The sequence below is a fragment of the Kushneria avicenniae genome (assembly GCF_900112585.1).
Lineage (GTDB): Bacteria > Pseudomonadota > Gammaproteobacteria > Pseudomonadales > Halomonadaceae > Kushneria > Kushneria avicenniae.
In genome coordinates this window covers 113,725-171,395 of record NZ_FOLY01000006.1, presented here as the reverse complement: position 1 = coordinate 171,395, position 57,671 = coordinate 113,725, and the positions used below count along the sequence as shown (strand labels likewise).

Annotated in this window: 51 protein-coding genes and 5 tRNA genes (2 of these 56 only partly in view); 27 read left to right on the top strand and 29 right to left on the bottom strand. The window is 61.4% G+C overall.

Annotated elements, in window-relative coordinates:
- The 3 genes from betA to betI all read right to left on the bottom strand — a co-directional run.
- A protein-coding gene (gene betA / locus BM079_RS14335; protein WP_090135409.1) for a choline dehydrogenase crosses the window boundary here: on the bottom strand, positions 1–1,170 show its 5' portion. 528 nt of this gene lie to the left of the window's left edge; the window shows 1,170 of its 1,698 coding nt (coding positions 1–1,170); its start codon is at positions 1,168–1,170; the stop codon falls past the left edge of the window.
- An 86-nt stretch (positions 1,171–1,256) separates the two neighbouring features.
- Entirely contained in the window at positions 1,257–2,726 is a 1,470-nt protein-coding gene (gene betB / locus BM079_RS14330) for a betaine-aldehyde dehydrogenase (protein WP_090135407.1), read from the bottom strand.
- Positions 2,727–2,776: 50 nt separating this feature from the next.
- Positions 2,777–3,373 carry a transcriptional regulator BetI gene (betI, locus tag BM079_RS14325; RefSeq protein ID WP_175489718.1) on the bottom strand — a complete coding sequence of 199 codons (597 nt, stop codon included), beginning with the start codon at positions 3,371–3,373 and terminating at the stop codon, positions 2,777–2,779.
- Between the two features lie 233 nt (positions 3,374–3,606).
- Between betI and BM079_RS14320 the strand changes: the two genes are divergently transcribed.
- The 4 genes from BM079_RS14320 (at position 3,607) to BM079_RS14305 (ending at position 4,649) form a co-directional block, all read left to right on the top strand.
- Positions 3,607–3,683: transfer RNA gene (locus BM079_RS14320), tRNA-Met, on the top strand.
- 104 nt (positions 3,684–3,787) lie between these two features.
- Positions 3,788–3,863: transfer RNA gene (locus BM079_RS14315), tRNA-Asn, on the top strand.
- 21 nt (positions 3,864–3,884) lie between these two features.
- A tRNA-Asn gene (locus tag BM079_RS14310) sits at positions 3,885–3,960 on the top strand.
- 482 nt (positions 3,961–4,442) lie between these two features.
- Entirely contained in the window at positions 4,443–4,649 is a 207-nt protein-coding gene (locus BM079_RS14305; RefSeq protein WP_090135403.1) for a hypothetical protein, read from the top strand.
- Positions 4,650–4,757: 108 nt separating this feature from the next.
- On the opposite strand, the gene BM079_RS14300 is transcribed toward BM079_RS14305, so the two are convergent.
- On the bottom strand, positions 4,758–6,965 hold the full coding sequence (locus BM079_RS14300; protein ID WP_090135401.1) for a carboxy terminal-processing peptidase: 2,208 nt from the start codon (positions 6,963–6,965) through the stop codon (positions 4,758–4,760).
- Between the two features lie 140 nt (positions 6,966–7,105).
- Here BM079_RS14300 and BM079_RS14295 point away from each other — a divergent pair, with 140 nt between their 5' ends.
- Positions 7,106–8,413 carry a M18 family aminopeptidase gene (locus tag BM079_RS14295; RefSeq protein WP_090135399.1) on the top strand — a complete coding sequence of 436 codons (1,308 nt, stop codon included), beginning with the start codon at positions 7,106–7,108 and terminating at the stop codon, positions 8,411–8,413.
- Positions 8,414–8,480: 67 nt separating this feature from the next.
- Here BM079_RS14295 and BM079_RS14290 read toward each other — a convergent pair.
- The 10 genes from BM079_RS14290 to BM079_RS14245 form a co-directional block, all read right to left on the bottom strand.
- Positions 8,481–8,557: transfer RNA gene (locus BM079_RS14290), tRNA-Met, on the bottom strand.
- A gap of 61 nt (positions 8,558–8,618) precedes the next feature.
- Positions 8,619–9,710 (bottom strand): redox-regulated ATPase YchF, encoded by a 1,092-nt coding sequence (gene ychF / locus BM079_RS14285; protein WP_090135397.1) that lies wholly within the window; start codon positions 9,708–9,710, stop codon positions 8,619–8,621.
- Between the two features lie 99 nt (positions 9,711–9,809).
- Complete coding sequence (locus BM079_RS14280; protein WP_090135395.1) at positions 9,810–10,688, bottom strand: DMT family transporter; 879 nt, start codon at positions 10,686–10,688, stop codon at positions 9,810–9,812.
- A 35-nt stretch (positions 10,689–10,723) separates the two neighbouring features.
- Positions 10,724–11,311 (bottom strand): aminoacyl-tRNA hydrolase, encoded by a 588-nt coding sequence (gene pth, locus BM079_RS14275; protein ID WP_090135535.1) that lies wholly within the window; start codon positions 11,309–11,311, stop codon positions 10,724–10,726.
- Positions 11,312–11,436: 125 nt separating this feature from the next.
- Positions 11,437–12,111 carry a 50S ribosomal protein L25/general stress protein Ctc gene (locus BM079_RS14270; protein WP_090135393.1) on the bottom strand — a complete coding sequence of 225 codons (675 nt, stop codon included), beginning with the start codon at positions 12,109–12,111 and terminating at the stop codon, positions 11,437–11,439.
- 106 nt (positions 12,112–12,217) lie between these two features.
- Positions 12,218–13,159 (bottom strand): ribose-phosphate pyrophosphokinase, encoded by a 942-nt coding sequence (locus tag BM079_RS14265; RefSeq protein WP_175489717.1) that lies wholly within the window; start codon positions 13,157–13,159, stop codon positions 12,218–12,220.
- Positions 13,160–13,232: 73 nt separating this feature from the next.
- Positions 13,233–13,307 (bottom strand) — tRNA-Gln (locus BM079_RS14260).
- A 33-nt stretch (positions 13,308–13,340) separates the two neighbouring features.
- Positions 13,341–14,246 (bottom strand): 4-(cytidine 5'-diphospho)-2-C-methyl-D-erythritol kinase, encoded by a 906-nt coding sequence (gene ispE / locus BM079_RS14255; RefSeq protein ID WP_090135389.1) that lies wholly within the window; start codon positions 14,244–14,246, stop codon positions 13,341–13,343.
- Positions 14,243–14,875, bottom strand: coding sequence for a lipoprotein insertase outer membrane protein LolB (lolB, locus tag BM079_RS14250; protein ID WP_090135386.1), 633 nt, complete (start codon positions 14,873–14,875; stop codon positions 14,243–14,245). The genes ispE and lolB overlap by 4 nt, the downstream gene beginning before the upstream one ends.
- Complete coding sequence (locus BM079_RS14245; protein ID WP_175489716.1) at positions 14,872–16,668, bottom strand: tetratricopeptide repeat protein; 1,797 nt, start codon at positions 16,666–16,668, stop codon at positions 14,872–14,874. The genes lolB and BM079_RS14245 overlap by 4 nt, the downstream gene beginning before the upstream one ends.
- Before the next feature lie 264 nt (positions 16,669–16,932).
- On the opposite strand from BM079_RS14245, the gene hemA reads away from it, so the two are divergent.
- The 13 genes from hemA to BM079_RS14180 all read left to right on the top strand — a co-directional run bounded on the left by hemA (position 16,933) and on the right by BM079_RS14180 (position 31,385).
- On the top strand, positions 16,933–18,204 hold the full coding sequence (gene hemA, locus BM079_RS14240; RefSeq protein ID WP_090135381.1) for a glutamyl-tRNA reductase: 1,272 nt from the start codon (positions 16,933–16,935) through the stop codon (positions 18,202–18,204).
- The gene (gene prfA / locus BM079_RS14235) at positions 18,201–19,292 is read left to right on the top strand and encodes a peptide chain release factor 1 (protein ID WP_090135379.1); all 1,092 of its coding nucleotides are present in this window, start codon (positions 18,201–18,203) and stop codon (positions 19,290–19,292) included. The genes hemA and prfA overlap by 4 nt, the downstream gene beginning before the upstream one ends.
- A 24-nt stretch (positions 19,293–19,316) precedes the next feature.
- The gene (gene prmC / locus BM079_RS14230) at positions 19,317–20,201 is read left to right on the top strand and encodes a peptide chain release factor N(5)-glutamine methyltransferase (protein WP_090135377.1); all 885 of its coding nucleotides are present in this window, start codon (positions 19,317–19,319) and stop codon (positions 20,199–20,201) included.
- Positions 20,198–20,947 (top strand): HesA/MoeB/ThiF family protein, encoded by a 750-nt coding sequence (locus BM079_RS14225; protein ID WP_090135375.1) that lies wholly within the window; start codon positions 20,198–20,200, stop codon positions 20,945–20,947. Before prmC ends, BM079_RS14225 begins: the two co-directional genes overlap by 4 nt.
- 215 nt (positions 20,948–21,162) lie before the next feature.
- The gene (locus tag BM079_RS14220; RefSeq protein ID WP_090135374.1) at positions 21,163–22,434 is read left to right on the top strand and encodes an NAD(P)/FAD-dependent oxidoreductase; all 1,272 of its coding nucleotides are present in this window, start codon (positions 21,163–21,165) and stop codon (positions 22,432–22,434) included.
- A gap of 66 nt (positions 22,435–22,500) precedes the next feature.
- Positions 22,501–23,676 (top strand): ABC transporter ATP-binding protein, encoded by a 1,176-nt coding sequence (locus BM079_RS14215; RefSeq protein ID WP_090135371.1) that lies wholly within the window; start codon positions 22,501–22,503, stop codon positions 23,674–23,676.
- A complete protein-coding gene (locus tag BM079_RS14210; protein ID WP_090135369.1) occupies positions 23,673–24,587 on the top strand; it encodes an ABC transporter permease in 915 nt (304 codons plus the stop codon). Before BM079_RS14215 ends, BM079_RS14210 begins: the two co-directional genes overlap by 4 nt.
- Before the next feature lie 9 nt (positions 24,588–24,596).
- Entirely contained in the window at positions 24,597–25,391 is a 795-nt protein-coding gene (locus BM079_RS14205) for an ABC transporter permease (RefSeq protein ID WP_090135367.1), read from the top strand.
- Positions 25,392–25,454: 63 nt separating this feature from the next.
- The gene (locus tag BM079_RS14200; RefSeq protein WP_090135365.1) at positions 25,455–26,525 is read left to right on the top strand and encodes an ABC transporter substrate-binding protein; all 1,071 of its coding nucleotides are present in this window, start codon (positions 25,455–25,457) and stop codon (positions 26,523–26,525) included.
- A gap of 71 nt (positions 26,526–26,596) precedes the next feature.
- On the top strand, positions 26,597–27,964 hold the full coding sequence (locus tag BM079_RS14195; RefSeq protein ID WP_090135363.1) for a glutamine synthetase family protein: 1,368 nt from the start codon (positions 26,597–26,599) through the stop codon (positions 27,962–27,964).
- A gap of 114 nt (positions 27,965–28,078) precedes the next feature.
- Entirely contained in the window at positions 28,079–29,155 is a 1,077-nt protein-coding gene (locus tag BM079_RS14190; RefSeq protein WP_090135361.1) for an ABC transporter substrate-binding protein, read from the top strand.
- 45 nt (positions 29,156–29,200) lie between these two features.
- On the top strand, positions 29,201–30,508 hold the full coding sequence (locus tag BM079_RS14185) for an NAD(P)/FAD-dependent oxidoreductase (RefSeq protein ID WP_090135359.1): 1,308 nt from the start codon (positions 29,201–29,203) through the stop codon (positions 30,506–30,508).
- Positions 30,509–30,542: 34 nt separating this feature from the next.
- On the top strand, positions 30,543–31,385 hold the full coding sequence (locus BM079_RS14180) for an EamA family transporter (RefSeq protein ID WP_090135357.1): 843 nt from the start codon (positions 30,543–30,545) through the stop codon (positions 31,383–31,385).
- On the opposite strand, the gene BM079_RS14175 is transcribed toward BM079_RS14180, so the two are convergent.
- From BM079_RS14175 to BM079_RS14150, 6 genes are all read right to left on the bottom strand, one after another.
- A complete protein-coding gene (locus tag BM079_RS14175) occupies positions 31,382–31,747 on the bottom strand; it encodes a hypothetical protein (RefSeq protein WP_175489715.1) in 366 nt (121 codons plus the stop codon). The two genes, BM079_RS14180 and BM079_RS14175, sit on opposite strands and share 4 nt — an antisense overlap.
- A gap of 69 nt (positions 31,748–31,816) precedes the next feature.
- Complete coding sequence (locus BM079_RS14170) at positions 31,817–33,202, bottom strand: glutamine synthetase family protein (protein ID WP_090135355.1); 1,386 nt, start codon at positions 33,200–33,202, stop codon at positions 31,817–31,819.
- Positions 33,203–33,295: 93 nt separating this feature from the next.
- Positions 33,296–34,432, bottom strand: a complete 1,137-nt coding sequence (locus tag BM079_RS14165; RefSeq protein ID WP_175489714.1) for a lycopene cyclase family protein — start codon at positions 34,430–34,432, stop codon at positions 33,296–33,298.
- Complete coding sequence (locus BM079_RS14160; RefSeq protein WP_090135350.1) at positions 34,429–35,361, bottom strand: phytoene/squalene synthase family protein; 933 nt, start codon at positions 35,359–35,361, stop codon at positions 34,429–34,431. The genes BM079_RS14165 and BM079_RS14160 overlap by 4 nt, the downstream gene beginning before the upstream one ends.
- Positions 35,358–36,827: a phytoene desaturase family protein gene (gene crtI, locus BM079_RS14155; RefSeq protein ID WP_090135348.1), complete on the bottom strand. Its 1,470-nt coding sequence runs from the start codon at positions 36,825–36,827 to the stop codon at positions 35,358–35,360. The genes BM079_RS14160 and crtI overlap by 4 nt, the downstream gene beginning before the upstream one ends.
- A complete protein-coding gene (locus BM079_RS14150; protein WP_175489713.1) occupies positions 36,824–37,744 on the bottom strand; it encodes a polyprenyl synthetase family protein in 921 nt (306 codons plus the stop codon). Before BM079_RS14150 ends, crtI begins: the two co-directional genes overlap by 4 nt.
- Before the next feature lie 291 nt (positions 37,745–38,035).
- Between BM079_RS14150 and BM079_RS14145 the strand changes: the two genes are divergently transcribed.
- Complete coding sequence (locus BM079_RS14145) at positions 38,036–38,734, top strand: SDR family oxidoreductase (protein ID WP_090135528.1); 699 nt, start codon at positions 38,036–38,038, stop codon at positions 38,732–38,734.
- Positions 38,735–38,863: 129 nt separating this feature from the next.
- Here BM079_RS14145 and gatB read toward each other — a convergent pair whose 3' ends face one another.
- The 3 genes from gatB to gatC form a co-directional block, all read right to left on the bottom strand.
- A complete protein-coding gene (gene gatB / locus BM079_RS14140; protein ID WP_090135346.1) occupies positions 38,864–40,318 on the bottom strand; it encodes an Asp-tRNA(Asn)/Glu-tRNA(Gln) amidotransferase subunit GatB in 1,455 nt (484 codons plus the stop codon).
- A 6-nt stretch (positions 40,319–40,324) separates the two neighbouring features.
- Complete coding sequence (gatA, locus tag BM079_RS14135) at positions 40,325–41,776, bottom strand: Asp-tRNA(Asn)/Glu-tRNA(Gln) amidotransferase subunit GatA (RefSeq protein ID WP_090135344.1); 1,452 nt, start codon at positions 41,774–41,776, stop codon at positions 40,325–40,327.
- Positions 41,777–41,860: 84 nt separating this feature from the next.
- A complete protein-coding gene (gatC, locus tag BM079_RS14130) occupies positions 41,861–42,148 on the bottom strand; it encodes an Asp-tRNA(Asn)/Glu-tRNA(Gln) amidotransferase subunit GatC (RefSeq protein WP_090135342.1) in 288 nt (95 codons plus the stop codon).
- Between the two features lie 223 nt (positions 42,149–42,371).
- Between gatC and BM079_RS14125 the strand changes: the two genes are divergently transcribed.
- The 7 genes from BM079_RS14125 (at position 42,372) to tldD (ending at position 52,366) form a co-directional block, all read left to right on the top strand.
- Positions 42,372–43,409, top strand: a complete 1,038-nt coding sequence (locus tag BM079_RS14125; RefSeq protein WP_090135340.1) for a rod shape-determining protein — start codon at positions 42,372–42,374, stop codon at positions 43,407–43,409.
- 100 nt (positions 43,410–43,509) lie between these two features.
- Positions 43,510–44,382: a rod shape-determining protein MreC gene (gene mreC, locus BM079_RS14120; protein WP_090135338.1), complete on the top strand. Its 873-nt coding sequence runs from the start codon at positions 43,510–43,512 to the stop codon at positions 44,380–44,382.
- On the top strand, positions 44,379–44,855 hold the full coding sequence (mreD, locus tag BM079_RS14115; protein ID WP_090135336.1) for a rod shape-determining protein MreD: 477 nt from the start codon (positions 44,379–44,381) through the stop codon (positions 44,853–44,855). The genes mreC and mreD overlap by 4 nt, the downstream gene beginning before the upstream one ends.
- Positions 44,856–44,932: 77 nt before the next feature.
- Entirely contained in the window at positions 44,933–45,553 is a 621-nt protein-coding gene (locus tag BM079_RS14110; RefSeq protein ID WP_380059365.1) for a Maf family protein, read from the top strand.
- On the top strand, positions 45,550–47,010 hold the full coding sequence (rng, locus tag BM079_RS14105) for a ribonuclease G (protein WP_090135332.1): 1,461 nt from the start codon (positions 45,550–45,552) through the stop codon (positions 47,008–47,010). Before BM079_RS14110 ends, rng begins: the two co-directional genes overlap by 4 nt.
- 2 nt (positions 47,011–47,012) lie before the next feature.
- Entirely contained in the window at positions 47,013–50,891 is a 3,879-nt protein-coding gene (locus BM079_RS14100) for a YhdP family phospholipid transporter (RefSeq protein WP_090135330.1), read from the top strand.
- Positions 50,891–52,366, top strand: a complete 1,476-nt coding sequence (gene tldD, locus BM079_RS14095) for a metalloprotease TldD (protein ID WP_090135328.1) — start codon at positions 50,891–50,893, stop codon at positions 52,364–52,366. Before BM079_RS14100 ends, tldD begins: the two co-directional genes overlap by 1 nt.
- On the opposite strand, the gene yjgA is transcribed toward tldD, so the two are convergent.
- A complete protein-coding gene (gene yjgA / locus BM079_RS14090) occupies positions 52,363–52,929 on the bottom strand; it encodes a ribosome biogenesis factor YjgA (RefSeq protein ID WP_090135326.1) in 567 nt (188 codons plus the stop codon). The two genes, tldD and yjgA, sit on opposite strands and share 4 nt — an antisense overlap.
- A gap of 88 nt (positions 52,930–53,017) precedes the next feature.
- On the opposite strand from yjgA, the gene pmbA reads away from it, so the two are divergent.
- Positions 53,018–54,355, top strand: coding sequence for a metalloprotease PmbA (gene pmbA, locus BM079_RS14085; RefSeq protein ID WP_090135324.1), 1,338 nt, complete (start codon positions 53,018–53,020; stop codon positions 54,353–54,355).
- A 67-nt stretch (positions 54,356–54,422) separates the two neighbouring features.
- Here pmbA and mgtE read toward each other — a convergent pair whose 3' ends face one another.
- The 5 genes from mgtE to hpf all read right to left on the bottom strand — a co-directional run.
- Positions 54,423–55,775, bottom strand: coding sequence for a magnesium transporter (mgtE, locus tag BM079_RS14080; protein WP_090135322.1), 1,353 nt, complete (start codon positions 55,773–55,775; stop codon positions 54,423–54,425).
- 81 nt (positions 55,776–55,856) lie between these two features.
- Positions 55,857–56,126, bottom strand: a complete 270-nt coding sequence (locus BM079_RS14075) for an HPr family phosphocarrier protein (RefSeq protein WP_090135320.1) — start codon at positions 56,124–56,126, stop codon at positions 55,857–55,859.
- Positions 56,113–57,009, bottom strand: a complete 897-nt coding sequence (gene rapZ, locus BM079_RS14070; protein WP_090135526.1) for an RNase adapter RapZ — start codon at positions 57,007–57,009, stop codon at positions 56,113–56,115. The genes BM079_RS14075 and rapZ overlap by 14 nt, the downstream gene beginning before the upstream one ends.
- A gap of 11 nt (positions 57,010–57,020) precedes the next feature.
- Positions 57,021–57,494, bottom strand: coding sequence for a PTS sugar transporter subunit IIA (locus BM079_RS14065; RefSeq protein ID WP_090135318.1), 474 nt, complete (start codon positions 57,492–57,494; stop codon positions 57,021–57,023).
- 3 nt (positions 57,495–57,497) lie between these two features.
- A protein-coding gene (gene hpf, locus BM079_RS14060) for a ribosome hibernation-promoting factor, HPF/YfiA family (RefSeq protein ID WP_090135316.1) crosses the window boundary here: on the bottom strand, positions 57,498–57,671 show its 3' portion. 138 nt of this gene lie beyond the right edge of the window; 174 of the gene's 312 nt are visible here — the last part of the coding sequence; its start codon lies beyond the right edge, outside the window; its stop codon occupies positions 57,498–57,500.

Below are 57,671 nucleotides of genomic sequence, written 5' to 3'. Positions count from 1 at the left end.
CGAGCCGACATGGGCCTGAAACCCGTGGGCCTGCACGGCGCTCTTGCCGTTGTAGCTGATGGCGCACGGCAGGAAGTGATACTGCAGGTTGGGCCAGGATTCGCCCTCGTCGGTGCGAATGAAGCCACCGGCCTCGAACTGATTGCTGGCGCCAATCCCCTTGCCCTGAAACAGCCACTGCGCACCGATGGCAGGCTGGTTGTACCATTTCAGTGCCGAGTAGAGTGTGATGGGCTGTTTGCATTCGTACTGGATGTACATCTCCAGATGGTCCTGCAGATTTTTGCCCACGCCCGGCAGCTCGTGGACCACATCGACGCTCATCTCGTTGAGCCACTCTGGATCACCGATTCCGGAGCGCTGCAGGATGGCCGGAGAGGCGATGGCGCCGGCACACAGCAGCACTTCACGACGCGCGCGTACTTCCTGCTGGGTGCCCTTGCGGGCATAGGCCACGCCCGTGGCCCGCTTGTCCCGGCACAGGATGCGGTCGGTGACGGCGTGAGTTTCGATCGTGAGGTTGTGGCGATGGCGAGAAATATCGAGATAGCCCCGCGCGGTCGAGGATCGGCGACCGTTGGGCGTGGTGGTGCGATCCATCGGGCCAAAGCCTTCCTGCTTGTAGCCGTTGAGATCGTCGGTTTCCCCGAACCCTGCCTGCTTGCCGGCCTCGATAAAGGCACGATTGACCGGATTGGTGGTCGGTTTGGGGGTGGCCACCTGTACCGGGCCGTGATCGCCATGGTAATCATTGCCGCCGATGTCGCGGGTTTCAGCCTTTTTGTAGTAGGGCAGACAGTGAGCGTAGCTCCAGTCCTCGAGACCCGGCTGCTCGGCCCAGCCTTCCAGATCCATGGCATTGCCGCGGATATAGCACATGCCGTTGATCAGTGAGGAGCCCCCCAGCCCCTTGCCGCGCCCGCACTCCATTCGACGCTGGTTCATGAAAGGTTCCGGGTCGGTCTCGAAGGCCCAGTTGTAGCGCTTGCCCTGTAGCGGATAGGCCAGCGCTGCCGGCATCTGGGTGCGAAAGTCCAGTCGATGGTCCGGGCCGCCGGCTTCCAGCAGCAGGACAGTGACGTCATCGTCTTCACTCAGACGTGCCGCCAGAACGTTACCGGCTGAACCGGCACCGATGATGATGTAGTCATATTCACGCATGTCAGCCATCAAGCAGGCCCTCCTGACAGGTCATGGGCCGGGAATCGAGCGACGCTTTATCTCGATACCCGCCGCGGCACAATGAAAAGCGGTGATCAAAAGGCCGATTCGAAGGGGCCCATCTCGATCTGAATGGACTTGACCCTCGTATAGTGTGCAAGCGTCAGCAGCCCGTTTTCCCGACCCACGCCGGACTGCTTGTAGCCGCCGACCGGCATTTGTGCCGGACTGTCGCCCCAGGTGTTGATCCAGCAGATACCGGCTTCGAGCTGGTGTGCCACGCGATGTGCGCGGTTCAAGCCCTCGGTGAAAAGCCCGGCGGCCAGACCGTAATCGGTGTCGTTGGCACGGCGAATGACGTCCTCTTCGTCATCAAAGTCCAGAATCGACATGACGGGCCCGAAAATCTCTTCTGTCACGATGCGCATATCATCGCGGCAGTCAGTAAAGATGGTGGGCGCCACAAAGGCGCCTTTGCCGAAGTCGCCCTCCGTCATGCGCGCTCCGCCCACCAGCAGTCGAGCACCGTCCTGCTGGCCGATCCTGAGATAGTCGCAGACCTTGTCCAGATGCTCGAAGCTGACCAGTGGGCCGAAATTGGTGCTCGGATCCAGCGGATCACCGGCCTTCATGCGCTCGACACGCTCAAGCAGCTTCGCTTCAAAGGCGTCCTTGACCGAGCGCTCCACAAACACCCGCGTTCCGTTGGTGCACACCTGACCGCTGGAGTAGAAGTTGGCCATCATCGCACCATCGGCGGCGCGGTCGAGATCCGCATCGGCAAACACGAGCAGGGGAGACTTGCCGCCCAGCTCCATGGTGACTTCCTTCAGCGACGAGGCGGCCGAGGAGGCCATCACCTTTTTGCCGGTCCCCACTTCGCCGGTAAAGGAGATCTTGTCGATGCCGGAGTGCTCGGTCAGCATGGCGCCGACGCGTCCGTCGCCCTGAACGACGTTGAAAACGCCATCGGGCAGGCCTGCTTCGGTGAAAATCTCGGCCAGCATCAGTGTGGTCAGCGGAGTGACCTCGCTGGGCTTTAAAATCATGGCATTGCCGGTCGCCAGCGCCGGGGCGGACTTCCAGCAGGCAATCTGAATCGGGTAGTTCCAGGCGCCAATGCCGGCGCAGACGCCAAGCGGCTCACGCCGGGTATAGGCAAAGGAGTCCGAACGTACGGGAATCTGCTCGCCTTCCACTGCAGCGGCAAGGCCGGCGTAGTACTCCAGAACATCCGCGCCGGTCACGATATCCACTGCGGTGGTTTCGCTCAGCGGCTTGCCGGTGTCCATCGATTCGATGCGAGCAATCTCGTCGTTTCGCTCGCGCAGCAGTGCCACGGCGCGATTGAGGATGCGCGAGCGCTCAACGCCGGTCATGGCGGCCCATATCTTCTGGCCACGCCGCGCCGAATCAACCGCTCGATCAACGTCGCTTTGAGAGGCCTGTTGAACTTCGGCCAGCACGTCACCGTTGTAGGGGTTGATGGACTCGAAGGTTTCACCGGAGCTTGCGTCAACGCGCTTGCCGTCGATATAGAGCTGCTGGATGTTGAAAACGGCCATGTTGTTTTCTCCCGGGTAAAAATGGTGTCTGACGATGACAGGGCAGGGCGTCAGCGCCTGCTGTTGCCATAAAGCTGTTCATCAACGTAGCGGCAGGCCAGCGCCACGGCATCCGAGATGTCGAATTTCTCGGGCGCCAGCGCGCCACGCAGCCAGAGACCGTCGATGATGGCGGCCAGCCCACGGGCTGCCGAGCGCGCCTGTGTGGGCGTCATGTGCTTTCTGAACTGATAGCAGATATTGGAATAAAGCCGTCGGTCGTTGACCCGCTGCAACCGCTGCAGGCTGGGCTTGTGCATGCTGGTGGTCCAGAAGGCCAGCCAGGTCTTCATGACCGCGCGGCTAATCTGGCTGCGATCAAAGTTGCCCTCCACAATGGCGTAAAGGTGGGTTCTGGCATCGCTGTTGCCGAGCGCTTGTCGCCGCCGGGCCACCGAGGCGCCGAGATCGCCGAGGATATAGCGCATGGTGGCTTCGAGCAGCCCATCCTTGCCGCCGAAATAATGGCTGATAATGCCGGCAGAGACGCCAGCGCGGCCTGCAATCTGCATGATGGTGCTGTCGGCCAGACCCGCTTCATCGATCGTTGCCATGGTGGCATCGATCAACTGTTGCCGACGAATGGGCTCCATACCTACCTTGGGCACGGTTTTCCTTCTCCTGTGATGGAAGGGCTGAAAGTGGTTCCAGCGTAGTCATTTTTTGTTGAACGATCAATCAATGAAGGGTGGTCAGCCTGTTGAGATGCCTTCTGCCATCATTGGATGCCATTTGCTGTCATTGAAAGGGAGAGAGCGTGCTGTTCATTGTCTTCTTTAGAGCGATTCCGTGTCAGGGATTGGCATTATTTGAGCGCTTCTGTACAATTCGCCCGGTCGCTGGCTACGTAGCTCAGCTGGTTAGAGCACATCACTCATAATGATGGGGTCCCCTGTTCGAATCAGGGCGTAGCCACCAGCGACAGTAGTCTCCGTGTCAGCATGAAGGATGAAACAAGCGCTCTGAAAGGCTTGACCTTTTTTCTAAACTACGTATACTACGCCGCGTGTTCGGAAAGACATTCCCCGATAGCTCAGTTGGTAGAGCAAATGACTGTTAATCATTGGGTCGCAGGTTCGAGTCCTGCTCGGGGAGCCACTAAAATCCGTACATCGTTGTTCCCTGATAGCTCAGTTGGTAGAGCAAATGACTGTTAATCATTGGGTCGCAGGTTCGAGTCCTGCTCAGGGAGCCACATCTTCTCTCCTTGTTACAACACGTCTTCCTTGACTGCATTGTCCTCTCCCGATATTTAATTATTGCAGATACAGATAATTGAGTTCGCTCGCTTCTATATTAAAATCAGCTTAAAATATTAGTCACTGTTTCGAAGAAAATGCCAGCCATTGTCTGATTCTGAAAGACCTGCCTGCTACTGTTTGACTCCATAAATTCCGTTTGCTATAAGAATCCGTGGCTGGTCACGATAAACAGTCATTGCTGTTTGACGTTTTCAAACTCTTTCCCGGACTGTTAGTCCCCTCTGTTGATCGGTAATTTTCTTTTCCTTTGCCAATATTACACAGTATCGGCGGTGGGTGTTCTATTTCAGCATGCCGGCCCGGCCAGTAACATCAAAAACATGTGCAGCCTGCATGGCGTCGTGACACCGCCCGCTCATGCTTTATGGCATCTTGTCTGTTCGCAATATCAAATAATATTCAGGAATGTAGAATAATGCCTCGCGAGAGAAGTCTGTCCATCAAGGATAAATGGTCACTTGATAATCAGCTCGGCGAAATGCTGAGAAGCCTTGAAAAGGAAGAAACTGTCGCCCCCGCTTTTTTTGATGAGCTTGAGGCGCTGATGAAGAGTTACGACATGAGTCATCATGATACTCTCAAGATACTGGAACTCATACAGCAGTCATCAACTGACAATTAAAATTTATCAAGTATTAAATTTAAAAGTATTAAACTTTTTATGCAGTCATGATTCCAGACAATAAAAAGGGCTGCCTGTTTCAACAGGCAGCCCTTTTTTCAGGCTTTTTTATGGCCGGGGAGCACTCTGACTGGTGCCCTGAATGTTGCCGGGCAGCAGGGCATAGTCGAGCAGGATTTCAACGCTCTCGTCCGTTGCGGCCTGTTGAATGGGTGATTCGGATTCCGTATCGCTATCGCCGGTCTGCAGCGCTTCGTCGCGAGCATCGGTCCAGGTGTCAATCTCCGGCATTCCCAGCGCCCGGCGACGCTGATTTTCAAGCGCCAGCTGTTCGGCTTCCTGAGCTTCCATCTCGCGCTTTCTCTGTTCCCGGTTGAGACTGACCGTGTTGTTCTGCGCCTGGAACTGCTCGGCCAGCTGCGCCTCACGTACCAGATAGCGGAAATTGGGGTTATTCCGGGCACGCTGATCGTGCTTTTGATCGAGCTGGTTCACGTACTGCCAGGGTTCGCCATACTGGCGATAGCTTACCGGTCTTACCGTATCCCACGGCATGGCGAAATCGAGGGCGCTTTCACCGATCTCATCCTTGTCGATCAGGCTCGGGAAGGCGATGTCCGGTTCGACTCCGCGCAGCTGGGTGCTCTCTCCCGAGATACGATAGAACTTGGCGCGCGTCAGTTTCAGCTCACCGTGACTCAGATCACTGAGGGTCTGGACGGTGCCCTTGCCGAAAGTCTGGTTGCCCAGTATCAGGCCGCGTCCATAGTCCTGGATAGCGCCGGCAAAGATCTCTGACGCCGAGGCCGACAGTCTGTCTACCAGTACGGCCAGCGGACCATCGTAGGCAACGCCGCGATCCGTGTCGCCATACAGGCTGATGCGCCCGCGCGCGTCGCGTACCTGAACGGTCGGGCCGCGATCAATGAACAGGCCTACCATCGAGTTGGCTTCCTGCAGTGCGCCGCCGCCGTTACCGCGCATGTCCAGCACGATGCCTTCCACGTTCTGCGCCTTCAGCTTGTCGATGAGCTGGGCGACATCGCGGGTCGAACTGCGATAGTTCTTGTCACCCGCCTGATAAGCATCAAAGTCGACGTAAAAGGCCGGTACCTTGATGACCCCGACGCGATGCTTTTCGCCGTTGCGATTTGTCTCGATAACACGGCTGCTGGCGGCCTGATCTTCCAGGCTGACGGTATCGCGCGTGATTTCGATGGTGCGCGTCTGGGTCACATCAATGGCCTTGGCCGGGATGATTTCAAGACGTACCTTTGAACCCTTCGGACCTCGAATATGCTCGACAACTTCGTCCAGACGCATGCCGATAACGCTGATCATGTCGCCGCTGTCGCCATCACCGACCGCCACGATGCGATCGGCAGGCTTGAGCTGTCCGCTGCGCTCGGCAGGGCCGCCGGAGACCAGACTGGATACGCGAACATACTCGCTGTCCTGCTGCAGCAACGCGCCGATGCCCTCGAGCGAGAGCTTCATCTGGATATCAAAGGACTCGCCGCGGCTGGGAGAAAGATATTCCGAGTGCGGGTCAATGGAGCCTGTGGCGGCGTTGAGAATCACGCTCAACACATCTTCGGTATTGGTCTGTTTGACCCGCGAAAGCTGACTCTTGTAGCGATCGGCCAGCTGTTTGGCGATCTTCTCGCTGCTCATGGGCTTGCCGTTGTCATCGGCTGGCGTTTCGGGATCGGGGGCGCGTGCCGGAACAGTAGCGATTTCGGACAGAACGCTGGTGTCGACCACCGGTGTGTCGTCTGATGTTTCCGGTGCCAGAGATAGCGTCAGGGCGGCGTTCTTGAGGCGTCGGCGCCAGAGATCATCAAGCTCGCTCTGGCTCTCGGCCCAGTTGGCATCCTCAAGATTGGTCGGCAGACGTTCGTTGCCGGTGAAATCAAAATCGGGCTGTTTTTCGAGCCGGTTGATCAGCCATTCCAGCCGATTTTCCAGTCGTGTCTGATAGAGATTATAAAACGCATAGACGCGATCCAGATCACCCTCTACCAGCATCTCATCCAGGTTCGTACGCAGATCGCCAAACTGTGCGATATCGTCGCGTGTCAGGTAGGCATGCTGGGAATCCAGCAGCTTCAGCATGCGGTTGAATACCTTTTCCGACCAGTCATTATTGAGCGTGACAGGCTCATAGTGGCCGTATTCAAGCGACTGAATGACTTCCCGAGACGCCTGTCGCCCCTCGTCGGTTGGCTTGATTGCCTCATTGCCCATCGCGGGCAGGGCAGTCAAAAGGCACAGAGCGAACACCGCAATATTGCGGGCTGGGGCAAACAGGCTCATCAAGGAAGCACTCCCGGGTTCATGTACACTTTGTGTTCTGTTTTTACGAGATTAAAAGGGTCTGTTGCAGGTCAGCAGGCAGGGCCATCATTGTAGCAGCCTGACACGCTTATCACCGATAGGTAGTATGGGAGAATTACGTGTTTCATTCCTCGACAATTACTGATTTATTCAATTTTCTCAAGTGTTCCCCTACGCCATGGCATGCCGTTGAGGAAATGACATTGCGCCTTGAAGCCGCCGGCTTTACAGCGCTGGACGAAACGCAGCCCTGGCAGCTGGTGCCCGGCAGACGATATTACTGCACGCGCGCCGGTGGTGCTCTGGTGGCCTTTCAACTGCCTGAAGGGCCGCTTGAGTCGCTGCGCATGATGGGGGCGCATACCGATAGCCCTGCCCTGCGATTAAAGCCGCAGCCCGTGCAGATGTCGGCTCAGTGGATGCAGCTGGGCGTTGAAGTCTACGGCGGCGCGCTGCTGGCCCCCTGGTTTGATCGTGACCTGGCTGTGGCAGGGCGGGTCTACCTGCGTGACGCGCGCGGTGCCCTGAAAGAGCAGCTCTTTCAGGTAGACCGGCCCGTGGCGATTATTCCAGGTCTCGCCATTCACCTTGATCGCGAGGCCAACCAGGGCAAGGTGCTCAATGCCCAGACGCAGATGGCGCCTGTGATCTGGCAGGCTGGTCCCGATCAGGCGCCGCCCTCCGTCGAGACACTGCTCAAGCGCTGGCTCCTTGATCAGCACGGTCTTGAGGATATCGGCATCATTGATTACGAGTTGAGCTTTTACGATGCGCAGCCGGCGTCGCAGACAGGGCTTGAAGGGGAAATGATCAGCGGGATGCGCCTTGACAACCTGCTGTCGTGCTACTGTGCAATGCGATCGCTGATCGACAGTGACGGGTCGCAGGGCGCGCTGTTCATTGCCAATGATCACGAGGAGGTCGGCAGTGGTAGTGCTGGTGGCGCTCAGGGCACGCTGCTGGGCGATGTCGTGTCCCGCTTGGCACAGGCGCAGGGAAATGGTGATGCCGAGGCCCGTATCCGGCTGCTGCAATCCTCGCGACTGATCTCCTGTGACAATGCCCACGCGGTGCATCCGAGCTATCCGGACAAGCACGACGCGCATCATCAGCCGGCGCTCAACCAGGGGCCTGTCATCAAGGTCAATGCCAGCCAGCGCTACGCCACCAGCGCTGCGACCGGCGCGCTTTTTCGCGAGATCTGTCGCGAGGCGGGTGTTCCTGTGCAGACGTTCGTCAGCCGTGCCGACATGCCGTGTGGCACCACGATCGGCCCGCTGAGCGCGACGCGCACCGGGGTGCCCACCCTCGATATCGGACTGGCGCAGTGGGCCATGCACTCCATTCGTGAAACGGCCGGGGCGCGTGATCCGGATTACCTGATCCGGGCGCTGACGGCGTTCTGCAATCGCAAGCAGCTGATCTGAAACAGGGCGGATGCGGGGGAGGGCAGACATAAAAAAACGGCATCCGAAGATGCCGTTTTTTAGTATCTGGTGGCTACGCCCTGATTCGAACAGGGGACCCCATCATTATGAGTGATGTGCTCTAACCAGCTGAGCTACGTAGCCCTGCAACGCGAGCGCATACTACGCAAAGCATGTGCTCGCGTCAAGCCTTGTGGAGGCGTTATCAGACGTTAAAACGAAAATGCACCACGTCGCCGTCCTTGAGCACGTATTCCTTGCCTTCCAGACGCCACTTGCCGGCTTCCTTGGCACCCTGTTCACCGCCAAGCGCCACGAAGTCTTCATAGGCGACCACTTCGGCACGGATAAAGCCCTTCTGGAAATCGGTATGAATGACGCCGGCCCCCTGGGGTGCGGTGGCACCAACCGGCACCGTCCAGGCACGGACTTCCTTGACGCCGGCGGTGAAGTAGGTCTGAAGGCCCAGCAGGCCGTAGCCGGCGCGAATCACGCGATCCAGCCCCGGCTCTTCCATGCCCAGCTCATCAAGGAACATGGCGCGCTCTTCTTCTTCCAGCTCGGCAATCTCGGCTTCGATCTTGTTGCAGACCGGAACGACCACGGCGCCTTCTTCGGCCGCAATGGCATTGACGATATCCAGATGCGGATTGTTTTCGAACCCTTCCTCATGAACATTGGCAATGTACATGGTCGGCTTGAGCGTCAGAAATCCAAAGCCTTTCAGAAGCTTCTTTTCGTCATCACTCAAACCGAAGCTGCGCAGCGGCTGACCTTCCGCCACGTGGGGCTGAATGCGCTCCAGCAGCGATTTGCTGGCCAGCGCTTCCTTGTCGCCCCCCTTGGCAACGCGTGCCAGGCGCTGAATGCCGCGCTCTACGCTGTCCAGATCCGCCAGAGCCAGCTCGATATTGATGGTTTCGATATCGGCGCGCGGGTCGACCTGGTTGGAAACGTGAATCACGTTGTCATCGTTGAAGCAGCGTACGACATGGGCAATCGCATCGGTTTCGCGGATGTTGGCCAGAAACTGGTTGCCCAAGCCCTCACCCTTGGAAGCGCCGGCCACCAGACCTGCAATATCGACAAACTCCATGGTGGTCGGGATGACCTTTTCCGGCTTGACGATTTCGGCCAGTCGATCGAGGCGAGGGTCCGGCATCGGCACGATACCGGTATTGGGTTCGATGGTGCAGAAGGGGAAGTTTTCTGCATCAATGCCTGATTTGGTAAGTGCGTTGAAAAGCGTCGATTTGCCTACGTTGGGCAGGCCGACAATACCGCAATTGAATCCCATGGGTGTACATCCTGCAGTGTAGGGCGAAGTGTTCGATACGACCCGGTGCACGGGCCTATGGATATGGCGCGAAGTTTACCTGCTGGCATGGTTGCCTCGCTACCGTGCGGACGACTTGCGGCGCCCGGCCAGACCTACGCCGCAGGCGGCAAGCAGCATGCCGCCGGCCTGCAATAGCGTCAGTGTTTCATCAAACAGCAGCCAGCTCAGCAGCGCGACTACTGGCGGCACCAGATAAAAAAGCGAAGCCACGCTCGATACCGAGCCGCGGCGTATCATGACCAGCAGCAGGGAGATGGCGCCGACTGACAGGCCAAAAACCGACCATAGAAGGCCCATCCAGGCCTGCCAGACAAGATCGAAGCGCATGCTTTCGGTGGCCATCGCGACCGGCAGCGTTACCACCAGCGCGCCGATGAACTGAATGGCAGCGTTGGTACGAAGGTCAAGACCGGGGCCGGCCCGCTTCTGCCATATGGTGCCAAGCGTAATGCTCAGCATGGCGATCAGGACCGCTGCAAGCGGCATCGGATCGACCTTGCCGAAATCGGTATTCATCCCGGGCAGCAGCACCAGCACAGTGCCGACAAGGCCGATCAGTACGCCCAGCCACTGTCGGACGTCGGGGCGCTCGTTGAGCATCGATATGGCCAGAAGGGTGGTGGCCAGCGGCTGCAGACCGACCACCAGCGCGGCCACACCTGCCGGCAGACCGCGATCAACGGCCCAGAACACGCCGCCCAGATAAAAACTTTGCAGCAGAATGCCGACCAGCAGTGCCCGCGTCCATTCTGCCCGCCCGCGTGGCCAGCTGGCACCCACGGCCCGGGCGATCATTGCAAAGACCAGAGCGCTGAGCAAAAAGCGATAGCACAAAAAGGTCAGCGGATCGGACCACGGCGCCACCAGCCGGGCAGCGATAAATCCGGTGGACCAGATGCCGACAAAGGCCAGCGGAACAAGGCGCTCGAGGGTCATGACAGATCAGCTCCGGCAGCGATGGGCGCGTAGTATCAGGCGGCGCTGAAACTGTGAAGCTGGTTCATGGCGCGGGCCTGATCACCGGAAAGCGCCAGCGGCAGGGTCTCGAGAGCGGCGTCGATGGCCTCGTCAATGGCACGACGTTCGCTCTTGCCCGGCGCGCCCAGCACGTAATTGACCACCTGGCTGGCGCTGCCGGGGTGGCCGATGCCCAGCCTCAGGCGATGAAAGTTCCTGTTCTGGCCCAGTGCATTGATGGTGTCACGTAGACCGTTATGGCCACCATGGCCGCCGCCCTGCTTGTAGCGCGCCTGACCGGGCGGCAGATCCAGCTCGTCATGGATAACCAGCAGCGACTCGGGGGGCAGCTTGTAAAAGGCAGCCAGTGCGCCGATCGACTGGCCGCTGTGATTCATGTAAGTGGAGGGGGCCAGCAGATGAATATCCCGGCCTTCCATCGTAATACGGGCGTAATGACCCAGCAGCTTGCGCTCGCTGCGAAGTGTGGTGTGATGGCGCTCTGCCAGCGCATCGATCAGCCAGAAACCGGCGTTATGACGGGTCTGCGCGTATTGGGTGCCCGGATTGCCCAGCCCTATGATCGCCTTGATATCGCTCATGAGGTGTTCTCGCTCGTTGATCACAACGCCCTGCGCACGGCAGGCCATAAAACGAAACGGCCGGTCAAACCGGGCGCTTGGCCCGGCCCGACCGGCCGTCAGGTATCAGATGGCGGCTGCCATCCTTAGACCTGTTCGCCCTCGCCGCCGTTTTCGGCGTCGGTGCGATCGACATCGCTGGACGGCTCGCCTTCACCTTCGGCGTCGTCCGTGCCGCGATCCGGATGCGTGATGGTCACGATACCCATGTCGTGGTCTTCACCGTGGGTCAGGGCCACAACGGTGACACCCTTCGGCATCGGGATGTCGGACAGGTGCAGGGTGTCGCCCAGTTCCATGTTGGCCACGTTGACTTCCAGATACTCGGGAAGATCGGCCGGCAGGCAGCTGACTTCGACGTCGTTGGCCAGTACGTGCAGGACACCGTCCTGTTCACGAACGCCCTTGCACTCTTCATCGCCGGCGAAGTGCAGCGGTACGGTGATGGTCAGCTCGTGAGTGGCATCAACGCGCATGAAGTCGGCGTGCGTGATCAGCTCCTTGTAGGGGTGGCGCTGCAGATCACGAATGACGACCTGCTCCCTGGCACCATCAATGTCGATGTTGATGATGGAAGAGAAAAAGGCTTCGTCTTCCAGGGCCTTGTAGAAGGCCGGCTTGTCGATGGCGATCGGCTGCGGCTCGGCGCTGCCGCCATAGATGATGGCCGCGACACGTTCGTTCGCACGGCGCAGGCGGCGGCTCGCACCTTTCCCCAGCGCCGTACGAGCGACAGCGGTCAGTTGATAATCATGTTTCATGGGTTGGACCCTCATTGGTTCAAGTCGAAAACGACACGGCCCGCGACCAGGCTCGTGCCGTTTTATCGGGCTTTCGCATCACGCGAAAGCGAGTACCGGCGCGGGTTCAGTGGAACATCGCGCTGACGGATTCTTCATTGCTGACACGACGGATCGCCTCGGCGATCAGGCCGGCCACCGAGAGCTGGCGGATCTTGCCGCTGCGACGGGCGTGCTCGGCAAGCGGAATGGTGTCAGCAACGACCAGCTCATCGAGCTGGGATTTTGAAATATTGTCGACCGCCGGACCCGACAGGATCGCGTGCGTCGAATAGGCCAGTACGCGTCGGGCGCCGTGCGCCTTGAGCGCTTCGGCGGCCTTGCACAGGGTGCCGGCCGTATCGACCATGTCATCGACCAGCACGCAGGTGCGGTCCTTGATATCACCGATGATGTGCATCACCTGAGCCTGATTGGCCGATGGGCGACGCTTGTCGATGATGGCAAGATCTGCGTTGAGCTGCTTGGCGATGGCGCGGGCGCGAACGACACCGCCAACGTCGGGCGAGACGATGGCGATGTCGTCGTAATTCTGACGCTCGATGTCATCAAGCAGGATGGGCGAGCCGTAGACGTTGTCGACCGGCACGTCGAAAAAGCCCTGAATCTGGTCGGCGTGCAGATCCATGGTCATGACGCGATCGACGCCGGCCTTGACCATCATGTCGGCAACGACCTTGGCCGAAATCGGTACGCGCGCCGAGCGCACGCGACGATCCTGGCGGGCATAGCCGAAGTAGGGAACCACGGCAGTAATACGGGTCGCGCTGGCCCGACGCAGGGCATCCACCATCAGGATCAGTTCCATCAGGTTGTCATTGGTCGGTGCACAGGTCGACTGAAGGATAAAAACGTCCTTGCCGCGCACGTTTTCGTTGATCTCGACCGCGATTTCGCCATCGCTGAACTGACCGACCGTGGCGTGGCCCAGGCGGTTATCAAGGCTCTCGGCCACCTTGCGGGCAAGCTCGGGGTTGGCGTTCCCCGCAAAGACCATCAGTTTAGACACGCGCAGCCACCTTTGGACGCTTGTAGAAAATCGGGGTGGTGTGAAGTCAGACGTGAGTGACATCGAAAAGAGATGGCTGGGGTACCAGGATTCGAACCTGGGAATGCCGGTACCAGAAACCGGTGCCTTACCACTTGGCTATACCCCAGTAACCTTTGATGCAAGCACTGACGCTGATGCTTCATGATACTCCGGTATCCGATGATACCTGAAGCCTGTTCAGAGCCTGGTGCAGAGGAGAGATGTTACAACCGCGTGCCCTGAAAACGCTCCAGCGATCCGGGTACGCATGCCGAGCGATACCATAAAGTATCTCCCTTTCCAGTTCAAGCGCTGACGTCTCGCTTTCGAGAGGGCAGAAAACGCAGGCGCCGGTTCCGGTCAGCATGGCGGGTCCGTACTGACGAAGCAGGTCAATGACCTCGCCGATTTCCGGCTCGAGCCTTCGCACCACGGCCTCGCAGTCGTTGTGGCCTCCCTGCAGGGCGCGCGACATACTAATCAAGGGGGTGTCGCGTGTCAATTGCGGATGCCCGAAAACGCCGGCTGTCGATACGCTTATGCCCGGATGAATCACCACAAACCAGGGGGTATCCAGCGCCGCCGGCACCAGCCGCTCGCCGACACCTTCTCCCCAGGCCGCAAAGCCGCGGACAAACACGGGGACGTCTGCACCCAGTGACAGCCCCAGCATGGCCAACTGATTGGTGTCCAGTCCGAGCTGCCAGAGATGGTCGAGCGCCAGCAGCGTGGTCGCAGCATTGGAGCTGCCGCCGCCCAGACCGCCGCCCATGGGAAGCTTTTTGTCGAGGGTGATCTCCACACCCGGCAGCGGACGATCGACGCTGGCCTGCAGGAGTCGGGCGGCGCGCAGAATCAGATTGTCCTCGGCGCTGACGCCTGCAAGCTGCGGCGAGAGAAAGATGGATTCATCCTCTCGAAGACGAAAGTGCAGGGTGTCGCCGTCATCCAGAAACTGAAACAGGGTCTGCAGCTCGTGATAGCCGTCGTTGCGTCTGCCCACGATGTGCAGCATGCGGTTGAGCTTGGCCGGCGCCGGCAGAGTCAGCGAGGTGGGGCTGTTCATGGCAGCTCTGCCTGCTCCGGCTGCCAGCGATTGATGACCAGCGTGGTGCGAATGTCGTCATAGGTCATGACGAGCCTGCGCGGCAGCCAGAGGCCATCGGCCCGGGACCAGTCGCGATAGTCAATATGCCAGCCGGCCTGATCCAGCGTGGCCGGGAAGCCAGCATCATCTTCGCTCATGCTGTGAGGGGCGCGCGGGTCGGGCAGGCCGCGTACCCAGTACACCAGCGAGGACAGCGGCAGCGACCAGCCCATCTGCTGTGCCATCAGCGCCTCCGGCGTGGCGGCCTGAAAGGTACCGTCGCCGTTGGTCAGCGTGACTTTCTGTCCGTCCCCTTCCAGCGTATTGCGGCCGGTGCCCCAGGGGCCGCTGACCGAGATGCGATACTGACTGGCGCGCTGGGTCCAGTCGAGATTGGCGCTCTGGCTGTCTTCGGGGGTACGGATGCCGACCTTGCCGGCCGCCGTCCAGGTATCGAGCGCTTCAAGCCGGGACTGCTGCGCGCGCCAGTCGCCCGGGTGGCGATCCTCCATTTGCGATGGCGCCTGGGTGGCACAGCCGGCCAGTAAAAGGATCAGGGCGAGGGTCAGAAATCGCAGCGTGCGACCGGTCGCAGGGCCTGATGTCATGAGTCTTTCTCCGGGGAAGGGATGGTCGTTGAAGTCGTGGTTTCGGGAAGCGGACTGAGCGGTGCCAGCAGCGGATAGCGGCTCAGCAGGTCATCAATGGTCGGGTGGTTTTGAAAGCGCGTCGTGGCGCCAGCAATGATGCGACGCGCCTGTTCGGTGTCACCGCTCGCCCAGAGTGCTTCTGCCAGATGGGCGGCAACTTCTTCATCCGGCATCAGGGCGTAGGCCTGCTTGAGCAATGCGATGGCCTGGTCCAGCTGACCCAGATGAAAGTGGACCCAGCCCAGACTGTCGATGACCGGTGCCGAGTCCGGTGCCAGCCTGTAGGCGCGTTTCAGAAGTCCGAGCGCCTCTTCATGTCGATCGGTCTGCTCGGTCAGGGTATAACCCAGCGCGTTGAGCGCATCGACATTGTCGGGATTACGCTCGAGCAGGGTATGCATGTCACGCTCCATGGCCTTGAGATCCTGATGCTCAAGGGCACGAATCGCTCGTATATAAAGAAGATCGTCGTTATCGGGGGCATGCGCCTGGATGGCGCTTTCGAGTAGTTGATCGGCTCGCGCCCGCTGGTCGTTCTGATCCAGCAGTGACAGGGAAATTTCCGTCAGGGCGGCAGACTGATCGGGATAATCATCTTGCTGGGCGTGCAGCCACTCCAGTGCGTCATCCACACGCTGATACTCGGCCAGCAGCTGAACGCCGCGTACACGCGCAGCCATGAAATGATCGCCTTCGGGCACACGAGCATACAGTTTCAATGCCTGATCGATATCATCAAGCTTTTCGCTGGCTGCACCTGCCAGCATGTACAGCTCGCCTGACGGTGAAGGAATATCATCCTTCAGGGCCGGCATCAGCAGTCGCCGTGCGGCGTCAGGATGGTCATTGCGCAGATAGAGCCGTGCCAGCGCCAGACGCAGCTGGAGGTTGTCCGGCATGCTCTGCATCAGGGTATTGAACTGCTTCTCGGCCGCATCAACATCGTCCATGGCGAGATTGGCCTGCGCCATCGCCAGAATGAAGCGGTTGTCCTGCAAGGCGAGCCCGTGGCCGCGCCGGGCGTATTCAAGCGCCTTGATGGGATGATCCTGATCCAGTGCGATCTGGCTGCGGGCCAGCCAGAGGGCCGGCAGGTTGTCATCCAGCGCCTCGGCGCGTTCAAGATCATGGCCGGCCTCGTCGTTATTACCCTGCAGCGACAGAAGAAGGGCACGCGTGATCAGCGCATGGGGATGGTCGGGATGACGCTTGATGTAGTTTTCAAGCGGTGCCAGCAGCTCCTCGGCGCTGGCGCCGCTGGTAATGGCGTCTTCCAGAAACGCCTCGAGCTCGGCGTCCTGTCCGCTGGCATCGACTTCCAGCAGCAGTGCCATGGCGGTGGTCCACTCACCCTGCTCGGCCGCCGCGGCCGCCAGAATGCGTCGCGGAGCGGCGCTTTCGTTGTCCAGCGCTGCCCAGCGGTTGGCGGCGGCCACGATCAGCCGTGGGTCACGGCTCAGGCGCGCCATCTGTGTGGCCCGGCGCGCCAGGGTGATGTCGTCGTGGCGTTCGCTCTGCGCCAGATAGGTTCTTGCGGCCAGACCCGTATCGCCGCGCTGTGCGGCAATGTCGGCGCCCAGAAGCGCACCGAAAGTGGCGCCGTCAAGACCCGGTGCAGTGGCCGAGTTCTTTGTCCGGGGGGCGGCATCCGAAGGTATCGCCTGATCGTCGGCCATCGCAGGAGATACCGGCCAGAATGCCAGGGGCAGCAGCAGGGCTGACATCGATAGCCATAGTGTGCGTTGACGCATCCGTGTCCTCATTGATGGCAAAACCAGGCAAGGCTATAACGCCGATCAAAGCGTTACATCCCATGGCGTCCGGCGCTATGTTAGAATGCACGGCAATGAAGTGCGAGCACCATGATAGAGCGCCATCCACTGGCGCTTTCCATGGCACGACATGCGCACTGTATCACTGATAACGGACCTGACCTGACAGACCCGGATACCTGACACATTATCCAGTCATGTCGCAGCGTTCTACACGAACGTTATAGCCAACACGGTATCACGATGCTTCTTTCCCTAGGCATCAATCATAGAAGTGCGACCCTTGAGGTACGTGAGCAGGTCGCTTTTTCCTCCAGTCAGATGGCACTGGCGCTTGAAGATCTGACCGCTCTTGATGAGGTCGAGGAAGCCGTCATCCTGTCGACCTGCAATCGAACCGAGATCTACTGTCGACTCGAGGGCGGCGACGAGCGTCTGATGCTTGAATGGCTCGGCCACTTTCACCGTCTGCCCGTGAGAGCGCTGGAGGACTGCGCACACTGGCATCGTGACGGCGAAGCGGCACGTCATCTCATGCGCGTCGCCTGTGGCCTGGACTCCATGGTGCTGGGTGAGCCCCAGATACTGGGCCAGATCAAGAGCGCCTATCAGATGGCCAGAACCCATCACACCCTGGGCAGCGAGCTCGAGCGTCTTTTCCAGCACACCTTTGCGGTGGCCAAGCAGGTGCGTACCGAAACCGGCATCGGTGAAAATCCGGTCTCGGTGGCCTATGCGGCGGTCAATCTGGCCGGTCGCATCTTCGACAATATTCGTCAGTCCCGGGCGCTTCTGATTGGCGCCGGCGAAACCATCGAACTTGTCGCGCGCCATCTCCGCGATGCCGGCATTCAGGGCATTATCGTGGCCAACCGCACGCGCGAGCGCGCCCAGACGCTGGCCGATGAGGTCAGTGGCGTGGCGATCGGGCTGGACGAGCTGGAAAACGCGCTGGTCTGTGCCGATATCGTGATCTCCTCGACCGGCAGCCCGACGCCACTGCTCGGCAAGGGCGTGGTCGAGTCGGCGCTGAAAACGCGCAAGCATCGCCCGATTTTCATGGTGGACATTGCCATCCCGCGGGATATCGAACCGCAGGTGGGCGAGCTGGATGACATCTTTTTGTACACGATTGACGATCTCAACGAGGTCATCAGTGAAAATCGGCGCTCCCGTCAGGCCGCCGCCGACCAAGCCGAAGAGATGATTCTGGCCAACGTGTCGGCCTGGCAGCACGAGCTTCGGGTGCGAAACGCCGGCGATCTGATCCGGCGCCATCGTCACCAGGCCGAACGCCTGCGCGCCGAGGCCGAGGCGGAAGCGCTGGCTGCCCTGTCGCGGGGACAGGACCCGGAACGGGTGATCCAGAAACTGACGCAGCAGCTCACCAACCGGCTGCTGCACGGCACCACTTCACGCATTCGCGCGGCCTCCGGCGCCGAGCGGGTGGATCTGATTCAGGCTGCGGAGGAACTCTTGATCGACGACAGCGCGCTGCACCGGGAAACGCCATGAAGGCCTCGCTCAGAGACCGTCTTGACGGCTTTGCCGAACGTTTTGAAGAACTTTCCAGGCTGCTTTCCGACCCGGGCGTCATCGGTGACCAGACCCGGTTTCGCAACTACTCGCGCGAATATGCCGATCTGGAAGCGCTGGTGGGGCAGTGGGCGCGCTATCGCACCCTTGAGACCGACCGCGACAGCGCCCGGCAGATGCTCGAGGATAGCGATCCCGACATGCGCGCCATGGCCCATGACGAGATCACTGAAATCGATGGTCAGCTCGAGGCACTTGAACCGCAGCTGCTGCAGCTTTTGATTCCGAAGGATCCAGACGATCAGCGCAGTGTCTATCTTGAAGTGCGTGCCGGCACCGGCGGCGATGAAGCCGCGCTCTTTGCCGGCGATCTCTTTCGCATGTACTCGCGCTACGCCGAAAGCCGCGGCTGGAAGATGGAAACCATCAGTGCCAGTCACGGCGAGCAGGGCGGCTTCAAGGAGATCATCGCTCGCGTGGCCGGCGGTGACATCTACGCCCGGCTCAAGTTTGAATCCGGCGCCCATCGTGTACAGCGAGTGCCGGCGACCGAGTCCCAGGGGCGCATCCATACTTCGGCCTGTACGGTAGCCGTAATGGCCGAGGCCGACGAGGTGGCCGAAGTCGAGCTCAACCCTGCAGACCTGCGCGTCGATACCTTTCGCGCCAGCGGCGCCGGCGGTCAGCACGTCAACACGACCGATTCCGCGATCCGCATTACTCACCTGCCGACCGGCACGGTGGTGGAGTGTCAGGACGAGCGCAGCCAGCACAAGAACCGTGCACGTGCCATGTCACTGCTGGCGGCGCGCCTCAAGCAGAGCGCCGAAAGCGCTCATCAGCAGCAGCAGTCCGACACGCGCCGCTCGCTGGTCGGCTCGGGCGATCGCAGCGAACGCATTCGCACCTATAACTTCCCGCAGGGCCGAGTCACCGATCACCGGATCAATCTGACGCTCTACAAGCTTGGTGAGGTCATGACTGGTGCGCTGGACGACATTATCGACCCACTGGTGCATGAATATCAGGCTGACCAGCTGGCGGCCATGACTGGTGAGAATGGCTGACGGGAATGGTTGAAAAAAACTGTCATGCGCATTGATCAGGTTCTGTCAGAGGCGGTAGCGCGCCTTGCTCATCACGCCTCGGGCGGAGCGGCCACGCCCCATCTTGATGCTCAGCTGCTGCTGGCTCACGTGTTGGGGCGTTCGCGGACCTGGCTCTATACCTGGGGGGATCGCGAGGTCGATGCGCTTGATCTGGAACGATTTCATGCCCTGATCGAGCGGCGTGAGCAGGGGGAGCCGGTGGCCTGGCTGCTGGGCTATCGGGAATTTTTTGGCCTGCGACTGGCGGTGTCACCGCATACTCTGATTCCACGTCCTGATACCGAAACGCTGGTCGAACAGGCGCTCTTGCGTATGCCTTCCAACGCCGGGCATGCGCTGGATATCGGTACCGGCAGTGGCGCCATTGCACTGGCGCTGGCCGTCGAGCGCCCTGGCTGGCAGGTCACCGGTACCGATATCGTGTCAGAAGCGGTGGCGCTGGCGCGACGCAATGCCGAGGCGCTGGGCATCACCAATGTTCGGCTCGAAGAAAGCGATTTCTTCTCCGCACTGCACCCTTCGTCGCGCTTTGAACTGATCGTCAGCAATCCGCCCTATATCGATGAGCACGACGTGCATCTGGGGCAGGGCGACGTGCGCTTCGAGCCGCGCTCGGCGCTGGTGGCGAAAGACAACGGCATGGCCGATCTGCTGCATCTGATCGATACCGCCCGTGGTTTTCTGACCCCCGATGGCTGGCTGCTGCTGGAACACGGCTACCAGCAGGGTGAAGGCGTGCGCGCGGCACTGATTCAGGCCGGTTATCGGGGTGTCGAGACCTGTCAGGACCTTGGCGGACGCGAGCGCGTCAGCCTCGGGCAGTGGCCTGCGGCAATATCCGATGATTCACGCCCGGAGGGCCCATGAACGACGAGCAGCTTCTACGCTACAGCCGCCAGATCATGCTCAACGAGCTGGACTACGAGGGCCAGATTCGGCTCATGGAAGGCCATGTGCTGATCATTGGTCTGGGCGGGCTGGGCTCACCGGCCGCGCTCTATCTGGCCGCTGCAGGCGTGGGGACACTGACGCTGGCTGATGATGACCGGGTCGATCTTTCCAACCTTCAGCGCCAGATTGCCCACGGCGAGGCGGATATCGACCACTTCAAGGCGCAGTCGGCGGCTGGCAGCATTGCAACCATCAATAGCCACTGCCGTACTCAGGTCTTCACCGAGCGGTTGCAGGGCGAGGCGCTGGCGCATGCCGTGGAACATGCCGACGTTGTGCTCGATTGCACGGACCGCTTCGAGAGTCGCGACGCCATCAATCGCGCCTGTGTTGCGACGGGTACACCGCTGGTCTCCGGTGCGGCCATCCGTTTTTCGGGTCAGCTGGCCGTCTTTGATTTTCGCGACCCTGCTGCGCCCTGTTACGCCTGCCTTTACGGTGACAGTGACGCTGAAGATCAGCTGACCTGCGCGGAAAGCGGTGTGATTGCCCCGCTGGTCGGCATGATTGGCAGCTATCAGGCACTTGAAGCGTTAAAACTACTGAGCGGCAGCGGAACCGCTCAGAAGGGCCTCTCCACCTTTGACGGTCTGAGTGGACATTGGCGGCACTTCGGGCTGGGGCGTGATCCTCACTGTCCGGTGTGTCAGTCGCGCCGGTAAAAAACGCTTCGTAAAAGCCGTGCTTCAGGCGCGGCTTTTTTATGTCTGGCGCACAGCCGCTGGAAAATAGCGCAGGCCACATGGGTGGCAGGACTTTATCCGGGGGGGCGTGACTGATCGCGTCAAAAAATCTTCCGGGGTTGGCGCCGCACCATGGCCGCCGGTTGCATTTTCCCACCATAATACTTTTCTACACGCCCTGATGAGCTGTCCCGATGAGCGAGCACTCCTGGTATGCCCATTCCCGCAATCTCACGCTGGAGCACACGGCGCCTTTAAGCGGGGCGCAGCGCTTCGATGTGGTGATTATCGGCGGTGGCGTGACGGGGTGCAGCGCGGCGCTGCATCTGGCCGAGCGGGGATATCGGGTCGCCCTTTTGGAGGCGGGTGAGATCGGGGCTGGGGCGTCAGGGCGCAGTGGCGGTCAGATTCTGCCGGGGCTGGGCACGGATCTTTCCGTGATCGAGAAATCGCTTGGGCATGACGCGGCGCGTGATATCTGGGCGATGAGCCGTGAGGCCGTGCGGCTGACCGAGTCGTTGATCGAGCGTCACGGGATCGACTGTGAATATTCTCGCGGCTATGTGCATGCTGCCATCAAACCGCGTCATGAGCGGGCGATGAAACTCTGGCGTGATGAGATGGCCGGGCGCTTCGGCTATGACGGTCTTGAGTGGCTGGAAGGCGACGCGCTGCGCCACCATGTAGTCACCGACGCCTATTTGGGCGGGCTATATGAACGTGAAGCGGGGCATCTGCATCCGCTCAATTATACGCTGGGGCTGGCCCGCGCGGCACAGCGTGCCGGGGCTGTCATTCATGAACACAGCCGTGTCCAGGACGTGGCGCGAGGTCAAACAGTGCGGGTGAGCGCCGGGCAGGGGCAGATCGATTGTGACCATCTACTGATCGCGGGCAACGCCTATCTGGACGGACTGGTGCCCGAGATCGAGCACAAGATCATGCCGGTGGTGAATTACATCATTGCCACCGAGCCCCTGTCAGAGGCTCAGGTGGCGAAAACGCTGCCACGCCGTGATGCTGTCTCGGATGCCAATTTTGTGCTGGACTACTATCGGCTCTCGCTGGATCGTCGGTTACTCTACGGCGGTCAGGTCAGCTACAGCGGGCGCGAGCCGCGCGGTCTGGTTGAACTCATGCAGCGAAAGATGCATGAACTCTTCCCGGCGCTTGACAATGTGTCTATAGAGTATCGCTGGGGCGGCCGGGTGGCGATTACGCGTAACCGGGCACCGCATTTTGGTCGGCTTGATCACAATATTCATTTTGTGCAGGGCTATTCCGGGCATGGCATGGCGCTGGCGGGGCTGGCCGGGCAGCTGATGGCGCAGGCCGTCGCCGGTCAGTCCGAGCGCTTTGATCTGTTTGCCGGTATGAAACATCTCGATTTCCCGGGTGGTTCGAGACTTCGAACGCCCCTGCTGGTGCTGGCGACGACCCTTTATCGGTTAAGGGATCGGCTGTAGGCGGTAATACGTCAGAACTGACACCGGCATGACAACGACAAATTAGCTTCAGGAGGACCCTGTTCGATGGCAGAACGCTCACCGACCGCCGCACCCGGCGGGCCTTTTTTATCAGTCGAGAGCACCACGGGTAGCGATGGCAGTGCGGCGCGCGAAGCATCTTCCATCAGCCTGAAGGGGATTCGCAAGGAGTACCCCGGCGGTGTGGTGGCGCTGGAGAGCGTGGATCTGGATATCCGCGCCGGCGAATTCTTTACCCTGCTGGGGCCTTCCGGCTGTGGCAAGACCACGCTGCTGCGCATGCTGGCGGGGCTTGATGAGCCCAGTGCCGGTACGCTCTCGATTGGTGGGGTGGATGTCACCGACACGCCGCCCCACAAGCGCAGCGTCAATACGGTGTTTCAATCCTATGCGCTGTTCCCCCATTTGTCGGTGCGCGACAACATCGCCTTTGGTCTGAAAATGCGCGGCATGGCACGCGCCGAGCGTGAGCAGAAGGTGGTGGAGATCGCCGGGTTCATCAAGCTTGGCTCGCTGGTCGATCGCCGTGTTGATCAGCTCTCCGGTGGGCAGCGTCAGCGGATTGCACTGGCCCGCGCATTGATCTGCGAGCCGGACGTATTGCTGCTTGATGAGCCACTCTCGGCGCTGGACGCCGGGTTGCGCAGCCAGCTTCAGGTTGAGCTTCTGCGTACCCAGAAGCGGCTGGGCATGACGTTTGTGTTCGTGACGCATGACCAGGAAGAAGCCATGGTCATGAGCGATCGTATCGCAGTGTTGAACGACGGCATCATTCAGCAGCTTGGCACGCCGCAGGAGGTTTACGAGCGCCCGGCCAACCTGTTCGTGGCGCGCTTCATGGGTCATGACAATCTGTTCCCGATCACAGCTCGAGCGGGCATGACGGTCACCACACCGATCGGTTCGCTGGAGACCGAAGATCACCACGAGGGCAAAGTCGCGCTGATTCGCCCGGAAACCCTGGAGCTGACCTCGCCCGGCGCGCCGAGCGTGGAGCCGGGCAAGCAGCTCAATACCCTGATGTGCCGGGTGGTAGAGCGCTTTTACCGCGGCAGTAACGTTGAATATCGCCTGTCTCACCAGAACGACGAGCAACATAGCGAGCTGATCGCCGAGATTTCCAACACCGGCGAGCGGCTCTTTCGCGTTGGCGATGAGGTAAAAGTCGAGATCTATCCGGAAGACGTCATCATGCTAGGCGATGACGAGGAGGGCGCATGAGCCAGGTGGATGTGGTCTGGCGGCGACGTCGTCGCCGGGAAACCCGTCATCTCCTGATCAGCGTGTTGCCGGGCGCGCTGTGGATCTTCATCTTTCTGGTATTGCCCAGCGCCTATCTGATGTCGGTGGCCTTCATGACCAATGGTGGCTTCGGCCAGCCGCAGATGCCGCTGACGCTGGACGCCTTTCGCAACCTGGCCGGCTTCGGATTCCTGGGCTGGAGCCCGGGTAATCTCTATACGCTGTGGCGCTCGATCTTTCAGTCGCTCATTTCGCTGGGGCTGGTCGTGCTGGTGGCCTATCCGATCGCCTGGTATATCTCGATGTGCCGGCCGCGGCTGCGCGCCATCATGCTGCTGGCGGTGGTGGTACCGTCCTGGACCAATCAGGTCATTCGCGCCTTTGGCTGGATGAATCTGCTCTCGCCGGGCACGCCGCTGTCGACACTGGCAGAAAAAATGGGGCTGATCGCGCCCAACATGGGGCTTTTTCCCTCGGATTTCGCCGTCACGCTGGGGCTGGTCTACAACTTTCTGCCCTTTATGGTGCTGCCGCTGTATGCCGCGTTCGAGAAGCTCGATCATGCCCAGATCGAGGCCGCACGCGATCTTTATGCCTCGCCGCTGCGGACCTTTTTTGTTGCCGTTTTACCGCAGACTCTGCCAGGGCTTTTGGCGGGGTCGGTGCTGGTTGCCATTCCGGCCTTTGGCATGTACGTCATTCCGGAGCTTCTGGGCGGCGGGCGCTCGCAGATGCTGGGTAATCTGGTGGCCAGCCAGTTCGGCGAGGCGGCCAACTGGCCGCTGGGCGCGGCCGGGGCGCTGTTGATGCTTTTGGCAACGCTTTTGGGGCTTGTGATACTGCGTCGTCTGGGCCGCCGCCTGGGTGGTGGTACCGAGATGGTGATCTAGGAGAACGGCATGCAAAACCGGAGTTTCAGGAAGGGGCTTGCCGTTTTCTGGTGGCTGACGCTGATGTTTCTCTACGCGCCGCTGCTGGTGGTGATGGTGTTTTCATTCAACAGCATCAATACCTCGGCGCGCTGGGGCGGCTTTTCGCTGCGCTGGTATGAGCGTTTGATGCACAACGATGTGGTGATCAACGCCATCAGCCATACGCTGCTGCTGGCGGTCATTTCCTCGATCATTGCCGTCATTCTGGGCGCGATGATCGGCTATGGGCTCTATCGCCATCGCGCCCGAAAACTCGGGCTTTTGATCGTGTTGATCTATCTGCCGATCGTGATGCCGGACATTGTCTTTGGCATCGCCGACATGGCCTTTTTCGTGCAGATCAATCGACTGACCGGGCTGCTGTCGCCGGGGCTTGCGACCATGGTGATTGCACATGTCACCTTTCAGATCCCGTTCGTGGCGCTGATTGTCTACTCCCGCTTTGTGGGGCTGGATGCGACGCTTTTTGATGCGGCGAAGGATCTGTATGCCAGTCCCGGGCAGCGAATGATTCATTTCATCCTGCCCACGCTGAAACCGGCGCTTCTGTCGGCCTTTTTCCTGTCGTTTACGCTCTCGGTGGATGATTTCGTCATCAGCTTCTTTACGGCGGGGCCTGAAAGCGCGACGCTGCCGATCTATATCTGGGGGGCGATCAGACGCGGCATTTCACCGGAGATCAACGCCATTGCCACGCTGATGATTGCCTCGGTGGCGCTGGTGGCCATACTCAGTCTGCTGTTCAACCGTCGTCGCGCCTGAGCGGGGCGGCGGTCTCATAAAAACCGCAACATCACGACACAGAATCATTCAGGGGAGCTGCCAATGACTCTTTTCTCACCCCGCCCGGCGCTGCTGGCCGGCGCCGTGGCCGCCGTCATGTTTTCCGGCCAGGCCGGCGCGGCTGAACGCCTCTATGTGTTCAACTGGACCGACTATATGGATCCGGACATCATCGAGGCGTTTGAAAAGAAATACGACGTTGAAGTGGTGCAGAACTACTACGGCTCGCTGGGCGAAATGTTCTCCAAGCTGCAGGCCGGCGGGGCGTCACAGTATGACATCGTGGTGCCTTCGAACTATTTCGTACCGCGCATGATCGAGGCGGGGCTTTTACAGCCGCTGGACAAGTCACAGCTGCCCAATATGTCCAACCTGATGGCGCGTTTTGTCGACCCGCCCTTTGATCCGGACAATCAGTACACCGCGGCCTATCTGTGGGGCTCTACCGGGCTGATCATCAATACCGACACCTTTCCGGAGGCAAAGCCGAGCTGGTCGATGATCTTTGACGAATCGGTCAACGACAGCCAGCCGTTTTCGATGCTCAAGGATGGCCAGGTCATGTTCGGCGCAGCCTGTGCGTTTCTGGGCAAGCCCTACAACTGCACCGCGCAGGAGGACATGGTCAACGCGGCCAAACTGATGCTCAAGACCAAGCATCGGCGCAACTTCACCGGCTTTACCGACTCCACACCGGTGCTGGGCCAGGTCTCGCGTGGCGTCAACGCCCTCGGGGTGACCTACAACGGTGATTACCTGCAGTACCGCGATGACGATCCGAAAGGCTACGCCAACACCGAATTCGTGATTCCCGAGGAGGGCTCCGAACTGTGGGTCGACTCGATGGCGATTCCGGCACGCGCACCGCATCCGGAGCTGGCGCACAAGTTCATCAATTTCATTCTGGACGCTCGGGTCGGTGCGCAGCTCTCCAACTATACCTTCTATTCCACGCCCAACCAGGCGGCCGTCGAGCATCTTGACGAAGTGCTTCAGCAGCCGCCGTCACTGCCCGGTGATGAAGACATGGCGCGGCTGAAATTCACGCCGACGCTGTCCGGCAAGGATCTACAGCGCTATCAGCAGCTGTGGAACGAGGTACAGTCGCGCTGAGGGTCACGGGCTGCCTGCCGGCGGGCAGCCCTTTTTTGTGCGCAGGGTCGGGTTTGGCAGGGGAGACCGACATGACGTTGAAGCATCATCCGGTGGTTCTGACGGACTGGTTTGAAGAGCATCGCATTACCGAGGTCGAGTGTCTGGTCAGCGATCTGACCGGCATTTTAAAGGGCAAGATCATGCCGGCCGGCAAGTATCTCAACGGCGGTCGACCGCGGCTGCCGGACTCGATTTTCATTCAGTCGGTCACCGGCGGATATCCGGATGACGAGGCGCTGCGCTTCTGGAATGCCGCTGAACTCGACATGCAGCTGATTGCCGACCCGGCAGCCGCCTATCTCGTGCCCTGGGCGGAAGATCCCACCGCCCAGATCATTCACGATTGCTATTACATGAACGGCGAGCCGGTCGAGATCGCGCCGCGTCACGTTTTGAAGCGCGTGCTGGCCCTTTATGAGGCGCGCGGCTGGAAGCCGGTCATGGCCCCGGAAGTCGAGTTCTATCTGGTCAAGGCCAACACCGATCCGGACTATCCGCTTGAACCGCCGATCGGGCGCTCCGGTCGGCAGGAGAGCGGTCGACAGTCGTTTTCCATCGATGCGGTCAACGAGTTTGATCCGCTGTTTGAGGAGATGTATGACTACTGTGAGGCGCAGCAGCTCGATATCGATACCCTCATTCACGAGGAGGGTGCCGGGCAGATGGAGGTCAACTTCCAGCACGGTGATCCGCTCTATCTAGCCGACCAGGTCGTGATCTTCAAGCGCACCCTGCGCGAAACGGCGCTGCGTCACGGCATGTACGCCACCTTCATGGCCAAGCCCATGGCCAACGAGCCGGGCAGCGCCATGCATCTACACCAGAGCCTGGTGGAGGCTGGCAGTGGGGCGAACCTGTTTGCCGGTGACCACGGACAGCCCAGTGACCTCTTCATGAATTACATCGGCGGGTTGCAGGCCCACATGCCGGCGGCGATGCCGTTTTTTGCGCCCAACGTCAATTCCTGGCGGCGGCTGATGCCCAACGAATATGGCGGCTCGGCCCCGACCAACGTGGAGTGGGGCTATGACAACCGTACCGTGGGGCTGCGGGTGCCGGTCGGCAATGCCGAAGCCACGCGGGTCGAGAATCGCCTGCCCGGCGCTGATGCCAATCCCTACCTGGTGATGGCCGCCTCGCTGGCCTGCGGCTATCTGGGCATGACGCAGCAGCTGACGGCGCGTCCGCCCTTGAGTGGCGGCGCCTGGAACGGCGGCATTGCTCTGCCCAACGATGTTGGGCCGGCGCTCGATGCCCTCGACGCCTGTGACGCGCTGGCGGAGGTGCTCGGTGAGCGCTTCGTCAAGAGCTATCTGGCGGTCAAGCGCGCCGAACATCTGGCCTACTACCGGGTGATCAGCTCCTGGGAGAGGGAGCATCTGCTGCTGCGCGTCTAGGCGCTGCCTGAAAAGTGCCTGCGCTCGACAATACGGCGTTGAATATTGGCTTGTGTGCGAGCCCGATAAGAACACTCATCAACGCCCACAAAAGAATCATCAAGAGGAACAACAATGACACAATCACGATGGTGGCGGGCGGGGGTGCTGATGCTGGCCGGGGCCAGTCTGACCGCCAGTGCGGGTGAAAAAACCGCTGACACGCTTTATCTCTTCAACTGGACGGAGTACATGCCGCCGGACGTGCTGAAGGATTTCGAGCGTGAACACGACGTTCGCATCGTGCAGAACTTCTTTACCTCCAACGCCGAGATGTTCACCAAGCTGCGCAGCGGCGGCGATGCCCAGTACGATGTCGTCGTGCCCACCGACTATTTCGTGCCGCGTCTAGTCGCGGCGGATCTGATTCAGCCGCTGGATCATGATCAGCTGCCGGGGCTTGAAAACCTGCTGCCCGAGTTTCAGGACCCTGCTTATGACCCAGGCAATCGCTACAGTGTGCCTTATCAGTGGGGCGTGACCGGAATCGTCTATGACAGTCGGGTGCTCGATGACGTGCCGCGCAGCTGGTCGGCGCTGTTTGATCCGCAGGAGAATCCGAACGCGCCCTTTACCCTGCTGGGTGGTGATCCACAGGTGCTGTTCGGGGCCGCCTGCGCCTCACTGGGCTACGGCTTTGACTGTACGCAAAAGGATCAGTGGGTGGATAGCGCGCGGCATCTGGTGAGCACCAAACACCGCTCGAACTTCATCGGATTTACCGACAGCACCGCGACCATTGATCAGATCGTACGCGGCGTCAGCGCCATGGGCATGACCTACAACGGTGATCTGGCCTGGCGTCAGGCCGAAAACCAGGATACCTACGGTCATCTGCGCTTTTTCGTGCCCAAAGAGGGCAGTCAGCGCGGTATCGATACGCTGGCGATTCCGAAGCGGGCGCCGCACCCCGAGCTGGCGCAGGCGTTTATCGCCTACACTCTGCGCCCGGATGTGGCAGCGCGCATCAGTAACTACACCTTTTATGCCACGCCCAATGAGGCCGCCCTCGGTCAGCTTGATGACGCTCTGAAAAAGCCGCCCTCGCAGCTCAGTGACGAGGAGCGCTCGCGTCTGGTGTTTGTGCCTCCGATCGACAAGGCGCAGCTGGGGGTGCTGTCGCAGCTCAACAACGAAATGCGTAGTCGCTAAACCACAACGGCCCGAAAACCGGGCCGTGATGCAGGGTAAAACGCCATGACCCAGCCCGATGTTGTATCGACTCAACAAGACGGCCATACCCGCTCGCTGTATGCCGCCACCATGAATGCAGCCTCCGAGCGCCCGGCACTTGCCGGCCATCAAAGCGTGGATGTCTGTGTGGTGGGGGCCGGCTTTACCGGTCTTTCCAGCGCCCTTCATCTGGCCGAGCAGGGCTTTCGCGTCGCGGTGCTCGAGGCGCAGCGTGTAGGCTTCGGCGCGAGCGGTCGCAACGGCGGCCAGATCGTCAACAGCTACAGCCGCGATATGGATATGATCGAGGCGCGCTTTGGCGAGGCTTCTGCCCGGGCGCTCGGCGATATGGCGTTCGAGGGCAATCGCATCATCCGCGAGCGCATCGAGCAGTACGATATCCAGTGCGATCTCAAAAACGGTAACCTCTTTGCCGCCTGCAATGACAAGCAACTGGCTGCCCTCAGACATCACAGGGCGCTGTGGGAAAAGTACGGCCACAGGGAACTGGAGCTGCTGGAAGGTGAGGCCTATCGGCGCGAGATCGGCAGCGCGAGGTATACGGGGGCGCTGCTCGATCACTCCGGCGGGCATCTGCATCCGCTCAATCTGGTCATGGGGCAGGCGGCGGCATTCGAGTCTCTTGGCGGTGTCATTTTCGAACACTCGCCCATGACTCGGCTCGAGTACGGCGAGCGGGTAAGCATCCATACCGCGGAGGGGGTGATCGAGGCCGAGCGTGCCGTGATCGCCGGCAATGCCTACCTGGGCAATATCGTTCTTGAACTGGCTGATCGCTCCATGCCCTGTGGCACCCAGGTAATCGCCACCGAAGTGCTGGATGAGGCGACCGCACAGCGGCTTTTGCCTACGGATCGCGCCGTTGAGGATGGCAACTATCTGCTCGACTACTACCGCCTCTCGGCCGAGCGGCGCCTGATCTATGGCGGCGGCGTCACCTATGGGGGGCGCGATCCGGCCAGCATTGAGGGTGCCATTCGCCCCAAGCTTTTGAAGACCTTCCCCGAGCTTGAAAACGTCAGAATCGATTACGCCTGGAGCGGCAATTTTCTGCTGACGCTCAATCGACTGCCGCAGTTCGGGCGGCTCAACCATAATGTCTATTACGCCCAGGGCTACTCCGGCCACGGGGTGACGTCCTCGCATCTGGCCGGACGGCTGATGGGAGAGATCATCAAGGGAGACAGTGCACGCTTTGACGCCTTCGCCGGTATCAAACACCTGCCGTTTCCCGGTGGGCGGCGTTTTGCCGTGCCGTTTTCCGCCATGGGCGCCTGGTACTACGCGCTGCGCGACCGGCTCGGCATGTGATGGCCGCGCCATGTGATAGCGATGCATCGAACCCATGAGCGCCCACGTTTTCGTCATCGTCCTGTGCGCTGCCGCGCTGCATGCCGGCTGGAACGCTCTGGTGCGGGTGGGGCTCGATCGGCTGCTGGCGGTCACGCTGATTCAGGTTGGGGCCGGGGGAATCGCTCTGGTCATGTTGCCTGCCGTCAGCGTGCCTGGTGCCGCGGCCTGGCGCTGGCTTGGGCTCTCGGCCGTTTTGCATGTGGGATATAACGTGTTTCTGGCGCGGGCCTACGGCCGCGGTGATTTTGGCCAGGTCTATCCCATCGCGCGCGGCTCGGCGCCATTGATAGTGGCGCTGGTCGGGCTGGTGGCCCTGGGAGATCAGCCCTCGCTGACCGGCCATGTCGGGGTGGCGCTGCTGACCGGCGGTATCTGGTGGATGGCCGTGCGCGGTGACGGCAGGACGAAGCTGCCTCGTGTCGGACTGATCAATGCACTGATCACCTCTGCGTTTATTGCTTTCTATACGCTCAGTGATGGACTGGGGGCACGTGCCAACCACGACGCCATCGGCTATGTGCTCTGGCTTTTCGCGCTCAATGGTCTGTGCATGGCGCTTTTGCTGTGGGGGATGCGCGGACGACAGACACTGGCCGCCATTGCGGGCCACTATCGCGTCGGGCTGCTGGGCGGTGCCATGTCGATGGCCGCTTATGGCGCGACCATCTGGGCGATGAGTCAGGCGCCTATTGCCCTGGTGGCGGCGCTGCGTGAATCCAGCGTGCTCTTTGCGCTCGCCATTTCGGCGCTCTTTCTTGGTGAGCGGCTGAGTCGCCAGCGGCTGGTGGCCGGCGTAATCATTCTGTCCGGCGTGGTATTGCTACGGCTGAATTAGAAGCGTTGCCTGAAAGCGTGCATGACCATGGGGCGAACGACAAGACAAAGCCAGGCACTGGCGACAAACAGCAGCGACCACGCCAGAAGAAATCCGATACCCACGGAAAAAAGCGGCTCGAGCGGCAGCAACGTCAATGCAAAAAGGATCTGCCCGGCGAGGCAGCCCGCATAGAGCGCCGGTAGGGGCCCGGACATCACAAGCGCCGACACGGCGCCGGCCAGCATGAGCGCCGCGCTGTAGTACACGCCGTCATCCCAGGGCTCCATGTGGCCACCTGCTAGCGGTGACAGCGCCCGGATCGCAGCACCTGTCGCCATGGCAACCGAAAAAGTCAGTACGCTCGAGCGACGCCTGTTCATATACACCTCATGGGCATTTTCTCGCCCTGCATGCGCAGCGGGTAGAGTCAGTCCTGGGTTGTCCAGCACCTAGACCAGGCGCAGATACCAGTCATACTCCAGCGCGCTGACGGTGCGCTGCGCCAGTGCCCGTTCGGCCTGCCGGTTGGCGTAGTAGATCTGCTGAAAGCCACGACCGAGCCGCTCGCCCAGCACGTCGCTTTCCATCCACAGCTCCAGCGCCACGCCCCATGAGTCGGGCAGGGTAGCGTCAAGCTGGGTGTAGGCGTTGCCCTCGATCGGCGGCGGCGGTGTCAGCTGTTCATCAAGCCCGTGGGCCATGGAGGCCAGCAGCACCGCACACAATAGATAAACATTGACGTCTGCACCGGCGACGCGATGTTCCAGACGTGTGGCCGCCGTCGGCCCCGAGGGAATGCGCACCGCGACCGAGCGGTTATCCAGCCCCCAGGAGGGCGTCATCGGTACGTAAAGCCCGGGCTGGAAGCGTCGAAAGGCGTTGAGGTTGGGCGCACAGGCCGCCATTGAGGCCGGCATCAATTCCAGTACCCCCGCGATGGCCTGATGCAGCAGCGCGCTGCCCATGGGGTTTTTGTCCCTGGCCGCAAAGACGTTGCGGCCGTCTTCATCAAGCAGACTGATGTGCACATGGGTGCCGCTGCCGGCTTCATTGCCCCATGGTTTGGCCATGAAAGTGGCCTCGAACCCCTGCTGCTGGGCCACCCCCTTGATGGCACGCTTGAGCATCACCGCGTCATCGCAGGCGCGCAGGGCATCGTCTCGGTGGCGCAGATTGATCTCGAACTGACCTGGGGCGCACTCCTTGAGCGCGGTATCCAGCGGCAGCCCCTGCTGGGCGCAGGCCTCGTGAATAGCGTCGATAAAATCGGCGTACTCATCAAGTTCGCTGATCGAATAGAGCTGGCTGGAGCGCGCGCGCTCACCGGTCAGCGGCGAGCGTGGCGGCTGAGGCTGGCCGCGGTCATTGCGTTCGGCGTCCAGCAGATAGAACTCCTGCTCGATCGCTACCACCGGGGTCAGCCCCTGACGGGTAAAGCCTTCCAGCACGCGCGCCAGAACCTGGCGTGGATCGGCGTTCCAACCGCTGCCATCCGGCTCGACCATGGTCATTAGAAGCTGCGCCGTCGGCGTGCGCCGATGCCAGGAGACCGGTACCAGCGTACCCGGAATCGGCAGGCAGGCGCGGTCACCATCACCGCTGTCGAGTCCCAGCCCCGTTTCCTCGACCATGTTGCCGGTGATATCAAGCGCAAAAATGGAGGCGGGCAGATTAACGCCGCTGGTCCAGGCCTCTTCAAGGCTCGCACGCGGAATGCGCTTGCCACGCAGTACGCCATTGAGATCGCTGATCAACACGTCGATCTGGGTGATCTCGGGATGGGCGTCCAGAAACTGGCGCGCTTCAAAAGGGCCAGTGGCGGAGGTATCGGTCATGATCGAGCGGCTCGGACGGGGCTGAAAATATCAGATGATACTACGCAAGCGCGTTGAAAATGACAGTGCCGCTTCCGGTGGATTCAGGGCCAGTCATGTTTGCCCGGGTAGAGCATGACGCAGCGTACTTCCGATCAGCGGCGCCCAGGGCAGGGCATTCATGACTGACAGGGTATCGCGCACGCTCGGGACACCGCTTAGAAACCGGATCAGGCTGTCGGTAGGCGCATGCTCGAAAAGCCCACGATAGAACTCGGGGGCGCGTTCAGGGTGGCGTGCCAGCGTGCTCATGAAAATACGGTCAAGGTGTGGTAATACCCGACCTGGTCGCGCGCCCACCGGCGGCTGGCCCTTGAGCAACGCATCGGCGCATTCATCAGCCCAGCGCTGAATGGCGTGAAAGGCATAGCCGGTGGCGGCGCGCATGGCGCCACCATAGGCACCCGTCACGACCATGGAGCGACCATTGGTGCGCGTTGGTGGCGCCATGGGCAGCGTACCGGTTTCACGGCGCAGGGCCTGCCACTTTCCCGGGCCAAGGCGGGTTTCCAGATAGTCTTCCAGTCTGTGTTCAAGCGTGCCTGGATCGGTGGGCGGTCGACCAAAGCGTGTCCATTCGAAAAGGGCCTGATCCGGTGCGTAGGGCAGCACATAGAGAAAGTCGATGCCGGCCTGAGGGTCATCGTTGACACGAAAGTCCATCAGCTCGGCGTGCCGGGGGAGGTTGTCGGCCTGGACGTTGATACCGGCAAAGTCCTGCCACAGCCAGGGCGAGGTGAGCGGCTTCGGATGGGGGCGGGTATCCACCCCGAAGCGCGCCCGAACCGTCTCGCCGCTGTCCAGCGTGACGGTCACGCCATCCTCGCGATCTTCAACGTCGACCGCATGAGCCTGAATTCTTTCGATGGATGGGTGTGCCTCAACGGCGGCCAGCGTTCGGCTATAAAAACGCTCGGCCTCGAGCATCTCGTACGGATAACGCCGGCTTTCAATCGTGGTGCTGGCCCGGTCGGTATGAAGCGTCAGGTCATGCCAGCGGGCGCGGACGTCTTCCTGAAAGGGGTGCGCAGTGACCGGCCAGCCGCACCAGGTGCGATCGTTGGTGTAGTCATTGCGCGGGTCGACGATCAGGGTGCGCGGTGCGTCCTGATGCCGGGCAAGTCGATAGGCGAGGCTCAGCCCGGCGCAGCCGCCGCCGAGAATCACGAGATCAGGGCTCTGGCGGCTCATGACCCGCTGGGCGCGTGGGCGCCGGGCAGATCGGCAATATGGCGATGCAGCTCGGCGTCGTGACAGTGGGTGCCACTGCCCTGAATGGTGCCGTGTCCGCTCAAGCGACGGGTGGCGAGCCATATCTTGCCGGTCAGCGGAACGTGCACGCGGCCCTGCCACCAGGCCAGTCGTTCGCGACGCAGGCGCTCGCCGATGGCGCGATAGACGTCGGCGGCCACGGCGATGGCGCGTCGATTCCGGCCGGGGATGCGATTAAAACCGTCGGCCGCACTGGCGTAGTAGGCTTCGGCCCGGGTGAGCAGACGATCCACCGCGTGGGCAACCTGCTCGCGTTGTTCGCTGTCGGCATGAATGAGTTCATCTGGCGATAAATGATCAACCCAGTCAGCCGGCAGATAGCGACGGCCCATGTCGGCATCTTCCCGTACATCGCGGGCAATGTTGGTCATCTGCATGGCAAGGCCCAGATCGATGCCATGAGGGATGGCGCTGTCGTCGGCGCCGACTACCGGGCACATCAATACGCCGACGGCACCGGCCACACCATAGCAGTAGCGCATCAGCTCATGCTCGTTGCCGATCAGCGCCGGAGTGCGAACATCCTCGATCAGGGCATCGATCAGCGCCACGGCGGCGCGAGTGTCCAGGCCACGCCGCACACTTAGATCGATCAGCACCTTTGTGAGCGGGTCACTGCCGGTGCCGGCCAGCAGCTCCTGGCGAATGGTCATCAGACGCTGATGCGCACCGGCGTTTTCGGCCTCGGTGGGCATGTCCTGGTCGGCCAGATCATCCAGCTCACGACAGACCATGTATAGCAGCGCGGCGTCGTGGGCGTCGTCGCGCTCCATGAAGTAGCTGGCAAAACGAAAGGACTTGCCGTGTCGTGCCAGAATGGCCTCGGCGGTGTCGGTCTGTGACTTCACGCACCGGCCTCCGGCAGTAGATGATCGACAACCCGGGCGCTGGACAGCACGCCCGGCAGCCCCGCGCCCGGGTGGGTGCCGGCGCCGGTAAGATAGAGATTGTCCAGCACTTCACTTTTGTTATGAAAGCGAAACCAGGCTGACTGGCGAAAGATCGGTGCAATCGAAAAGCCGGTGCCGTGCATCGACAGGTAGCGCTCGCTGAAGTCCTGCGGCGTCATGTGAAAACGGGTGACGATCGATTCGCGAAAGCCCGGCATCGTGGTGCGGTCCAGCGCGTCGATAATGGCATCGCCAAGTTTGTCGCCTTCACGTGACCAGTCCACATCGCCCTGCAGGTTGGGCACGGGTGCGAGAATGTAGAACGAGTCACAGCCGGGCGGGGCAAAGGACGGGTCGGTGGCGGTGGGGCGGTGCGCATACAGCGAGAAGTCGTTGGCCAGCACGCGATGCTCGAAGATGTCCTCCAAAAGCTCGCGATAGCGCTGACCCATCCAGATGGTGTGATGCTTGATGTCAGGAAACTGCCGGTTGGTACCGACATAAAGCACGAAAAGGCCCATCGAATATTTGGCGCCGGCCAGTTTGAGCTTCGCGCTGCTCGAGACCTGATCGACCATATGGGTATACAGATGCGCGGCATCGGCGTTGCTGATGACGGCCTCCGCCGGCAGCTTTTCGCCGCTCTCAAGCTCGACCCCGTTGGCGCGCCCGTGCTCGCTCAGGATGCGTTTGACGGTGGTGCCGGTCTCGATGGTAATGCCGACATCGCGCATCAATTTTTCAAGTGCAGCGACCAGTGCGCCGGTGCCGCCCATTGGAAAGTGCACGCCCCACTTGCGTTCAAGCCAGGGGATCAGACCGTAAATGCTGGTAGTTCGAAACGGATTGCCGCCGACCAGCAGCGGCGGAATCGAAAAGGCCTGACGCAGGCTGTCATCCTCGATGTGGGCGCAGACCATCTGCCACACCGAGCGATAGCTTTTCAGTTTCAAAAGGGCCGGAATCTGTGCGGCCATGGTCGAGAACTGATGAAAAGGGCGGTCGGCCAGCTGCTCGAAGCCGATCTCGAAGATCTCCTTCGAGGTGTTCAAAAGGTTTTGATAGCCCTGGACATCGCGCTCGTTGAAGCGGCGAATGCTGGCGAGCGTCGCCGACATGTCGGTACCGTAATCAAAGGTGCGCCCGTCCTGGAAATAAAACTGATACCAGATATCGAGCGCGACCATCTCGACATAATCTTCCAGACGCTTGCCGAAAAGCTCGAAGAGTTCCTCGAACAGAAAGGGCGCCGTGATGACCGTGGGGCCGGCATCAAAGCGAAAACCCTGATCGGTAAAGACCTGGGCGCGACCGCCCAGCGATTCGCAGCGGTCGATGAGGGTGACGTCGTAGCCCTTCCTGCGCGCGCGCAGGGCGGCCGCCATGCCGCCGAAGCCGCCGCCAATGACCAGAGCACGACTCATGAGCGCTCTCCCGTGATGCTGATCAGCTTCTCCTCGAGCCGATGGGCTTCCTCGATCAGGGCCTGTCCGCAGCCATTGGGCAGTGTGCCTGCCAGCTGGCGAGTGCGCTCCAGTTGGTGGCGGCCGTAATCCCGCGCCGACGCCATGGGGGTAGCATCGCCACGGTTGCCCAGCGCGTGAAGCATGTTGCAGGCCCCCTGCTGTTGATCGCTCATGTCGCTGTCAAAATCCTCGATGTCATCGATAAGCTGGTAGATCGTGGCAAACGACAGCGCGGCCTGGCGGGCGCTGTCGATGGCGCCGTCATGGCCGGTCAGCAACAGCGGCGCTTCCAGCGACAGCGCAAACAGCGGGCCGGACTTGCCGCAGGCGGCCTGACTGCACTGTTCGAATTCCGGTTCTGGCCCCATCGCCAGACTGAAGCATTCGGCCTGGCCGTGAATGGTGGTCTGAACGTGATGATGTACGCAGGACAGCAGCACCGGCAGACGTTCGGCATGAGTACTCAGCCCGCTCATCAGACCGTAGGCGGCAGAGATGAAAAGATCGCCCAGACAGATGGCCACGCCTTCATTCCACACGCGCCAGACGCTGCGCTGGCCGCGTCGCATGCTGTCATGATCGAGCACGTCGTCGTGGATGAGCGAGGCGTTGTGCAAAAGCTCGCTGATGCCGGCGCAGGTCAGCGCCTCGTCATGGCTCAGGTCCAGTGCCCGGCCGGTGTGATAGCCCAGTCGGGCACGTAGATAGCCACCGGCGGCGGTCAGGTGGTGATTGATGGCATCACGAATCATGCCCTGACGGCCGTCATCCTTGAGCGCCTGCGTCAGGGTAGTGTGAATGTCGTGATTGAGAGAGGCGTTTGGGACGTCCTCTACGGGGTGGCGTTCGACGATCGGAGACGTCAGGCCGGTCATGAATTTCTCCTTGTCTGACGCGCGATTGCGACCGACATCCATTGTTGTGGTCACCTGGCACTTGCGTGTAAACGCCAGGTCATTCATTGATACAGGGCAATAAAAAGGGTTACTCCAAAATAGCCGAAAAGCACAGTTCCTGTCATGGTTGCTGAAAAGGTAGACGGGCTGCCTCTGGTGTGCAGGCAATCGGCCTGCACGTGCTGGTGGCGCACTTCGAGGGGGCTTGCCAGGCTCACTGCACATCCTTGATCGCAGGATTTGATGGGTCCGATCGCACAGGAGGCAGAGATGGCCAATCCAACGCTTTTGATTACAGGCGCGTCTACCGGCATTGGTGAGGCCAGTGCCCGCCATGCGGCGCAGGCCGGTTATAACGTGGCACTGGCAGCGCGCAGTACCAGGCGTCTTGAAACGCTGGCCGAATCTCTCGAGCAGGAGTACGGCGTGCGTTCGATGGCGTTTACCTGCAATGTACAGTCCTGGGAGGCACAGGCGCAGCTGGTGGCCTCGGTGGTCGAGCATTTCGGCGGTCTGGCCGCCGTGTTTGCCAATGCCGGGCGCGGTCTTGAAGGGCGGGGCTACAGCGGCAGCGACCCGGAAGAGTGGCGTGAAGTACTTTTGACCAACGTGCTTGGGCCGGCGTTGACGGTACGTGCGGCCATGGCCGAGCTCAAGAAAAGCCGGGGCCATGTGCTGATCACGGGGTCCGTTGCCGGGCGCCGGATCATGCCGGGTTCCTTTTACGGCGCCACCAAAAGTGCCGTACAGGCCATGACCTACAATCTGCGCGAAGAGGTAAAGGGTAGTGGCATGCGGGTGACGCTGATCGAGCCGGGCCTGGTGGATACGCCCTTTTTCGATGAGCCTCAGGAAGATGCCCTGACGCCGGATGATATTGCCCGTTCGGTGGTTTTTGCACTGACCCAGCCAAAACACGTGGAAGTCCACGACATGTGCATTCTGCCGACCCCGCCGATCGAGGAGTGATGAGCCGCTGTGGTTGCGCCTCAAGGGGTGTGATCAAAAAGACATGGACGACATGAAAAAGGGACGCCTCGTGGCGTCCCTTTTGTACTCGCTGCTGACTCGTACATGTCATGTCGTGATAACAGAGGTCTAAAGCAGGGCGTCGAGCTTTTCCTTGAGCATGGCGTTGACCTGCGGTGGGTTGGCCGTGCCGCGTGAGGCCTTCATGACCTGGCCAACGAAAAAGCCGATCATCTTGCCGCGCTTGTCTTCGGTCGCCTCGCGGTACTGCGTCACCTGCACCGGGTTGTCGGCAATGACCTGATCGCACAGGGATTCGATCGCGCCGGTATCGGTGACCTGCTTGAGGCCACGAGCGTCGATGATCTCGTCGGCCGTCTCGCCCTTGCACTCCCACAGATCGGCAAAGACCTGTTTGGCCGCCTTGCCATTGATGGTGTCATCGGCCAGACGCATGAGCAGGCCGCCGAGCTGCTCGGCGCTGACCGGGCTTTCGGTGATGTCGAGCCCGTCGCGGTTGAGCCGGCCCAGCAGATCGCCCTGTACCCAGTTGGCGGCCAGTTTGGCATCCCCGCAGTGTTTCTGGACGGCTTCGAAATACTCGGCCAGCGGACGTGAGCCGGTCAGAACATCGGCGTCATAGGTGGAAAGCCCGAGTGAATCGACAAAGCGCTGACGCTTCTCGCTCGGCAGCTCCGGCAGCAGTGAACGCTGATGCTCGACGTAGGCCTCATCAAGCATCAGCGGCAGCAGATCGGGGCAGGGGAAGTAGCGATAGTCGTTGGCTTCCTCCTTGGTGCGCATCGAACGGGTCTCGTCCAGATCCGGGTTGTAGAGACGGGTCTCCTGAACCACGACGCCACCTTCCTCGAGAATCTCGCTCTGGCGCTCGATCTCGAACGCAATGGCGCGCTCGACGAAGCGGAAGGAGTTGACGTTCTTGATCTCGGCGCGGGTGCCCAGCTTTTCCTGGCCCTTCGGACGCAGCGACACGTTGACGTCACAGCGCATCGAGCCTTCGGCCATGTTGCCATCGGAGATGCCCAGATAGGTCACGATGGCGTGGATGGCGCGGATATAGGCCGAGGCTTCCTCGGCGCTGTGCATGTCGGGCTCGGAAACGATTTCCAGCAGTGGCGTGCCGGCACGGTTGAGATCGATGCCGGTCATGCCGCTGTAGTCTTCATGCAGCGACTTGCCGGCATCCTCCTCCAGATGGGCATGATGGATGCGCACGGTCTTGACGGTGCCATCGCCCAGCGTGATGTCGACCTCGCCCCGGCCAATGACCGGATGGGCCATCTGGCTGGTCTGATAGCCCTTGGGCAGGTCGGGGTAGAAGTAATTCTTGCGCTCGAACACCGAGTACTCGGGGATTTCGGCATTGATCGCCAGACCAAAGCGTACCGCCATGGCAACGGCGTTTTCATTGAGTACCGGCAGCGTGCCCGGCAGGCCCAGATCAATGCCGCAGGCCTGGGTGTTGGGCTCGGCGCCGAACGCGGTCGAGGCGCCGGAAAAGATTTTCGAGCAGGTTGAAAGCTGCACGTGGACTTCAAGCCCGATCACGACTTCCCACTGCATGTTGTATTACTCCTTGATCTCGGGCCGGCGCTGATGCCAGTCCGTGGCCTGCTGATAGACGTGCGCCACGTTAAGAAGGTGGGCCTCACCGAAATGTGGCCCCAGAATCTGAAGTCCGACCGGGCGGTTGTCGACCAGACCGGCAGGCACGCTGATACCGGGGATGCCGGCCAGGTTGATGGCGATGGTGTAGATGTCCTGCAGATACATCTGCACCGGGTCGGCCCTGGAGCCCAGCTCGAAGGCGGTGGTCGGCGCGGCCGGCCCCATCAGCACATCCACGTGGCTGAAGGCATCAAGGAAATCCTGACGGATCAGGCGGCGAACCTGCTGCGCCTTGCGGTAATAGGCGTCAAAAAAGCCCTCCGACAGGGTGTGCGTGCCGATCAGGATGCGGCGCTTGACCTCATCGCCAAAGCCTTCAGCGCGGGTGCGCTTGTAAAGGTCCTCGAGATCGATCGGGTTGTCGCAGCGGTGCCCAAAGCGAACGCCGTCATAGCGCGACAGATTGGAGGACGCCTCGGCCGGGGCAATGACGTAGTAGGCCGGAATCGCCAGGCGTGTGTGGGGCAGGCTGACGTCGATGATCCGGGCGCCGAGGGATTCATAGACCTTTACGGCCTCGCGAATGGCGGTTTCCACCTCGGGCGCCAGACCGTCACCGAAGTACTCCACCGGCAGACCGACCTTGAGGCCGTTGAGCGGCTTGTCCAGATCCTGGGTGTAGTCGGGCACATTGCGTGCCACGCTGGTGGAATCACGCGAGTCGTGGCCGGCCATGGCGTTCATGAGCATCGCGCAGTCTTCCGCCGTGCGGGCCATGGGGCCGGCCTGATCCAGACTCGAGGCGTAGGCGATCATGCCGTAGCGCGAGATGCGTCCATAGGTCGGCTTGAGGCCGGTAATGCCGCAGAACGCGGCTGGCTGGCGGATCGAACCGCCGGTGTCGGTGCCCAGTGCTGCCGGAACAAGACCGGCCGCCACGGCGGCAGCGCTGCCGCCGGAAGAACCGCCGGGTACCAGCGTCGAATTCCAGGGGTTTTTGACCGGGCCGTAGTAGCTGTTTTCGTTGGACGAGCCCATGGCGAACTCATCCATGTTGGTCTTGCCAAGGCTGATCGTGCCTGCGTGACGCAGCTTTTCAACGACCGTTGCGTTGTAGGGCGCGATGAAGTTGTCGAGCATCTTCGAGCCGGCGCTGGTGCGTACGCCCTCGGTGCAGAAGATATCCTTGTAGGCCAGCGGCAGGCCGCCAAGGGCACCGGCCTGACCCTTCTGACGCAGATCATCAGCGGTATCGGCTTCTTCAAGCGCCTGCTCGCCGGTAACGGTAATGAAACTGTTGAGCGAGGGGTCAACACGCTGGATGCGTTCGAGCAGCGAAGCGGTCAGCTCGCGACTGGAAAAGTCACCGGCGGCCAGACCGCGGGCCAGTTCGGCAAGTGTCTTGTCATGCATGACGGGGTGTTACTCCTTGGCTGTTCCCGGTCGGGGCAGCGTCCATGATCTGTCGGGTCTCGAAACCATCGGATGCGGCGCTGATCATTCGACCACGCGCGGTACCAGATAGAGGCCGTCCTGGGTGGCAGGGGCAACGCTTTGGAAGGTATCGCGACGGTCGGCTTCGATCGCCTCGTCAGCACGCAGGGGCTGGGTGGCGTCCAGCGGGTGGGACAGCGGCGCCACGCCCTCGGTATCAATTTCGGCGAGCCGGTCGACCATCTCCAGAATGCGCGATAGATCATCGACGTAGCGTTCGGCCTGGGCATCAGTCACGCCCAGACGAGCCAGATGCGCTGCGCGCAGAACATTGGCGTGTTCAATAGCCATGGCGGTTCTACCTTTGAACGGTACAAGAGTTGAGAGCAAAAGCGTGGCTGGCCGGCTTCCGTTCGGGCTGCATAAAAGCAACAAAAAGAAGCGGGGCCACATTGTGAGAAGAAGGTATCATAAGCGGCGGCGGCATGGCAGGCGGGCTGCTTGCCGCATCATGACGGCGATGATACCGTTTGCATCCGCACAAGTTCCGGTCTGGCCCAGGTGAAAGACTTTCATGTTTAAACGTTTACGGGGGTTGTTTTCCAATGATCTGTCCATCGATCTGGGAACAGCCAACACGCTGATTTATGTACGTGGTCGCGGTATCGTGCTCGATGAACCCTCGGTCGTGGCCATTCGCCAGTCCGGCAGCATGAGAAGCGTGGCCGCTGTCGGCCTTGATGCCAAACGAATGCTGGGACGCACGCCCGGCAACATCACGGCCATTCGTCCGATGAAGGACGGCGTTATTGCCGACTTCACCGTGACCGAACAGATGCTGCAGTATTTCATCAGGAAGGTGCATCAGAGCACCTTCCTGACGCCCAGCCCTCGTGTGCTGGTCTGCGTTCCCTGCATGTCCACGCAGGTCGAGCGCCGTGCCATCAAGGAGTCCGCCGAAGGGGCGGGCGCCCGTGAAGTCTTTCTGATCGAAGAGCCGATGGCAGCCGCCATTGGCGCCGGTCTGCCGGTCGAGGAAGCCACCGGGTCGATGGTGGTCGACATCGGCGGCGGTACGACCGAGATTGCCATCATCTCCCTGTCCGGTGTGGTCTACTCCGAGTCCGTGCGCGTGGGTGGCGACCGCTTCGATGAAGCGATCACGGCCTATGTGCGTCGTCACTACGGCAGTCTGATCGGCGAGGCCACTGCCGAGCGCATCAAGGAAGAGATCGGCTGTGCCTGGCCCGGCGGTGAAATGCGTGAAATCGACGTTCGCGGACGCAATCTTGCCGAGGGCGTACCGCGCAGCTTTACCCTGAACTCCAACGAGATTCTCGATGCTCTGCAGGAGCCGCTCTCCTCGATCGTGGCGGTCGTCAAGAGTGCGCTGGAGCAATCGCCCCCGGAACTGGCCTCCGACATCGCCGACCGCGGTCTGGTGATTACCGGCGGTGGCGGTCTTCTGCGCGATATCGACAAGCTGATTGCCGAGGAAACCGGCCTGCCGGTCATCATCGCCGAGGACCCGCTGACCTGTGTGGCGCGCGGGGGCGGCAAGGCGCTCGAAATGATCGATCAGCATACCTTCGAACTGCTGTCTACCGACTGATGACAGCAGCGGCCGGCGCGGGCGCGCCGGCTGCATCCGGTTCGCGGGAGGAAGGCCTATCAAACCGCTCTTTTCGCACGGTCCCATTCCCGGCTACCGAATGATCCTGTGCGTCATTCTGGCGTCTTTTCTGATGTTTGCCGATCAGCGCATGAGCTGGATGGAGGACGTGCGTGCCCAGGTATCGACCGTGGTCGCGCCGGTGCAGTGGATCGTCAGTCTGCCCTCGAGGGGCCTGAGTCTGGCCTCCCTTGCCCTGAGCGATCAGACCCGTCTGGTCAACGACAATCGCCGACTGCGCGAGCGATTGCTCACCCTGTCACAGCGTGTTCAGCGCATGGCGAGTCTGTCTGAGGAAAACACGCGCCTGCGCGAGCTTTTGAGGGCGACGCCGCGCCAGGAGATTCCCTGGCTTACAGCCGGCCTTTTGACGCTCGACAATGACCCCTTCCTGCAGCAGATGATCATTGATCGCGGCCAGCAAAGCGGCGTCTACAACGGTCAGCCGGTGGTGGATTCAGCCGGTCTGGTCGGGCAGGTGATTTCGGTGTCTCGCTATTCAAGCAGAGTGCTTTTGATTACCGATGCCAGCCATTCGGTGCCCGTGCAGGTCAATCGCAACGGGCTGCGCTTCATTGTTCGCGGCGCCGGTCAGGCCAATCGCCTGACGCTGGACAACGTGCCCAACAATACCGACATCCGGGAAGGGGACCTGCTGGTGACCTCGGGGCTGACAGGGCGTTTCCCGGAAGGTTACCCGGTAGCCCGCGTCAGCCGTATCGTACGCAATGCGGGCACGCCCTTTGCCACCGTGGAGGCTCTGCCCATCGCTCGGCTTGACCGCAGTCGCAACTTCCTGCTGCTGTTCACCCATGATCAGCTCAAGCCCACCCGTCAGCGGCTGAGTCAGGAAGCCGTGGACGCGGCACTTCAGGTCGCACCGCGCATCGGCCGACAGGAGACGCGACCATGAGAGGGTACTCCTCGGTCATTCCGCTGTCCTTTCTGTGTGCCCTCATCCTGCAGGTCATGCCCCTGCCGGAAGAGTGGCTGCTGTGGCGGCCCAACTGGGTGGGGCTGGTACTGATCTACTGGTGCATCATCACGCCGTACCGCGTGGGGGTATTCCATGGATTCATGGTCGGTATCCTGATCGATCTGCTTCAGGGGACGCCGCTGGGGGAAAATGCCCTGCTGTATGCGGCCATCGCCTTTCTGACGCTTTTGCTCTACCAGCGCATGCGCATCTATGCGCTCTGGCGACAGGCCATGCTGGTCACGCTGGTGCTGGCCTTGATGCAGCTGTTCGAGCAGTGGCTGCGCGCGCTGATACTGGGGGCGCCGCTGCATCTCGAGTTTGTCTATGCCGCGCTTCTGGGTGGCATACTGTGGCCCTGGCTGTTTACCCTGATGCAGATCATACGCCGACGCTTTGCCTCCTTTTGATGGCCCTTTCGCACCTGCCGGATGGCGTGCCTGTCGATGGGTCATGGCGCTTTTGCAGCCCCTTTTTCGGATAGTCCATGAGCATGTCATCGCCTGATCTGATTCTCGCCTCGGCGTCGCCCCGTCGCCTTGAACTGCTGGCCACCATTGGCGTGGCTCCGTGCGCCTGTCCGGTGGACCTGGATGAAACCCCGCGCGCTGGTGAACCGGCGCTGGAGTACGTGACCCGACTGGCGCGTGAAAAGGCTCGGGCCGGCCAGCAGGGGCTCGCCACGGCGCTGCCCGTACTGGGTGGCGATACCGCGCTATCGCTGGAAGGTCAGATTCTGGGCAAGCCTGAAAGCGATGAGCAGGCCCGCGCATGGCTTCGTCGCCTGTCGGGGCGCTCGCATCAGGTCATCAGCGCTGTGGCCGTCGTCGGCCCTGCCGGGCTGCTGGAAGCCTGCGTGGTCAGCGATGTTCATTTTCGAGCGCTGGAAACGCGCGAGATCAGTGCTTATGTTGCCAGTGGCGAAGGGCGCGACAAGGCCGGCGGTTACGCCCTGCAGGGGCGCGGCGCCATGTTCGTGTCGCGCATCGAGGGCAGCTGGTCGGGCATTGTCGGTCTGCCGCTTTGTGAAACCGCGCAGCTGCTGGCGCGTCAGGGAATTGCGCCCTGGCTTGCCGACAGCCCGGGCGACAGGGGGGAGGCGTCATGAGCGGTGAAATCCTGATCAACATGACGCCAATGGAAACCCGGGTAGCGGTGGTTGAAAACGGCGTGCTCCAGGAAGCCTGGATCGAACGGGATCAGTGCCGGGGCATCGTCAGCAATATCTACATGGGCAAGGTTGTGCGGGTGCTGCCGGGCATGCAGGCGGCCTTTGTCGATATCGGTCAGCCCCGCACCGCCTTTATTCACGCCCACGAGCTGATGCCGGCCGGTCACCCCGGACAGGACGCCGCACCGATTCGCACGCTGGTGCACGAAGGCCAGTCGCTGGTGGTCCAGGTGATCAAGGAGCCCATGGGCACCAAGGGGGCTCGCCTGACCACCCAGCTCTCCATTCCCTCGCGCTATCTGGTCTACATGCCGGGCGCCTCCCATACCGGGGTGTCCCAGCGCATCGAGGATGACGCCGAGCGCGAACGGCTTCGCAACATGGTCAACGCTCAGGCCGGTGCCCGTGATGGCCTGATCGGCGGCTTTATCATTCGCACGGCTGCCGAAGGGGTTGATGAAGCCTCGCTGGCGGCCGACATGCAGTTTCTGCTCAGACTGTGGCGCAAGATCGATGCGGCCCGGCGCGGCACGCGCCCGCCGGCGGTACTCTATGAGGATCTGGCGCTGCCCACGCGCACGCTGCGCGATGTGATGCGCGACGATATCGAGCGCATCCGCATTGACTCAAGAGAGAATCATGATCGCCTGTGCGAGTTTGCGCGCGAGCTGATGCCCTCGCTGGAATCGCGGATCGAGTATTATCCCGGCGAGCGTCCCCTCTTTGATCTCTTCTCGGTCGAGGACGAGCTGCAGCGGGCGCTGGAGCGTCGCGCCGATCTGAAATCCGGTGGCTACCTGATCATCGATCAGACCGAAGCCATGACCACCATCGACGTCAATACCGGCGCCTTCGTGGGGCATCGCAATCTCGAGGAGACCATCTTCAAGACCAACCTCGAGGCGGCCACGGCCATTGCGCGACAGCTTCGCCTGCGCAACCTGGGCGGCATCATCATCATCGATTTCATCGACATGCTCGACAGTGACCATCAGCGTCAGGTGCTGCGCGTGCTTGAAAAGGCCCTGGAGCGCGATCATGCCCGCACCCGGCTGTCGGGCGTGACCGAGCTGGGGCTGGTACAGATGACGCGCAAGCGCACCCGGGAGAGCCTGGAGCATGTGCTCTGTGAAACGTGTCCCGTCTGCAAGGGGCGTGGCACGCTCAAGACACCGGAGACCGTCTGCTATGAGATCTTTCGTGAAATCATGCGCGAGGAGCGCGCCTATTCGCCCGACACTTATCTGGTCATGGCCGCCCAGAGCGTGGTAGATAGACTGCATGAAGAGGAATCAACGGCGGTGGCGGACCTGGAAGGTTTCATTGGCAAGACCATCCGCTTTCAGGTGGAACAGCACTATTGTCAGGAGCAGTACGACATCGTACTGATGTGATCATGTCTTCGCTGCGAATCCTGACGCGCTGGCTACTGACCCTGGTGGCGATCGTTCTGCTCCTGCTGGCAGTGGTGGCCACCTCGCTGCGCCTTGGCGTACTCAATCAGCCGGCCCTGCAGCAGCAGGTGGTCGAGCTGTTGCCACTGCCATCGTCCTGGCACGCGCGCTGGCAGAATCTGCGCCTCGAGCTGGACGGTCGCGAGCTGGTCGTGACGCTCGACAATCTGGCCCTTGATGGCGATGAGGGCATGCGCTCGCTGCTGTCGCTGGGCTCGATGGATGCCCGAGTCGATCTGATTGATCTGCTGACCGGCCATGCGCCGACATTCTCGAAATTCCAGACCCGCGATGCCACGATCGATCTCTACGAAAACGAACCGGGGCAGTGGGGCTGGGGGCCGTCTTCACAGGAGGACGATGATGCGCCCTTTGAATTCTCGCCCGAGCGCCTGACCACCTGGGTCGAGACGCTGATGCAGCAGTCCGTTGATCTGCACAACGCGCGCATCGACTTTCACGGTCGCCTGCCACAGAGCGCTTCAAAGCCGGATGCCGACAGCGATCAGTACGGTGAGGTCACCTCGCTGCTGGTTGATCACCTGGCCATTACCGGTGGCGAGCGTCGCCCACGCACGATTTCGGCCTCGGCGCACTGGGAAGGCGCCGAGGAAGAGGGCCTTGGTCTGGCCGGGCGTTTTGACAGTGTTGCCCCGCTTGACGGGCAGCTCCAGGTCCGCGCGGATGCCGAGCAGGTTCGACAGCTGGCCACGCTCTGGAGCGCTCTGTGGCCGGATTACGGCGTTTCAGACGCCAGCGGTCAGGTCTCATTATGGGCGGGCTGGCACGACGGCACCATGGCGAGCGGACGGCTGTCGCTGAGCGTGGCGTCCCTGTCCGGGGCGCATCGTGATGCGGCCTTCACCCTCAACGATATCACGCTCGAGGCAGGCCTTGAGCGCACAGCCAACGGCCGCTGGCAGGGGGGCATCGAACAGCTGGGCCTGTCGCGGGATGGTCACCCACTCTCCCTGCTGCCCGAGGCTGTCGAGCTTGAGGCCTCGAAGGACTTCGCTGATTTCAGCGTGACCACCACGCCTCTGGCACTTGATGACATCACCGCCATTGCCGATCTCATACCGCTGCCGGATGACGAGAGCCGTCAGATGCTGTCGGGGATGGCGCTCAAGGGTCGCGTGGACGGCATCGCCATTCATCGTCAGCAGGGCGGTCCGATCGAGACGCGTGCGGCGCTCAGGGACATCTCGAGCCAGCCGGTGCAGCAGATCCCCGGTTTCGGGCCTGTCGATGGCTGGCTGACGGCCGAAGGGCTGGACGCCCAAATCCACTTTGGCGCACGTCACACTGAACTGAACATGCCGGAAGTCTTTTTGACGCCCTGGACGCTGGACAACGTCACCGGCCGACTTGCCTTCAATGTGGACGATGATGGCGGAATTCACTTTGGCGGCAGCGATATCGAACTCGAGCATCGAGGTGCTCACGCCAGCGGAGACTTTACCCTGACGGCGCCCCCGGGCCAGCCGGAGCGCTTTGACATGAACGTCGCCTTTGAAAATGTCTCGGCCGAACATCCGCGGGAGTGGCTGCCGGTGCGCGCCATTGATGACCCCGAGGTACGTGTCTGGCTGGACAAGCGCATTCATCGGGCCGATATCCCCGAAGGTCAGATCGCGCTGCGACTGGTGTTCAATGATGATCGTCCCGGGGCGCCGGATGAGGACAAGGTGAAACTGTCGGTCGAGGCCCGTAACGTCAGTATGACCTGGCAGGAGGGGTGGCCGCCGGTTACCGGGCTGGATGGCCGTTTCACGATGTCGGGCAATAATTTCGACGCCGATATTACCCATGCCAATCTGATGGGGCTGGTATCACGCGGCGCGAAGGCATCGCTCAAGGACCAGCAGTTTACGCTCTCGGCGCTGGTGACCGGCGATGCCGGTAATCTTTTGTCGCTGTTGCAAAAGGCGCCACTGGAGGATCAGTCGCTCAGCGAGACGCTCGATACCTGGCGCACCAGCGGCAGCCTGATCGGTTCGGTCAATGTGTCGCTGCCGACGACGGACCCGGATGCCGTCACGATCAGGGGCGACGGCCGGCTGGACGGCGGTACGCTGTACTCAAAAGAGTCGGATCTGACCGTCACCGATATCGAGGGCAATGTGCACTACGGTTACCGGCAGCAACAGAGCAGTATTACCGGCACGCTGGATGCCCGCGTCTTCGAGGGACCGGTCAGGGCGCGCCTGCATCTGATGGACGGCGGTATCGACATCTCGGGGCATGGCTACGCCGAAGGGGTGGCCGGCTGGCTGGGGCTTGAGAACATCATTCCCATCGTCCACGGCCCGATCGACTACACGGCGCAGATCATGCTGGGTGACAGCGGCGCACAGATTCATGTGCAGACCCCGCTCAAGGGATTGTCGCTGCAGCTGCCGCAGCCGTTTCAGAAATCTCCCGATACACCGCTACCGCTGACGCTGGACGTCGATGTCGGCAGCGGTGCCGGTGAGATGCAAATCGGCGATCTGGTGCGCGCACGCTGGCGGCATAACAGCCATCAGGGCCAGGTCTGGCTGGAGCAGATGCCGCCGGAAAACGTCAAGTGGCCCGATCAGGAGCACTGGCAGGTCAACTGGCACGCGGACCGACTGGATCTGATGGCCTGGCAGCTGGCCATCTCGCAGCTCTCCGACACCGCCGATGACAACAGCCGTCGTCGACGGCCGGATGCCCCTTCGCAGAAGATTTCGCCGATCGAGCGTGTGGCGGTCGACACTGACTGCGTGCTGTTTGGCGTCACCTGTCTCGGCAGTGCCCGGGGGCTGGCAGAAGTCCGCGGGAACGACTGGCACGCCAGCGTCGACAGCTCCTTTTTGAGCGGTACGGCCGACTGGCGCGACGACCCGCAGCTGCCGGTGATCGTGCATATCGACTGGGTGGATCTCACGCCGCTGATGACCGAATCAAAACGCAGCAGCGAGACGGCCGATGATTCGGAGGGCGCCGGGACAACGCTGACGGCCTATCCGGAAGGTCTGGCAAGTCTGGGTGACGGCGAGTTCACGGTCGATCAGGTGCGTCTTGACGGCAATATGCTGGGCAGTGTCTCGGGACGCTGGCATTCCGACGATGAGCGTATCGATATCTCACCGCTGCAGATTCATATGCGCGATCTGGACGCCAGCGGGCAGCTGGTCTGGGAGCGCGCCGGCAGCCTGCCCAGTCTCACCCGGCTGCGTCTTGACGCCGCTGCCGGCAATCTGGGCAACACCATGGCCTCGTTCGGGATCGACAACGTGCTGCAGACCGATCAGGGCAAAATCGATACCAGACTGGCTTGGCCGGGAGCGCCATGGCAGTTCGATGTGGCCAGCGCCAACGGCAGCGTCAATGCCGATCTCGGCAGCGGACGACTGACCTTTGTACAGTCGCGCTGGGCCAATCTGGTCTCGCTGCTGAATCTGGACAATCTGATCCGGCGCCTTCAGCTCAACTTTTCGGACGTGACACGCTCCGGAATCGCCTTCAAATCGGTCAAGGCACGCACGACGCTGCATGAGGGCGTGGTCAGCACGGTAGAGCCGGTTCGGTTCGATGGCTCTGCTACCCGCTTCTCGGTGCAGGGACAGGTCGATATCCCGAAAAATACGCTGGATGCCCATCTGGGCGTCACCGTGCCGGTGTCCCAGAATCTGCCACTGGCCGCAGTGCTGGTGGGCGCACCGCAGGTGGGTGGCGTACTCTATCTTTTACACTGGCTGTTCGAGCCCTGGTTCGATCGGGTATCGCAGGTTCATTATCACGTGGCGGGGCCCTGGGCATCGCCACAGGTCAAGCTGGAGCATACGCGCTGATGACAACGCCATCCGTTTCGGGCACTCGATCAGAGGATGCCCGCACCCTGCTGCTCGGGGCGCACGGGCTCGATGATGCCGCGCTCCATGACGGGCTTGAAAAGGTCATGGGGCCGGGCATCGATTTCGCCGATATATTTTTGCAGCGCAGCTGGCGGGAGTCCTGGTCGCTGGAGGATGGTGAGGTCAAGGAGGCCGGGTACAGCATCGACAGCGGTCTGGGCATCCGTGCGCAGCATCAGGAACAGACCGGGTTTGCCTACTCCAATCAGCTGAGCCGTGAAGCCATCGCCAGCACGGCGCATACGGCGTCACTGATTGCGCGTTCCGGTCAGCGTACGCCGCCGATGGCAGTTGACGCGCCGGTATCGGTGACTGCCCGCTACGACAGTGACAATCCGCTTGACTCGCTGGGGGCTGACGACAAGGTGGCCATGCTGCAGCGCGCCGACCGCATTGCGCGCGCGGCGGACCCGGCAGTCACCCGGGTCAGCGTCTCGCTGAGCGCTTCCTATGACGCGGTCATGGTGCAAAACAGTGACGGCACTCAGGCGCTGGATCTGCGCCCGCTGGTACGTTTCAACGTCTCGGTGATTGCTGCCCGCAACGGCCGGCGCGAGCGCGGCAGCGCCGGCGGCGGCGGTCGTTTTTCGCTGACACGATTCGTGCGTGATGACGTGGCCGAGCAGTACGCCAGAGAGGCCGTTCGTCAGGCGCTGGTCAATCTGGAAGCGGTTGATGCGCCGGCCGGTCAGCTGCCGGTGGTGCTGGGCAACGGCTGGCCGGGCGTGCTGCTGCACGAAGCGGTAGGGCATGGCCTTGAGGGCGATTTCAATCGCCGCGGCAGCTCGGCATTCAGTGGCCGTATCGGAGAGCAGGTGGCCGCGCGCGGGGTCACCGTGGTGGATGACGCAACCTGCGACAACGGCCGGGGCTCGCTGAGCGTTGATGACGAAGGCACGCCCGGGCAGTATACGCCGCTGATCGAAGACGGCATCCTGATTGGCTACATGCAGGATCGACTCAACGCGCGACTGATGGGGATGGCGCCGACCGGCAACGGTCGGCGCGAATCCTACGCGCACCTGCCCATGCCGCGCATGACCAATACCTATATGCTGCCGGGCGAGCATGATCCCGAAGAGATCATCGCCTCGGTGGATTACGGCATTTACGCCGCAAGCTTTGGCGGCGGGCAGGTGGACATCACCTCGGGGCGCTTTGTCTTTTCGGCAAGCGAGGCCTATCTGATCGAGAACGGCCGGATCACCACCCCGGTACGCGGTGCCACACTGATCGGCAACGGCCCGGAATCCATGGGGCGGATTTCGATGATCGGCAACGACCTGGCGCTGGATAGCGGCGTGGGCGTCTGCGGCAAGAACGGGCAGTCCGTGCCGGTTGGCGTGGGCCAGCCTACGCTCAAACTCGACGCCATGACGGTCGGCGGTACGGCCGACCGGGCGGAAGGCTAGAGCCCTGCGACGTCACGAATCAGGCGAAAGAGTTTGCGGGCACTTGCCGGTGGCTTGTCGGCAGCACGCTCGGCGCGGGCATTACGCACCAGCTGGCCCAGCGCCTGGCGGTCCACATCAGGGTATTCGTTGACAAAGGCCGTGACGGTGTCGCTATCGCCTTCGATCAGGCGGTCGCGCCACTGTTCTAGATGGTGAAAGCCGAGTTCGCGCTGGCGCTTTTCGCGGGCCATGAGATCGAATTCGGCGCGGATCTCGTCAAGCTGTTCACGGCGCATGATCTTGCCCACGTACTGCATATGACGTCGGCGGGCCTCACGCGAAGTGATGCGGCGGGTTTCCTCGATGGCATCGAGCAGGTCATCGGACAGGGGCAGACGCGCGCGTTCGGCCTCGGACAGGGCGATGATCTGTTCGCCCAGTGCCTTGAGATCCTGCGCTTCCTGTTTGAGGCGGGTCTTGTTGGGGCGGCCATTGTCATGATGAAACTCGTCATGCTGGCTGTCGGTATCGGCAGGCGTCTCCTCGGTGGAGTGAGCGCGGGCTGTTTTACGTGGCGACATGCAGGGACTCCGGCGAGCGAAGAACAAATGAATAGGGTGGGAGAGTATATCAGGCTCGTTCCCCCTCCAGGGCAGACAGGAGAGCGCCATGGCGAGCACACTCGATATTGATGATCAGCAACGATCGCTGGAAGCGGCCGTCTCACAGGCGCTTGAGTATGCGCGCACGGCCGGGGCCGATGCGTGTGAAATCGGTGCCAGCGTTCAGCAGGGCATGGAAATCAACGTGCGACAGGGCAGCGTCGAAACGCTGGAGATGGCGCGTGACCAGGGCATCGGCGTCACGCTGTATCTGGGCCAGCGTCGCGCCAGCGTCTCCAGCAGCGACGCTTCCCATGCCTCGCTGGTGGACGCCGTCAACCGCGCCCTCGATATTGCCCGCTACACCGGCGAAGACCCGGCCGCCGGCCTGGCCGACCCGGCACTTCTGGCGCGCGAGCTGCCCGACATGGGGGGGCACCATCCCTGGGCGCTGGCGCCTGATGAAGGGATCGAGCTGGCCAGACGCTGCGAGCAGGGCGGCCTTGCCGTCGAGGGCATCGACAGCAGCGATGGCGCCTCACTGACCACCAGCGAAGGTGTGAGCGTCTACGGCAACAGCCATGGGTTCATGGGCGTTACGCGGGCCAGTCATCATGCGCTGTCGTGCATGATGATTGCTCGTGATGGTTCGGGCATGCAGCGTGACCACGACTACACCGTGAGCTGTGATGCTGCCCGCCTGCGCGAGCCGGAAGCCGTGGGCCGTGTAGCGGCCGAGCAGGCCATGGCGCGGCTGGGGGCACAGACGATGGATACCGGAAGAATGCCGGTGATCTTTACGCCCAATATGGCGCGCTCGCTGATCGGCCATCTGCTCAATGCCATTGCCGGCGGTGCCATCTTTCGCGACGCCTCCTTTTTATGTGAGGCGATGGGGGAGCGGCTCTTTCCCGAGTGGCTGAGCCTTGGCGAACGCCCTCGCGAGTACGGTGCGCTGGCCAGCAGTGCCTATGACGATGATGGCGTCTATACGCGCGACAACGAGTTCATCAGGGAAGGTCGGCTGACCAGCTGGATGCTGTCGACCTACAGCGCGCGGCGGCTGGGACTGGTCACGACCGGTAATGCCGGCGGGGCACGCAACGTGCGTCTGCAGGCGCCGTTGACGCCTGAAAAGGAACTGCTGGGCAGCGTCGAGCGCGGCGTCATGGTCACCGAGCTGATGGGGCAGGGCGTCAATACGGTCACGGGCGATTACTCCCGCGGTGCCGCCGGTTTTCTGATCGAAAAGGGAAAAATCGTGGCCCCCGTGGAGGAGTTCACCATCGCGGGCAACCTGCGCGACATGTTCCATAACCTTGTGGCACTGGGCGACGACGTCGATCGGCGCAGCAGCGTTCATACCGGCAGCTGGCTGATTGATGACATGATGATCGCCGGATAGCAGCGATCGGCCTTCAGGGTGCTCCGCCCTGAAGGCCTTTCAAGCCTTGGGGCGGAGACTTTTCAGTTCAGTAAAGGGAGGTGGCCAGTCCCAGAAAGGCCACAAACCCCACTACGTCGGTAATGGTGGTCAACAACACACCACCTGACAGCGCCGGGTCGATCGAGAGCTTTTTCAGAATGACCGGAATCAGGGTGCCTGCCAGCGCCGCGACCAGCAGGTTGATGATCATGGCCATGGCGATGATGGCGCCCAGCGTCATGTCGTGAAAGCGCGCCACGGCCATGACGGCCACCACCCCGGCCCACAGCACGCCATTGAGGGAGCCGGACAACAGTTCGCGTACCACCAGCCAGCGCACGTTGGCCCCCGAGACGTGCCCCAGTGCAAGCCCTCGAATCAATACGGTCAGCGTCTGCGAGCCGGCGATGCCGCCCATGCTGGAGACGATCGGCATCAGCACGGCCAGCGCCGCGATCTGCTGGATGGTGTCCTCGAAAAAGCCGATGGCGATCGACACGATCGTGGCGGCCACCAGATTGATGCCGAGCCAGACGGCGCGACGACGACTGGTGCGCAGCACCGGCGCGAAGGTGTCTTCCTCATCCTCGAGACCGGCCATGCTCATCATGGTGCGCGCCGAGTTTTCGCGAATGACGTCGACCACGTCATCGATGGTAATGCGCCCGAGCAGGCGATTGTCGGCGCTGATCACCGGTGCGGAGATCAGATCGCGACGCTCGAAGAGGCTGGCCACATCATCTTCGTGCATCAGGGCGGTGAGGGTGACGACATCGGTATCCATGATTTCGCGCACGCTGATACCGGGGGCGCTGACCAGAATGCGGTTGATGGGCAGGGCACCGATCAGCTCGTTACGTCGTGTCACGACCAGCACGCTGTCCGTGGATTCGGGCAGGCGCTTGTGACGTCGCAGATAGCGCAGCACCACATCAAGGGTGACATCCGGGCGGATCGTGATGGTATTGGTGTCCATCAAACCGCCGGCCGTATCCTCGGGATAGGACAAGACCATTTCGATGCGCGCCCGCCGTTCGGGCGTCATCATCGACAGGATGTCTTCAAGCGTGTTGTGGGGGAGGCGCTGCAGCAGATCCGCTGCGTCGTCATTGTCGAGCTGCTGGGTGGCCATCAGCAGCTGCGAGGCATCCATCCGGGTCAGAAACTCGGTCTGGATGTCGTCATTGAGATACTGAAGGACCTCGCCCTTGGCGAGGTTGTCGACCTGCTCCCACAGGATGTCGCGCTCGCGCGGCGGGATGGATTCCAGCAGCTGGGCAACATCGGCAGCGGGCAGGCCTCGCCGGAGCAGACGACGTACCTGGTCCATGCGTCGATCGGCCAGAGCGCTTTCAAGCTGCTCCAGGCGAGGCTGACCGCCGCTTTGCTCGTTGCTCATTGCCGTGACATCCCTGTGTCAGCCCGTTGAAGAGCCGTATTCTAGCAGAGCGTCGAGCAATGGTTGTCAACGTTCGGAGCGCTACTGGTCCTCGTCGAAACGGGCGTCAAACAGGGCCACGATGGCGGCCAGCGTCTCTTCGGCATCTTCGCCTTCGACGTGCACCTGCACCACGCTGGTACAGGGTGCGGCCAGCATGAGAAGAGACATGATGTTGCCGGCGTCCGCGCATCGTTCGCCATGATAGATCGTGACGCGCGATTCAAAGGGCTGACAGCACTGCACAAGACGCGTTGCCGCACGTGCGTGCAGGCCGCGGCGGTTGGTGAGGGTCAGGTCACGTTGAAGCATCGCCCGCCTCGTTGACAGCGCGCTGGATGGTCAGCTCACGATGGCGAATGCGTACGGCTGGGAACTGATCGGCAAAATGTTCGCCGAGCTGTTCGGCCAGATAAACCGAGCGATGCTGGCCGCCGGTACAGCCGATGGCCACGGTCAGATAGCTGCGATGGCTGGCCAGATAGGAGGGCAGCCAGCGTTCCAGCCACTGACAGATGTCGCCGAACATGGCCCTGACCTCATCGTGGGCCTCAAGAAAGGCGATGACATCGCTGTCCTGACCGGTCTGGGTGCGATAGCGTGGGTCCCAGTAGGGATTGGGCAGACAGCGCACGTCAAACACCATGTCGGCATCCAGTGGTACACCGCGCTTGAAGCCGAAGGATTCAAAGGTCAGCGTCAGGTCGTTGATGTCGTGACGGGCGACCTGCTCGGCCACGCGACGCCTTAAATCATGCACTGACTGATTCGAGGTATCGATGATCAGGTCGGCCGTATGGCGAAGCGGGGAGAGGAACTGGTGTTCGGCTTCGATCGCCTCGGCCAGCGTCATCTGGGTTTCCCGCGTCAACGGGTGGCGCCGGCGCGTGGCGGCGTAGCGCTCCAGCAGAACGCGGGAGTCCGCCGTCAGGTAGACGACCCGGCAGTGAATGCCGCGTTTGGAGAGGGCCTCCAGATGCTCCGGAAAACGCTCGAGGGCACTGGGCAGATTACGGGCATCAATGCTGACCGCGACCCGGTTGCGGTGCGGGCTGCCGGCCTGAAGCTCGTCGATCAGAGCCGACAACAGCATTGCCGGTAGATTGTCGATGGCGTAAAAGCCCTGATCTTCCAGTGCCTGTAGCGCAATGGATTTACCGGAACCGGAGCGTCCACTGACGATAACAAGTTCCATGGCCATGCTGCTCATACTCGTGTGGAAAGTTGGCTGATGGCCTGCATCAGAATGTCATGAAGCGCCTGCTCGTCCCCGGCGTTTCGAAGCGCCTGGCGGGTTTCGGCGGCGTTCATGACTTCGGCGATCTGTGCCAGCAGTGACAGGTGCGTGTCCTCGGCGGTTTCGGGAACCAGCAGGACAAAAAGCAGATCGACGGGTTCGCCGTCGATGGCATCGAAATCCACGGCCTGCTGAAGGCGCATGAACCCGGCCAGTGGCTGGCGGCAGTGCGAATTGCGTGCATGGGGAATGGCCACGCCATTCCCCACACCGGTACTCCCCAGACGTTCCCTGCTGATCAGACGGGTAAAGACTTCCTGACTGTCGAGACTGGGAATGTTTTGTGAGATAAACCCGCTGAAAAATTCCAGCACGCGCTTCTTGCTGCCTCCTTCCACATCAAACAGGATCCGGTCGGCGGGGAGTATCTGATCGAGTGTCATGGGTTACAGGTATTTGCCGTTGCCCTGGGAGCGGGCCTGTATTTTTTCCTTGTGCTTGAGCAGCTGGCGATCAAGCTTCTCGGTCAAGGCATCAATGGCAACATAAAGGTCTTCCTGCTCGGCCTGAGCATGAAGCTCGGCACCGGCGGCGTGAAGCGTGGCCGCAGCCTGCTGGCG

Bases quoted from the DNA above. Each gene is read 5' to 3' on its own strand.
- mgtE (WP_090135322.1), bottom strand. From the start codon at position 55,775: ATGAGCAACGAGCAAAGCGGCGGTCAGCCTCGCCTGGAGCAGCTTGAA.
- BM079_RS14300 (WP_090135401.1), bottom strand. From the start codon at position 6,965: ATGAGCCTGTTTGCCCCAGCCCGCAATATTGCGGTGTTCGCTCTGTGC.
- BM079_RS14165 (WP_175489714.1), bottom strand. From the start codon at position 34,432: ATGAGCCGCCAGAGCCCTGATCTCGTGATTCTCGGCGGCGGCTGCGCC.
- gatC (WP_090135342.1), bottom strand. From the start codon at position 42,148: ATGGCTATTGAACACGCCAATGTTCTGCGCGCAGCGCATCTGGCTCGT.
- BM079_RS14270 (WP_090135393.1), bottom strand. From the start codon at position 12,111: ATGAAACATGATTATCAACTGACCGCTGTCGCTCGTACGGCGCTGGGG.
- yjgA (WP_090135326.1), bottom strand. From the start codon at position 52,929: ATGTCGCCACGTAAAACAGCCCGCGCTCACTCCACCGAGGAGACGCCT.
- BM079_RS14200 (WP_090135365.1), top strand. From the start codon at position 25,455: ATGACTCTTTTCTCACCCCGCCCGGCGCTGCTGGCCGGCGCCGTGGCC.
- prfA (WP_090135379.1), top strand. From the start codon at position 18,201: ATGAAGGCCTCGCTCAGAGACCGTCTTGACGGCTTTGCCGAACGTTTT.
- BM079_RS14190 (WP_090135361.1), top strand. From the start codon at position 28,079: ATGACACAATCACGATGGTGGCGGGCGGGGGTGCTGATGCTGGCCGGG.
- ychF (WP_090135397.1), bottom strand. From the start codon at position 9,710: ATGGGATTCAATTGCGGTATTGTCGGCCTGCCCAACGTAGGCAAATCG.
- tldD (WP_090135328.1), top strand. From the start codon at position 50,891: ATGACAACGCCATCCGTTTCGGGCACTCGATCAGAGGATGCCCGCACC.
- ispE (WP_090135389.1), bottom strand. From the start codon at position 14,246: ATGAACAGCCCCACCTCGCTGACTCTGCCGGCGCCGGCCAAGCTCAAC.
- BM079_RS14280 (WP_090135395.1), bottom strand. From the start codon at position 10,688: ATGACCCTCGAGCGCCTTGTTCCGCTGGCCTTTGTCGGCATCTGGTCC.
- mreD (WP_090135336.1), top strand. From the start codon at position 44,379: ATGAGAGGGTACTCCTCGGTCATTCCGCTGTCCTTTCTGTGTGCCCTC.
- rapZ (WP_090135526.1), bottom strand. From the start codon at position 57,009: ATGGAACTTGTTATCGTCAGTGGACGCTCCGGTTCCGGTAAATCCATT.
- BM079_RS14150 (WP_175489713.1), bottom strand. From the start codon at position 37,744: ATGACCGGCCTGACGTCTCCGATCGTCGAACGCCACCCCGTAGAGGAC.
- betB (WP_090135407.1), bottom strand. From the start codon at position 2,726: ATGGCCGTTTTCAACATCCAGCAGCTCTATATCGACGGCAAGCGCGTT.
- BM079_RS14210 (WP_090135369.1), top strand. From the start codon at position 23,673: ATGAGCCAGGTGGATGTGGTCTGGCGGCGACGTCGTCGCCGGGAAACC.
- BM079_RS14185 (WP_090135359.1), top strand. From the start codon at position 29,201: ATGACCCAGCCCGATGTTGTATCGACTCAACAAGACGGCCATACCCGC.
- gatB (WP_090135346.1), bottom strand. From the start codon at position 40,318: ATGCAGTGGGAAGTCGTGATCGGGCTTGAAGTCCACGTGCAGCTTTCA.
- BM079_RS14220 (WP_090135374.1), top strand. From the start codon at position 21,163: ATGAGCGAGCACTCCTGGTATGCCCATTCCCGCAATCTCACGCTGGAG.
- hemA (WP_090135381.1), top strand. From the start codon at position 16,933: ATGCTTCTTTCCCTAGGCATCAATCATAGAAGTGCGACCCTTGAGGTA.
- BM079_RS14100 (WP_090135330.1), top strand. From the start codon at position 47,013: ATGTCTTCGCTGCGAATCCTGACGCGCTGGCTACTGACCCTGGTGGCG.
- BM079_RS14195 (WP_090135363.1), top strand. From the start codon at position 26,597: ATGACGTTGAAGCATCATCCGGTGGTTCTGACGGACTGGTTTGAAGAG.
- rng (WP_090135332.1), top strand. From the start codon at position 45,550: ATGAGCGGTGAAATCCTGATCAACATGACGCCAATGGAAACCCGGGTA.
- crtI (WP_090135348.1), bottom strand. From the start codon at position 36,827: ATGAGTCGTGCTCTGGTCATTGGCGGCGGCTTCGGCGGCATGGCGGCC.
- pth (WP_090135535.1), bottom strand. From the start codon at position 11,311: ATGAGCGATATCAAGGCGATCATAGGGCTGGGCAATCCGGGCACCCAA.
- BM079_RS14225 (WP_090135375.1), top strand. From the start codon at position 20,198: ATGAACGACGAGCAGCTTCTACGCTACAGCCGCCAGATCATGCTCAAC.
- lolB (WP_090135386.1), bottom strand. From the start codon at position 14,875: ATGACATCAGGCCCTGCGACCGGTCGCACGCTGCGATTTCTGACCCTC.
- BM079_RS14110 (WP_380059365.1), top strand. From the start codon at position 44,933: ATGAGCATGTCATCGCCTGATCTGATTCTCGCCTCGGCGTCGCCCCGT.
- BM079_RS14305 (WP_090135403.1), top strand. From the start codon at position 4,443: ATGCCTCGCGAGAGAAGTCTGTCCATCAAGGATAAATGGTCACTTGAT.
- BM079_RS14215 (WP_090135371.1), top strand. From the start codon at position 22,501: ATGGCAGAACGCTCACCGACCGCCGCACCCGGCGGGCCTTTTTTATCA.
- mreC (WP_090135338.1), top strand. From the start codon at position 43,510: ATGATCCTGTGCGTCATTCTGGCGTCTTTTCTGATGTTTGCCGATCAG.
- gatA (WP_090135344.1), bottom strand. From the start codon at position 41,776: ATGCATGACAAGACACTTGCCGAACTGGCCCGCGGTCTGGCCGCCGGT.
- BM079_RS14125 (WP_090135340.1), top strand. From the start codon at position 42,372: ATGTTTAAACGTTTACGGGGGTTGTTTTCCAATGATCTGTCCATCGAT.
- BM079_RS14145 (WP_090135528.1), top strand. From the start codon at position 38,036: ATGGCCAATCCAACGCTTTTGATTACAGGCGCGTCTACCGGCATTGGT.
- BM079_RS14075 (WP_090135320.1), bottom strand. From the start codon at position 56,126: ATGCTTCAACGTGACCTGACCCTCACCAACCGCCGCGGCCTGCACGCA.
- BM079_RS14175 (WP_175489715.1), bottom strand. From the start codon at position 31,747: ATGAACAGGCGTCGCTCGAGCGTACTGACTTTTTCGGTTGCCATGGCG.
- BM079_RS14065 (WP_090135318.1), bottom strand. From the start codon at position 57,494: ATGACACTCGATCAGATACTCCCCGCCGACCGGATCCTGTTTGATGTG.
- prmC (WP_090135377.1), top strand. From the start codon at position 19,317: ATGCGCATTGATCAGGTTCTGTCAGAGGCGGTAGCGCGCCTTGCTCAT.
- BM079_RS14245 (WP_175489716.1), bottom strand. From the start codon at position 16,668: ATGCGTCAACGCACACTATGGCTATCGATGTCAGCCCTGCTGCTGCCC.
- BM079_RS14170 (WP_090135355.1), bottom strand. From the start codon at position 33,202: ATGACCGATACCTCCGCCACTGGCCCTTTTGAAGCGCGCCAGTTTCTG.
- pmbA (WP_090135324.1), top strand. From the start codon at position 53,018: ATGGCGAGCACACTCGATATTGATGATCAGCAACGATCGCTGGAAGCG.
- BM079_RS14180 (WP_090135357.1), top strand. From the start codon at position 30,543: ATGAGCGCCCACGTTTTCGTCATCGTCCTGTGCGCTGCCGCGCTGCAT.
- BM079_RS14205 (WP_090135367.1), top strand. From the start codon at position 24,597: ATGCAAAACCGGAGTTTCAGGAAGGGGCTTGCCGTTTTCTGGTGGCTG.